48 protein-coding genes (2 of these 48 cut by a window edge) are annotated in these 57,129 nt (G+C 64.5%); 34 read left to right on the top strand and 14 right to left on the bottom strand.

Features of this window, described 5'->3' with window-relative positions:
* Positions 1-1,047, top strand: partial view of a CynX/NimT family MFS transporter gene (locus AA098_RS17280; protein ID WP_003256168.1) — the 3' portion only. The gene continues 150 nt to the left of window position 1, outside the view; 1,047 of the gene's 1,197 nt are visible here — the last part of the coding sequence; its start codon lies off the left edge, out of view; its stop codon occupies positions 1,045-1,047.
* On the opposite strand, the gene AA098_RS17275 is transcribed toward AA098_RS17280, so the two are convergent.
* From AA098_RS17275 to glcD, 6 genes are all read right to left on the bottom strand, one after another.
* Entirely contained in the window at positions 1,040-2,473 is a 1,434-nt protein-coding gene (locus AA098_RS17275) for a PLP-dependent aminotransferase family protein (protein ID WP_064614818.1), read from the bottom strand. The genes AA098_RS17280 and AA098_RS17275 overlap by 8 nt on opposite strands.
* Positions 2,474-2,564: 91 nt before the next feature.
* Complete coding sequence (locus AA098_RS17270) at positions 2,565-2,903, bottom strand: hypothetical protein (RefSeq protein ID WP_004576022.1); 339 nt, start codon at positions 2,901-2,903, stop codon at positions 2,565-2,567.
* A gap of 139 nt (positions 2,904-3,042) precedes the next feature.
* On the bottom strand, positions 3,043-3,441 hold the full coding sequence (locus AA098_RS17265) for a heme-binding protein (protein WP_012051956.1): 399 nt from the start codon (positions 3,439-3,441) through the stop codon (positions 3,043-3,045).
* The gene (gene glcF, locus AA098_RS17260) at positions 3,434-4,669 is read right to left on the bottom strand and encodes a glycolate oxidase subunit GlcF (protein WP_054888954.1); all 1,236 of its coding nucleotides are present in this window, start codon (positions 4,667-4,669) and stop codon (positions 3,434-3,436) included. The genes AA098_RS17265 and glcF overlap by 8 nt, the downstream gene beginning before the upstream one ends.
* A 9-nt stretch (positions 4,670-4,678) precedes the next feature.
* A complete protein-coding gene (gene glcE / locus AA098_RS17255; protein WP_064614817.1) occupies positions 4,679-5,731 on the bottom strand; it encodes a glycolate oxidase subunit GlcE in 1,053 nt (350 codons plus the stop codon).
* Positions 5,731-7,230 carry a glycolate oxidase subunit GlcD gene (gene glcD, locus AA098_RS17250; protein WP_003256158.1) on the bottom strand — a complete coding sequence of 500 codons (1,500 nt, stop codon included), beginning with the start codon at positions 7,228-7,230 and terminating at the stop codon, positions 5,731-5,733. Before glcD ends, glcE begins: the two co-directional genes overlap by 1 nt.
* Positions 7,231-7,424: 194 nt before the next feature.
* Here glcD and glcC point away from each other — a divergent pair, with 194 nt between their 5' ends.
* Positions 7,425-8,189 carry a transcriptional regulator GlcC gene (glcC, locus tag AA098_RS17245; protein ID WP_003256156.1) on the top strand — a complete coding sequence of 255 codons (765 nt, stop codon included), beginning with the start codon at positions 7,425-7,427 and terminating at the stop codon, positions 8,187-8,189.
* A 60-nt stretch (positions 8,190-8,249) separates the two neighbouring features.
* On the opposite strand, the gene AA098_RS17240 is transcribed toward glcC, so the two are convergent.
* Entirely contained in the window at positions 8,250-8,567 is a 318-nt protein-coding gene (locus tag AA098_RS17240) for a DUF2388 domain-containing protein (protein WP_003256154.1), read from the bottom strand.
* A gap of 281 nt (positions 8,568-8,848) precedes the next feature.
* Between AA098_RS17240 and AA098_RS17235 the strand changes: the two genes are divergently transcribed.
* Positions 8,849-9,475 carry a glutathione S-transferase family protein gene (locus AA098_RS17235; protein ID WP_060546021.1) on the top strand — a complete coding sequence of 209 codons (627 nt, stop codon included), beginning with the start codon at positions 8,849-8,851 and terminating at the stop codon, positions 9,473-9,475.
* 42 nt (positions 9,476-9,517) lie between these two features.
* Here the strand turns inward: AA098_RS17235 and mrdA are convergent, their stop codons facing one another.
* Positions 9,518-11,413 carry a penicillin-binding protein 2 gene (gene mrdA, locus AA098_RS17230; protein ID WP_003256152.1) on the bottom strand — a complete coding sequence of 632 codons (1,896 nt, stop codon included), beginning with the start codon at positions 11,411-11,413 and terminating at the stop codon, positions 9,518-9,520.
* Between the two features lie 561 nt (positions 11,414-11,974).
* Here mrdA and AA098_RS17225 point away from each other — a divergent pair.
* From AA098_RS17225 to AA098_RS17215, 3 genes are all read left to right on the top strand, one after another.
* Positions 11,975-13,315 (top strand): MFS transporter, encoded by a 1,341-nt coding sequence (locus AA098_RS17225; RefSeq protein ID WP_064614816.1) that lies wholly within the window; start codon positions 11,975-11,977, stop codon positions 13,313-13,315.
* A gap of 102 nt (positions 13,316-13,417) precedes the next feature.
* Positions 13,418-14,671 (top strand): OprD family porin, encoded by a 1,254-nt coding sequence (locus AA098_RS17220; RefSeq protein WP_060546023.1) that lies wholly within the window; start codon positions 13,418-13,420, stop codon positions 14,669-14,671.
* A gap of 145 nt (positions 14,672-14,816) precedes the next feature.
* A complete protein-coding gene (locus tag AA098_RS17215; protein ID WP_003256147.1) occupies positions 14,817-15,530 on the top strand; it encodes a GntR family transcriptional regulator in 714 nt (237 codons plus the stop codon).
* Between the two features lie 6 nt (positions 15,531-15,536).
* On the opposite strand, the gene AA098_RS17210 is transcribed toward AA098_RS17215, so the two are convergent.
* Positions 15,537-16,487 carry a PDR/VanB family oxidoreductase gene (locus AA098_RS17210; RefSeq protein ID WP_004576417.1) on the bottom strand — a complete coding sequence of 317 codons (951 nt, stop codon included), beginning with the start codon at positions 16,485-16,487 and terminating at the stop codon, positions 15,537-15,539.
* A 12-nt stretch (positions 16,488-16,499) separates the two neighbouring features.
* Positions 16,500-17,567: an aromatic ring-hydroxylating dioxygenase subunit alpha gene (locus AA098_RS17205; protein WP_003256145.1), complete on the bottom strand. Its 1,068-nt coding sequence runs from the start codon at positions 17,565-17,567 to the stop codon at positions 16,500-16,502.
* 281 nt (positions 17,568-17,848) lie between these two features.
* On the opposite strand from AA098_RS17205, the gene AA098_RS17200 reads away from it, so the two are divergent.
* The 3 genes from AA098_RS17200 to AA098_RS17190 are packed head-to-tail and all read left to right on the top strand — an operon-like array spanning position 17,849 to position 22,018.
* Positions 17,849-18,514: an ABC transporter ATP-binding protein gene (locus tag AA098_RS17200; RefSeq protein WP_003256144.1), complete on the top strand. Its 666-nt coding sequence runs from the start codon at positions 17,849-17,851 to the stop codon at positions 18,512-18,514.
* Positions 18,514-20,973, top strand: coding sequence for an ABC transporter permease (locus AA098_RS17195; RefSeq protein ID WP_064614815.1), 2,460 nt, complete (start codon positions 18,514-18,516; stop codon positions 20,971-20,973). The genes AA098_RS17200 and AA098_RS17195 overlap by 1 nt, the downstream gene beginning before the upstream one ends.
* Positions 20,963-22,018, top strand: a complete 1,056-nt coding sequence (locus AA098_RS17190; RefSeq protein WP_064614814.1) for a lipocalin-like domain-containing protein — start codon at positions 20,963-20,965, stop codon at positions 22,016-22,018. The genes AA098_RS17195 and AA098_RS17190 overlap by 11 nt, the downstream gene beginning before the upstream one ends.
* A 53-nt stretch (positions 22,019-22,071) precedes the next feature.
* Here the strand turns inward: AA098_RS17190 and AA098_RS17185 are convergent, their stop codons facing one another.
* On the bottom strand, positions 22,072-22,812 hold the full coding sequence (locus tag AA098_RS17185; RefSeq protein WP_064614813.1) for an enoyl-CoA hydratase-related protein: 741 nt from the start codon (positions 22,810-22,812) through the stop codon (positions 22,072-22,074).
* A 116-nt stretch (positions 22,813-22,928) separates the two neighbouring features.
* Here AA098_RS17185 and AA098_RS17180 point away from each other — a divergent pair, with 116 nt between their 5' ends.
* The 16 genes from AA098_RS17180 (at position 22,929) to AA098_RS17105 (ending at position 43,368) form a co-directional block, all read left to right on the top strand.
* Entirely contained in the window at positions 22,929-23,573 is a 645-nt protein-coding gene (locus AA098_RS17180; RefSeq protein ID WP_004576435.1) for a TetR family transcriptional regulator C-terminal domain-containing protein, read from the top strand.
* 73 nt (positions 23,574-23,646) lie between these two features.
* Complete coding sequence (locus AA098_RS17175) at positions 23,647-24,363, top strand: response regulator (RefSeq protein ID WP_003256139.1); 717 nt, start codon at positions 23,647-23,649, stop codon at positions 24,361-24,363.
* A complete protein-coding gene (locus AA098_RS17170; RefSeq protein WP_003256136.1) occupies positions 24,360-25,142 on the top strand; it encodes an ABC transporter substrate-binding protein in 783 nt (260 codons plus the stop codon). The genes AA098_RS17175 and AA098_RS17170 overlap by 4 nt, the downstream gene beginning before the upstream one ends.
* On the top strand, positions 25,139-27,391 hold the full coding sequence (locus AA098_RS17165) for a hybrid sensor histidine kinase/response regulator (protein WP_003256133.1): 2,253 nt from the start codon (positions 25,139-25,141) through the stop codon (positions 27,389-27,391). Before AA098_RS17170 ends, AA098_RS17165 begins: the two co-directional genes overlap by 4 nt.
* A 196-nt stretch (positions 27,392-27,587) precedes the next feature.
* Entirely contained in the window at positions 27,588-28,994 is a 1,407-nt protein-coding gene (locus tag AA098_RS17160) for an amino acid permease (RefSeq protein WP_003256132.1), read from the top strand.
* A gap of 238 nt (positions 28,995-29,232) precedes the next feature.
* The gene (locus tag AA098_RS17155) at positions 29,233-30,027 is read left to right on the top strand and encodes an enoyl-CoA hydratase/isomerase family protein (protein WP_004576437.1); all 795 of its coding nucleotides are present in this window, start codon (positions 29,233-29,235) and stop codon (positions 30,025-30,027) included.
* Positions 30,028-30,060: 33 nt separating this feature from the next.
* Positions 30,061-31,221, top strand: a complete 1,161-nt coding sequence (locus AA098_RS17150) for an acyl-CoA dehydrogenase family protein (protein ID WP_003256129.1) — start codon at positions 30,061-30,063, stop codon at positions 31,219-31,221.
* Positions 31,222-31,238: 17 nt separating this feature from the next.
* Positions 31,239-33,356 (top strand): acetate--CoA ligase family protein, encoded by a 2,118-nt coding sequence (locus AA098_RS17145; RefSeq protein WP_064614812.1) that lies wholly within the window; start codon positions 31,239-31,241, stop codon positions 33,354-33,356.
* Entirely contained in the window at positions 33,349-34,956 is a 1,608-nt protein-coding gene (locus AA098_RS17140) for a 5-guanidino-2-oxopentanoate decarboxylase (RefSeq protein ID WP_064614811.1), read from the top strand. The genes AA098_RS17145 and AA098_RS17140 overlap by 8 nt, the downstream gene beginning before the upstream one ends.
* Positions 34,957-34,990: 34 nt before the next feature.
* The gene (alr, locus tag AA098_RS17135; protein ID WP_064614810.1) at positions 34,991-36,220 is read left to right on the top strand and encodes an alanine racemase; all 1,230 of its coding nucleotides are present in this window, start codon (positions 34,991-34,993) and stop codon (positions 36,218-36,220) included.
* A gap of 24 nt (positions 36,221-36,244) precedes the next feature.
* On the top strand, positions 36,245-37,435 hold the full coding sequence (locus AA098_RS17130) for a pyridoxal phosphate-dependent aminotransferase (RefSeq protein ID WP_064614809.1): 1,191 nt from the start codon (positions 36,245-36,247) through the stop codon (positions 37,433-37,435).
* On the top strand, positions 37,428-38,840 hold the full coding sequence (locus tag AA098_RS17125; protein WP_060546034.1) for an aldehyde dehydrogenase family protein: 1,413 nt from the start codon (positions 37,428-37,430) through the stop codon (positions 38,838-38,840). The genes AA098_RS17130 and AA098_RS17125 overlap by 8 nt, the downstream gene beginning before the upstream one ends.
* A gap of 43 nt (positions 38,841-38,883) precedes the next feature.
* On the top strand, positions 38,884-39,585 hold the full coding sequence (locus AA098_RS17120) for an NAD(P)H-dependent oxidoreductase (RefSeq protein WP_017148265.1): 702 nt from the start codon (positions 38,884-38,886) through the stop codon (positions 39,583-39,585).
* Between the two features lie 336 nt (positions 39,586-39,921).
* On the top strand, positions 39,922-41,025 hold the full coding sequence (locus tag AA098_RS17115) for a polyamine ABC transporter substrate-binding protein (protein ID WP_060538045.1): 1,104 nt from the start codon (positions 39,922-39,924) through the stop codon (positions 41,023-41,025).
* A gap of 34 nt (positions 41,026-41,059) precedes the next feature.
* Positions 41,060-42,472, top strand: a complete 1,413-nt coding sequence (locus tag AA098_RS17110; protein WP_004577510.1) for an aminotransferase — start codon at positions 41,060-41,062, stop codon at positions 42,470-42,472.
* A gap of 53 nt (positions 42,473-42,525) precedes the next feature.
* Positions 42,526-43,368, top strand: coding sequence for a helix-turn-helix transcriptional regulator (locus AA098_RS17105; protein WP_064614808.1), 843 nt, complete (start codon positions 42,526-42,528; stop codon positions 43,366-43,368).
* A gap of 132 nt (positions 43,369-43,500) precedes the next feature.
* Here AA098_RS17105 and catR read toward each other — a convergent pair whose 3' ends face one another.
* Positions 43,501-44,373, bottom strand: coding sequence for an HTH-type transcriptional regulator CatR (catR, locus tag AA098_RS17100; RefSeq protein ID WP_003256113.1), 873 nt, complete (start codon positions 44,371-44,373; stop codon positions 43,501-43,503).
* Between the two features lie 135 nt (positions 44,374-44,508).
* On the opposite strand from catR, the gene AA098_RS17095 reads away from it, so the two are divergent.
* The 5 genes from AA098_RS17095 (at position 44,509) to AA098_RS17075 (ending at position 49,792) form a co-directional block, all read left to right on the top strand.
* Entirely contained in the window at positions 44,509-45,630 is a 1,122-nt protein-coding gene (locus AA098_RS17095) for a muconate cycloisomerase family protein (RefSeq protein WP_064614807.1), read from the top strand.
* A gap of 17 nt (positions 45,631-45,647) precedes the next feature.
* Positions 45,648-45,938 (top strand): muconolactone Delta-isomerase, encoded by a 291-nt coding sequence (gene catC / locus AA098_RS17090; protein ID WP_003256111.1) that lies wholly within the window; start codon positions 45,648-45,650, stop codon positions 45,936-45,938.
* A 43-nt stretch (positions 45,939-45,981) separates the two neighbouring features.
* A complete protein-coding gene (catA, locus tag AA098_RS17085; protein ID WP_060546039.1) occupies positions 45,982-46,917 on the top strand; it encodes a catechol 1,2-dioxygenase in 936 nt (311 codons plus the stop codon).
* Between the two features lie 117 nt (positions 46,918-47,034).
* The gene (locus AA098_RS17080; RefSeq protein WP_064614806.1) at positions 47,035-47,529 is read left to right on the top strand and encodes a GNAT family N-acetyltransferase; all 495 of its coding nucleotides are present in this window, start codon (positions 47,035-47,037) and stop codon (positions 47,527-47,529) included.
* Between the two features lie 163 nt (positions 47,530-47,692).
* On the top strand, positions 47,693-49,792 hold the full coding sequence (locus AA098_RS17075) for a bifunctional diguanylate cyclase/phosphodiesterase (protein WP_004577501.1): 2,100 nt from the start codon (positions 47,693-47,695) through the stop codon (positions 49,790-49,792).
* Positions 49,793-49,806: 14 nt separating this feature from the next.
* On the opposite strand, the gene AA098_RS17070 is transcribed toward AA098_RS17075, so the two are convergent.
* The gene (locus AA098_RS17070) at positions 49,807-50,631 is read right to left on the bottom strand and encodes an aldo/keto reductase (RefSeq protein ID WP_003256107.1); all 825 of its coding nucleotides are present in this window, start codon (positions 50,629-50,631) and stop codon (positions 49,807-49,809) included.
* Between the two features lie 244 nt (positions 50,632-50,875).
* On the opposite strand from AA098_RS17070, the gene AA098_RS17065 reads away from it, so the two are divergent.
* Positions 50,876-51,754, top strand: a complete 879-nt coding sequence (locus tag AA098_RS17065) for a DMT family transporter (protein ID WP_003256106.1) — start codon at positions 50,876-50,878, stop codon at positions 51,752-51,754.
* A gap of 59 nt (positions 51,755-51,813) precedes the next feature.
* Here AA098_RS17065 and AA098_RS17060 read toward each other — a convergent pair whose 3' ends face one another.
* The gene (locus AA098_RS17060; RefSeq protein ID WP_003256105.1) at positions 51,814-52,719 is read right to left on the bottom strand and encodes a LysR family transcriptional regulator; all 906 of its coding nucleotides are present in this window, start codon (positions 52,717-52,719) and stop codon (positions 51,814-51,816) included.
* A 388-nt stretch (positions 52,720-53,107) separates the two neighbouring features.
* Here AA098_RS17060 and katG point away from each other — a divergent pair, with 388 nt between their 5' ends.
* From katG to AA098_RS17045, 3 genes are all read left to right on the top strand, one after another.
* The gene (katG, locus tag AA098_RS17055) at positions 53,108-55,363 is read left to right on the top strand and encodes a catalase/peroxidase HPI (protein ID WP_064614805.1); all 2,256 of its coding nucleotides are present in this window, start codon (positions 53,108-53,110) and stop codon (positions 55,361-55,363) included.
* Between the two features lie 157 nt (positions 55,364-55,520).
* Complete coding sequence (locus AA098_RS17050) at positions 55,521-56,732, top strand: M24 family metallopeptidase (RefSeq protein ID WP_003256102.1); 1,212 nt, start codon at positions 55,521-55,523, stop codon at positions 56,730-56,732.
* A gap of 162 nt (positions 56,733-56,894) precedes the next feature.
* Positions 56,895-57,129 carry the start of an MFS transporter gene (locus AA098_RS17045; RefSeq protein WP_064614804.1) on the top strand. The gene runs 1,100 nt beyond the window's last position, so the window shows 235 of its 1,335 coding nt (coding positions 1-235); its start codon is at positions 56,895-56,897; the stop codon falls past the right edge of the window.

The raw sequence follows: 57,129 nt of genomic DNA, 5'->3' as shown, positions 1-57,129 counted from the left end.
CTGTGCATGGGCCTGGTGCCCCTGTTGCAACCGTGGCTGCGACGCTGGGTCAGCGAGCACGGCGGCATGCTTGGGGGCCTGACCGCCATTGCCTTGGCCTGCCTGTGGCGCCTGCAACTGGACAGTGCCTGGGCGCTGATCGCCAGTGCGCTGGTCGCCGGCCTGGGCGTGGCGGTGGTGCAGGGCATGATGCCGGGGCTGGTCAACCGCTGGTTCCCTGGCCGTCTGGCCGGGGCGATGGGGCTGTACTCGGCGGCGCTGATGAGCGGCGGCGGCTTGGCGGCAGTACTCGGTCCACACATCAGCGGCCATTTCGGTTACTGGCAGGCGGGCCTGGGCGTTTGGGCGATCCCGGCCGTGCTGGCGGTGCTGGCCTGGGCCGTGCTGCGGCCAAGGCAGGAGGCGCCAAAGCTGTCCGGGGCCGCAGGCGGGCACTGGTTCGGCACCCGCCGGGCGTGGTTGCTGGCCCTGTACTTCGGCCTGATCAACGGCGGCTACACCAGCATGGTGGCCTGGTTGCCGGCTTACCACATCGAGCACGGCGGCAGCGCTCAGGGCGGTGCCGACCTGGTGGGCCTGATGACCGTCTTTCAGGTGCTCGGTGCGCTTGGCCTGCCGCTGCTGCTGCGACGTTGGGCCGACAGGCGCCCGGGTTTGTGGCTGGCGCTGGCGATCCAGCTGGCGGGCTTCCTGGGGCTTTTGCTGGCACCTGCGGCGGCTTCCGGGCTTTGGGTCGCCATGATCGGCTTTGGCTTGGGTGCCTGCTTCAGCCAGTGCCTGACGTTGACCCTGGAACACCTGAAAACGCCTGCCGAGGCCGGCAGCCTGGCGGCGTTCGTACAGGGTATCGGCTTTATCATCACCGGCATCGTGCCGTATATCACGGGTTGGCTGCGGGATGTCAGTGGCGACTTCCAGGCTTCGTGGACGCTGTTGACCGTGACCGTGATGGCAATGCTGCTGGTGACCGCGTGCTTCAACCCGCGCGGCTATGCGGCGGCTATCGCCCGGCCGGCCGCAACCGGCAAGGCCGCACCGGTCAACTGAGGCGTTGCAGGGTATCGCGTACCCGGTCCAGCGCCGGGTCGATATCCAGCAGTTCGATGGCGCCGAAGCCCATCAATAACCCCGGGCGGACCGGCGCCTCGCTGAAGAAGGGTGCCAGTGAATACAGGCCGACCTCTACCTTGCGCGCGAGGTTGGCCAACAGTTCCACATCCACTGCGGGCGTAGCCAAGGCACTGAGGTGGAAGCCTGCGCTGGCGGGGATGGCGCTGAACCACGGTGCCAGATCGCCGCCAAGGCGCGCCAGGATGCGCTCGCGGCGTGCACTGTAGACATCGTGGCAGCGGCGGATGTGCTTGTTCAGGTGGCCTTCGCCAAGGAAGCGCGCCAGCGCCCACTGCAGCAGGGTCGGGCTGTGCCAATCGCTAAGGTGCTTGGCCACGCAAGCGGCCTGCAGTACGGCAGGTGGTAATACGGCATAGCCCAGGCGCAGCTCGGGCAGCAAAGTCTTGGAGAAGGTCCCGACATAGGCGACCAGCCCATGCCGGTCCAGACGCTGCAGCGCGTCCGAGGCTGGCCCGTGGTAGCGGAACTCACAGTCGTAGTCGTCTTCGATGATCAGTGCACCCAGCTCGGCGGCCCGCGCAAGCAGGGCATGCCGGCGTGGCTCGCTCATCGGCATGCCCAGCGGGAACTGGTGCGAGGGTGTGACGTAGATCAGCCGGGTGCCATCGGCGATCTGTTCCACGCACAGGCCCTCATCGTCTACCGGCACCGATTGCAGGCGTGCCCCCAGGGCCAGGAACAATTGCCGTGCCGGCGGGTAGCCAGGATCTTCCATGGCCACCTGGCAGCCCGGTTCGACCAGCACCCGGGCGATCAGGTCCAGCGCCTGCTGGGCGCCGTTGCACACCAGCAGGTCGGCTGCGCTGCAGTGCACCCCGCGCGAGTAGGCGATGTGGTGGGCAATGGCTTCGCGCAGTTCCGGCAAGCCCTGGGCCGGGAACTGGCGCTCGGGGTGGCGCTGGCTGCGGCGCAGTGCGTAGTTCAGGCAACTGCGCCACTGGTCGAAGGGGAACTGTGCCTTGCTCGAAGCACCACCGACGAAGTCATAGCGCGATGGCGCTTGCACCTGGCGTTGGCTGAGCACGGTGGCGCGCTGCTGCCAGCGCTCGAGGGAGGCGGCGCCGGCCAGGGGTATGGAGGCTGATTCGTTACTGCGCAGCGAATGGCGTGGGGTGACGAACGTGCCACGGCCGACCACGCCGCTGAGCAGGTTATCGTAGGTCAGCCGCGAATAGGCCTCGGCCACTGTCTTGCGCGATACGCCCAGTTGTTCAGCCAGCAGACGGGTGGGCGGCAGTTGGGTACCGGCGGCCAGGTGGCCGCTGTCGATACCGTCGCGCAGTTGCTGGTAAAGCTGGTCGGCCAGGCCTTTGCGGCCCTCCAGGCGAATGTGCAGTTCCATGGGCGGGTCCGGAGCGGAGGATTGCTCAGGATAGCGGATCGGCTGCGACTCAGGTGCTTGTCACAGGCGACGAAGAGGCCAAGCCAACCGCTCAGAGCCGAGCGGTGCTGACGGTGATATAGCCTTTTTCTGCCAGGGCAATGCGTATCACGGTTTCATCCTCCGGCGCGTTGCGGTTGCGCTTGATGCGCACGCCTTCAACCGCCGAAGCTTTCATATGCTCTGAAATGGCCCGCCCGTTCGCGTCGAAGAACACCTCGCTGGCCAGCAACTCGATGCGTTCGATCAATTGCCGGGAATGTTCATCGGTGGCGCAGAAGAACATGACCCCCGACAAGTGCGGGTCGTTGTCGGGGTTGGTCATGTCATGGGCCAGCATTTCGCGCAGGCTGCTGCGCAGTTCGGCGATGGGGCGGGCGTACGGGTGCATGCGGAGCCTCCTCTGGATCGCGACCTTGCGTCCTCCAGTGCCGATCATGTTTTCTGTGGGCAGAGGCAGCAAGTAGGGCGCTTCTGAGGGCGGCGTAGGAAACGTCTTAAGATGCTGGGCGGTGGTCGAACCCCAGGGTCTACAAGGCAGCAGCCCCCGCCTTGGCCACCTGGGCATCCTGTTCGGATTTGACGCCGGATACACCAATGGCGCCCACCACCTGGCCTTCCACCCGCAGCGGCACGCCACCTTCAAGGCTGGTCAGCAGGGGGGCGGTCACGAAGGCCGTGCGGCCGCCATTGACCATGTCTTCATAATCCCGCGTCTCTTTGCGCCCCAGTGCGGCGGTGCGGGCCTTTTCCATCGCGATGTAGGCACTGGCCGGTGCGCAGCCGTCCAGGCGTTCCAGGGCCAGCGGGTGGCCGCCGTCGTCGACCACGGCGATGGTCACGCTCCATTGGCGGGCCTGGGCTTCCTGGCGGGCGGCGGTCAGTACGCGGGCGATTTCGGTCTGGCCGATAACGAACTTGCTAAGCATGGGCGGGCTCCGGGTTCAAGGCGGCTTCGACGATTTCGATCCAGTGGCGCACGGGTGTGCGTCCAGCCCCATCGAGGTGGGCCTGGCAGCCTATGTTGGCCGTGGCAATGACGTGCGGTTTACCGCTTTCCAGCGCGTTCAGACGGTTGTCGCGAAGTTGCAGTGACAGTTCAGGTTGGGTCAGCGAATAGGTGCCTGCCGAGCCGCAGCACAGGTGGCCATCGGGCACCGAGGTCAGGGTAAAGCCAAGCCGTGTCAGCAGCGCCTCTACCGCGCCGCCCAGCTTCAGTGCGTGCTGCAGGGTGCATGGGCAGTGGAAGGCCAGGCGCTGTTCGGCGCACAGGGCCAATTGTTCGATCGGCTCATCGCGCAGGATTTCCACCAGATCGCGGGAAAGTGCACTGACCCGTGCCGCCTTGGCAGCGTAATGGGGGTCTTTCTCGAGCAGATGGCCATAGTCGCGGACAAACGCACCGCAGCCGCTGGCGGTCTGCACGATCGCCTCGGCACCCGCTTCGATGGCGGGCCACCAGGCGTCGATATTGCGCCGTGCCCGCTGCAGGCCTTGCTCCTGAGCATTCAGGTGATAGTCCACCGCGCCACAGCATCCGGCCTGCAGGATGGGTTGCACACTGATGCCCAGGCGGTCGAGCAGCCGCGCAGCCGCGGCATTGGTATTGGGTGACAGGGCTGGCTGCACGCAACCTTCCAGCATCAGTACCCGGCGCGCATGGCGCACTGCCGGACGCGGGCCGGGTGTGGTGACCTGCGCCGGCAACTTGCGTTTGAGTGAGGCCGGTAGCAGCGGGCGCAGCGCCTGGCCGCTGCGGGTCAGGGCCTTGAACAGTGCCGGGCGCGGCACCACCGCACGCAGGCCCAGGCGCAACAGGCGCTGGCCGAGTGGGCGTGGCACCTGCTGCTCGACCACTGCGCGGCCGATGTCCAGCAGGTCGTGGTACTTCACCCCCGATGGGCAGGTGGTTTCGCAGTTGCGGCAGGTCAGGCAGCGGTCCAGGTGCAATTGGGTGCTGGCGGTGACCGGCTCGCCTTCGAGCATCTGCTTGATCAGGTAGATGCGCCCGCGCGGGCCGTCCAGTTCGTCGCCCAGCAACTGGTAAGTGGGGCAGGTGGCGGTGCAGAAGCCGCAATGTACGCAGGTGCGCAGGATGCGCTCGGCTTCGTCGGCGCGGGCCAGGCGGCGCGAGGTTTCGCTAAGGTTGGTTTGCATGGGCTGGCCTCACAGGTCCGGGTACAGGCGACCAGGGTTGAACACCCCCTGGGGATCGAGCTGCTGCTTGAGGGCGCGGTGGTAGCGCATCAGTGCAGCCGACAGTGGCGGGCTGCTGGCTGCACCGGGGGCGTAGCAGGTGGCGTGGCCGCCCACCCTGGCGACCTGGTCGCGAATGGCCTGCGCCGGTGCGCAGGTCTTGAGCCAGCGCTGGGCACCCCCCCAGTCGATCAGTTGCTGGCCGGGCAGGTCCAGCTCGCCGGTGACGGTGGGTACGGACAGGCGCCACAGGGGGGCGGCGTCGGCAAAGAACGCCAGGCGCTGCTCGCGCAGGTCGCTCCAGAAGCGGTTATCGAGCGTTTCGCCCCCCAACCGCTGGCGTGCCGATTGCACCGACCCTTCGCCGCCTTCCAGGCGCAGGTACAGCGTTTCGCTGTCATGGCAGGCGGCGCTGATCGGGAGCGGTTGCTGGCCCCATTCGGCCAGCTCGGCCAGCGCTTCATTGCGGCCCATCGGCAGGCGCAGGCTCAGGCACAGGCGCGGCCGTGGCAGCACTTTCAAAGAAACCTCGGTCAGCAGCCCCAGGCATCCGAAGCTGCCCGCCATCAGGCGTGACACATCGTAGCCGGCGACGTTCTTCATCACCTCGCCACCAAAGCGCAGCAGCTTGCCGTGGCCGGTGATCACCCGTGTACCCAGTACAAAGTCGCGCACCGACCCGGCCCACGGCCGTCGCGGGCCAGACAACCCGGCCGCGACCATGCCGCCCAAGGTGGCCTCGGGGCCCAGGTGGGGTGGTTCGCAGGGCAGCATCTGGCCGGCCTCGTGCAGGGCGGCCTCGATCTCGCGCAGGGGGGTACCGGCGCGGGCCGTGAGTACCAGCTCGGTGGGGTCGTAGCTGACAATGCCGCGGTGGTTGCGGGTGTCGAGTACTTCGCCGGCCACCGGGTTGCCGAGCATCGCTTTGCTGTTGCTGCCCTGGATACGCAGCGGCGTACCTTCGTTCAGCGCCTGGTTGACCTGCTCCAACAGCGCCTGGCTCATGTCGCGGTCCATGCTCATCAGAAGCGCTCCAGCTCGGGGAAGGGCAGTTGCCCTTGGTGCACGTGCAGGGCGCCGAATTCGGCGCAGCGGTGCAGGGTGGGAATGTTCTTGCCGGGGTTGAGCAGGCCCTGGGGGTCGAAGGCGGCCTTCACCGCGTGGAACAGGGTAATTTCGTCACTGTTGAACTGCGCGCACATCTGGTTGATCTTCTCGCGCCCCACGCCGTGTTCACCGGTGATGCTGCCGCCCACCTTCACACACAGTTCCAGAATCTTGCCGCCGATCGCTTCGGCACGCGCCAGCTCGCCGGGCAGGTTGGCATCGAACAGGATCAAAGGGTGCATGTTGCCGTCGCCGGCATGGAACACATTGGCCACCCGCAGGCCGTACTCCGCGGACAGGTCGCTGATGCCCTTGAGCACCCGTGGTAACTCGCGGCGTGGGATGGTGCCGTCCATGCAGTAGTAGTCCGGGGAGATGCGCCCCACGGCCGGGAAGGCGTTCTTGCGCCCGGCCCAGAAGCGAACGCGCTCGGCTTCGTCGCAGGCCAGGCGCACCTCGCGGGCCCCGGCTTGGGTCAGCACGGCGGCGACGCGCGCGCAGTCGTCGTGAACATCGGCTTCCACGCCATCCAGTTCGCACAGCAGGATCGCCGCCGCGTCCACCGGGTAGCCGGCATGGATGAAGTCTTCAGCGGCGCGGATCGCCAGGTTGTCCATCATCTCCAGGCCGCCAGGAATGATGCCGGCAGCGATGATGTCGGCGACTGCCCGGCCGGCGTCCTCGACGCTGTCGAAACTGGCCAGTATCACCCGCGCCACCTGGGGCTTGGGCAGCAGCTTGACGGTGACTTCGGTGACGATACCGAGCATGCCTTCGGAGCCGGTGAACAATGCCAGCAGGTCGAAGCCGGGGCTGTCCAAGGCATCGCTGCCGAGGCTCAGGCGTTCGCCCTCGACCGTAAGGATGTCCACCTTGAGCACATTGTGTACGGTCAGGCCGTACTTGAGGCAGTGCACGCCACCGGCGTTTTCGGCGACGTTGCCACCGATCGAGCAGGCAATTTGCGAGGAAGGGTCGGGTGCGTAGTACATACCATGGGGTGCGGCGGCCTGGGAGATGGCCAGGTTGCGTACGCCCGGTTGCACGCGGGCGTAACGCCCCTGCGGGTTGACCTCGAGGATACGGTTGAAGCGCGCCATCACCAGCAGGATGCCCTTGGCCAGCGGCAGGGCACCACCAGACAGGCCGGTACCGGCGCCACGCGCAACCACCGGTACGCCGCGCTGGTGGCAAAGCTTCAACAGCGTCTGCACCTGCTCCAGGCGCTCGGGCAGCGCCACCAGCAGTGGCACGGTGCGGTAGGCCGACAGGCCGTCGCATTCGTACGGTTTGAGGTCTTCATCGCGGTGCAGGATTTCAAGGTCCGGCAGGGCATCGCGCAGCGCCTGCAACAGGGCGGCCAGGTCCACGTTGGGCAGCGCGCCATCGACGCGTTCGTCGTACAGGATATTCATTGGCTCACTCGCAACGGTTTTTGTTGTTGTTGGCGAAGCGGTCACCGATGCAGCGTGCGCGTGCTAGCGTTTGGGGTCGAGTGAGATGTTGACTGGTCCTACCAGTTTCTTCGGGCAGTACTGTTTATTCACGGTTCTGTCTGGCTAGATTGGCGCTATAAGTCAAAGTGGTCCTACCAGCAGGGGTGTGCGCAGTGGGTACTGAAGGCAAGGCCAAGGTCGCCGACCAGGTGGCCGAACGGGTCGAGCGGCTTATCGTCGAAGGCGTGCTCAAGGTGGGCCAGGCGCTGCCATCGGAGCGGCGGCTGGTGGAAAAGCTTGGCTGTTCACGTTCGGCCTTGCGCGAGGGCCTGCGCATTCTGCGTGGGCGCGGCATCATCGACACCGAACAGGGGCGGGGTTCGTTCGTCGCCGATCTCACCGGGCAGGCGGGTGCTACGCCTTTGATGCACCTGTTCAGTTCGCAACCGCGCACGCTGTTCGACCTGCTGGAGGTCAGGGCGTTGCTGGAGGCTGAGTCGGCGCGGCTGGCGGCGTTGCGGGCTACCGACGTCGACCGCCTGCTGATCCGCCGGCGTTACGAAGAAATGCTGGCTGCGCACGAGGCTGCGCAGGCGCTCGATGCCCGTGAGCATGCCCGCCGTGACCATGCCTTTCACCGGGCGATCAGTGAGGCGTCGCATAACCCGGTGCTGGTGCATACCCTGCAATCGCTCAGTGACCTGACGTTGAGCACGGTGTTTGCGTCGGTCAACAACTTGTACTGCCGGCCAGCGCAGAAACGCCAGATTGATCGGCAGCATGCGCGGTTGTATCGCGCAGTCATGGAGCAACTGCCCGAGCAGGCGCAGCGGGCGGCGCGTGAGCATATCAACGGCATACGCGACAGTTTGCGGGAGATCGAGCAGGAAGAGCAGCGCCTGGTCAGGGCGACCATGCGTATGGATGGCTGGGGGTGAAGCGGCCCTGTACCGGCCCTCTCGCGTCGAACCGCCGCGAAAGGGCCGGTACAGGTTTACTCAATGGTCAGCCACGGGGTCATCTTGCGACAAGATGGCCCGGGCCAGTTCTTCATCGTTGGCCTGCAGCCCAGGATGGTCCTTGCGGGCCTGTTCAAGCGCCGACTCCACATAGGCGCCGCGGATGGCACCGCCGCTGGCGACGAACGCTGAAAGTTCGTCACGGGCCGGGATGATCCGTTTGTCATCCTTGAAGGTCGAATACAGCGAAGCGGAAATACCGGCCGAGGTGGCGACGTCGCCCGCATCGACGCGGGCCAGGGCAGCACCGGCAGGCATCAGGAGCAGCAGCGCAGGGGCGAGCAGTAGGTGGCGCATGTCGTGTTCTCCAGTAACGTGAAGCACAGGGAAATAAACCACTCAGTGTCTAAGACGGTTGAGGCGTTCGGGTAGTTCCCTTCTGCTGGCAGGAGCGTGGCGGGGATGAAGGTGAACCTGCCGCTGACGATATGGCTGAACGCACGGTTCTCAAGGTGTCGACGGAGCGCGTCATGGATTGACCGCGTCGGGACGCGCGTGATTTGCTTGGGTGGAGGGGCTTCGCGGGCAAACCCGCAGAGCGCCCTGCCGATCATTCAAAGGAAACTGAAGGTTCGCCCATGTCCGACTACAGGCTGCATTGCTTCGCCGAATCCGGCAACGCCTACAAGGCTGCGCTCATGCTTGAACTCACCGGCCAGGACTGGCAGCCGGTGTTCGTCGACTTCTTCCATGGCCAGACGCGTGAGCAAGCCTGGCGCGATGAGGTGAACGAGCAGGGCGAGGTGCCGGTGATGGAGCATGCTGGCAAGCGCTTCACCCAGTCTGCGCTGATTCTGGAATACCTTGCCGAACAGACCGGCCAGTTCGGGCCCCGTGATGAAGATGAAAAGCGTGAGATCTGGCGCTGGATGCTGTTCGACAACCATAAGTTCACCAGCTATTACGCTGCGCTGCGCTTTCTGTTCTGCCTGAAGAACACCGGCGAAACCGATGTCACGCGGTTCCTGCGCGAGCGTGCCACGGCGGCTTACCGTATTGTCGACGCGCACCTGGCGAAGACGCCATTCATGGTCGGTGGCCGGTTGACCATTGCCGACCTGTCGTTGGCGGGGTATGTGTTCATGCCAGAAGACACCGGTATCCCGTTGGCAGCGTTCACGCACATCGAGGCCTGGAAAGCCCGTATCCAGGCGCTGCCGGGGTGGAAACACCCGTATGAGCTGATGCCGCGCACGGCATCCTGACTCATTCGCGACTAAAGCCGCCTGCACAGCGGCTACGCCAAATCATGTGTGTGGCACACCCCGAGTGGGTGCGCCGCCCGCATACTCCGGCTTCAGGTGCCCTTGCTCATCCAGCAGATAAGCATCCATCACTTCCCGCACCACCGGCCCTGCGACCCGGCCTCCAGCCTCACCGTTCTCGATCATGACCGCCACCACCACACTGGGGTGCTCAGCCGGAGCAAAGCCGACAAACAGGGCGTTGTCGCGGTGGCGCTCCAGGGTCTTGTTGCGGTTGTAACGCTCACCCTGTTTGATCGCCACCACCTGCGCGGTACCACTCTTGCCGGCGATCCGATACTGCGCGCCTGCTGCTGCTGCGCGGGCAATGCCGCGCGGGTCGTGCATGACCATCTGCATGCCCTGGCTGACCTGGTCCCAGGCATGCTTGTCGTGCAGCACGATGTCGGGCATGGGGTTTGGGTCGATCGGCGTATCGCCACCCACGGTCATGGCCAGGTGCGGGCGGTGCCACACGCCCTTGCTTGCCAGCAGGCTGGTGGCCTGGGCCAGCTGCAGGGGGGTGACCTGCATGTAACCCTGGCCAATGCCAAGGATCAGCGTCTCGCCCGGGAACCAGGCCTGGCGTCGTGTGGCGCGCTTCCACTCGGCCGAGGGCATCAGCCCGGAGGCTTCCTCGAACATGTCCAGCGACACCTTCTGGCCCAGGCCGAACTCGGCCATGTAGTCGTGCAGGCGGTCGATGCCCAGCTTGTGCGCCAGGTCGTAGAAGTAGGTGTCGTTGGAGCGCATGATGGCGGTGTACATGTCCACCCAGCCGTCGCCGCTGCGGTTCCAGTTGCGGTACTTGTGGTCATAGTTGGGCAGTTCGTAGTAGCCCGGGTCGAACACCCGGCTGCCAGGGGTGATCACCCCGCTGTCGAGGCCAGCGATGGCCACTTCAGGCTTCACGGTCGAGCCAGGCGCATACAGGCCGCGCAGGACGCGGTTGAACAGTGGGCGGTCGATGGAGTCGCGCAGCGCGGCATACTGCTTGAAGCTGATGCCCTTGACGAACAGGTTGGGGTCGAAGCTGGGGTTGCTGACCATCGCCAGTACGTCACCATTGGCCGGGTCCAATACCACCACCGAGCCACGGCGGTCACCCAGCGCTTTTTCTGCGGCTATCTGCAAATGGGCGTCCAGGGTGAGGACTATATCCTGCCCTGGGGTCGGGTCCTTGTGGTTGAGCACGCGCATCACCCGCCCCTGAGCGTTGGTCTCGACCTCTTCGTAGCCCACGTGGCCATGCAGCTGGCTTTCGTAAAAGCGCTCGATGCCGGTTTTGCCAATCGATTGGGTGCCGCGGTACTCCGTGCTGTCGAGCGTCTTGGCTTCTTTCTCGTTGATGCGTCCCACATAGCCCACTGAATGCGCGAAATGCCCGGCCAGTGGGTACTCGCGGATGAACTGCGGCTCCACCTCCAGGCCCGGCAGGCGGAACTGGTTCACCGCTACCAGGGCGATCTGCTCCTCGCTCAAGCCCACCATTAGGGTCACGGGCTCGAACGGTTTGCGGCCACGGCGCAGGTCCTTGTCGAACTGCTTACGGTCGTCTTCGGTCAGGCCCAGCACCTGCGTCAGGGTGTCGAGCACCTTGGCCGAGTCGCCGCCTGATCGCTCGCGGGTCATGGTCAGGTCGAAGCTGGGCTTGTTGTCGGCCAGTACCACGCCGTTGCGGTCATAGATCAGCCCGCGTTCGGGGGCGATGGGCAGCACGTGCACGCGGTTGTTTTCCGACACGGCCGTTTGTTGGTCATGCTGCAGCACTTGCAGCACATAGAGCCGGCCCACCAGGACAGCACACAGGCTGAACACCATGGCAGCGCAGGCCAGAAGCCGACGGTTGACCAGGTGTTTTTCCTTTTCGTGGTCCTTTAACGGGATGGGTTGCGGCATCTGTGAATCGATCCTGAGGGGTGGCAATACGCGCGCGATCGGGCCGCGGATGCTACGCAACCCGCACCGCACCCTCAAGGCGAGTCCCGGCTGCCGGCTGGCTGGCATCGGCTGTGCGCCCCATGATCAGGGCGCTGAGGGGGAACATGAAGATTTGTTCATTGCGTAGTCATGGTGGTGAGTCAAGGGGTGGTTTTTGAAGGTTTGTGGATCCATAATTCGATTGTGTTCGTTAATCGAACATCAAGTTTCTTTGGTTGTAAATTTATAATCTACTGAATTTAATTATAAAAAATATGATTTTTCCTAACGATGAGCTGAATTTGGTCGAGCCTGATTGATAGGCAGTGCTTTCGTAACGTTGTTTGTGGATCCATTATCTGGTTGATTAGCGCCTGACAACGGCCGGAGCCCTCCTGCCGTATGCGATAACAATTACAAAAAGGGTCCAGTCATGAATGGCTATCCAGCGGCACTGAACCGTCAGGGTTCCTCCCGTTGCGCCTGCGCGTGCGCATCGTTCCTCTCGCCTGTGGCCAAGCCTGGCCGGCAGGTGACCCCATGAATACCGATCTCAAGCAACGTCTGGACAACGACCCGATGGGGCGCTTTCAGTGCCTGGCCATTGGTATTTGCATCATCCTCAACATGATCGATGGCTTCGACGTGCTGGTCATGGCCTTCACCGCCGCCTCGGTGTCTGCCGAGTGGGGCCTGAATGGGGCGCAGGTCGGGCTTCTGCTCAGTGCCGGCTTGTTCGGTATGGCGGCCGGGTCATTGTTCATCGCGCCGTGGGCTGACCGCTTTGGCCGACGCCCGCTGATCCTGCTGTGCCTGGCGCTGTCCGGTATCGGCATGCTGCTCTCGGCACTGAGCCAGAGCCCGCTGCAACTGGCGCTGCTGCGTGGCCTGACCGGGCTGGGCATCGGTGGCATCCTGGCCAGCAGCAATGTGATTGCCAGTGAATATGCCAGCAAACGCTGGCGCGGCTTGGCGGTGAGCCTGCAGTCCACTGGCTATGCGCTGGGTGCGACCCTGGGCGGTTTGCTGGCGGTATGGCTGCTGGGGCATTGGGGCTGGCGCTCGGTATTTCTGTTTGGCGGCATCGTCACCGTACTGGTGATCCCGCTGGTACTGCTGTGGTTGCCAGAGTCGCTGGACTTTCTGCTGGCACGCCGGCCGGCCAATGCGCTGGCCCGGGTCAACCGCCTGGCCGTGCGCCTCGGCCAGCCGGCATTGGCACAACTGCCGGCTGTTGCCGCACGGGCAGAAGGTGCCAGTAGCGGTTTCAAGCAGCTGCTGGCGCCGGCCATGCGCCGCACCACGCTGGTGATCTGGTTGCTGTTCTTCCTGGTCATGTTCGGCTTCTACTTCGTCATGAGCTGGACGCCGAAACTGTTGGTGGCCGCCGGCTTGTCGGCCCAGCAAGGCATCACCGGCGGGGTGCTGTTGAGCGTGGGCGGCATCCTTGGCGCGGCGCTGATCGGCGGCCTGGCTTCGCGCTGGCCACTGACGCGCGTGCTGGCGTTGTTCATGCTCATTACCGCCGCGCTGCTGGTGCTGTTCGTGGCCAATGGCGCCTCGGTCACTGCGGCGCTGGCGTTGGGCCTGCTGATCGGGCTGTTTTCCAACGGCTGCGTGGCTGGGCTGTATGCCTTGTCGCCGGTGGTCTATGACGCATCGGTACGCGCCACCGGCGTGGGTTGGGGGATCGGCATCGGCCGCATGGGCGCAATCCTGTCGCCGACCGTGGCTGGCGTGCTGCTCGATGGTGGCTGGCAACCCCTGCATCTGTACGGCGTGTTTGCCAGCGTGTTCGTGCTTGCCGCGGGTTGCCTGCTGCTGTTGCGCCCAACGACAAAGCCTGCGTCCGCCTTGCCTGCTGATGCACTGAGTCACTGAGTGCAACCCGGCCTTGCCGGGTATCTGAATGCAACTTACTGATCCGGGTCATGCTGGCCTGGGGCGGTCTGCTGCGCCTATTGAACGCGGAGAACAATAATAATGATGGACACAACTTGCACGCTGGCCCGTTCGGCCCTGGCAGTTTCGCTGGCGTTTGGCCTTGGTTTGCCGGCCTGGGCGCAAGAGGGGGGCTTCTTTGAAGATGCCAAGGGTGGGCTGACACTGCGCAACTACTACTTCAACCGCGATTTCCGCGACCCGGGGGCCGCCAAGGGCAAGGTTGAAGAATGGGCCCAGGGTTTCATCTTCAAGTTCAGCTCGGGCTACACCCCGGGGCTGATCGGTTTTGGCCTGGACGGTATCGCCCTGTTCGGCGTGAAGCTGGACAGCGGCGGCGGTACCAGCGGCTCAGAACTGTTGCCGGTGCACGATGACGGGCGAGCGGCCGACGACTACGGTCGGGCCGGGCTGGCGGCGAAGCTGCGTATGTCTGCGACCGAGCTGAAGGTGGGGGAATTGTTGCCGGATATTCCGCTGTTGCGTTACGACGATGGCCGCCTGCTACCGCAGACTTTCCGTGGTGCCATGCTCGACTCGCGGGAAATCGAAGGCCTGAGCCTGCAGGCCGGCCAGTACCGCGAGGTGAGCCTGCGCCACTCTTCGGACATGCAGGACCTGTCTGCCTGGGCCGCGCCCGGGGTCACCTCGGACGGCTTCAACTACGCCGGCGCCGAGTACCGCTTCAACCAGCAGCGAACACTGATCGGCGCCTGGCACTCGCAGTTGGAGGACATCTACCAGCAAAGCTACTTCAACCTGCTGCACAGTCAGCGGGTAGGGGAGTGGACGTTGGGGGCCAACCTTGGCTACTTCATCGACCGGGATGACGGACAGGCGCGCATCGGCGACATCCAGAGCCGCACCGGCTACGCCTTGCTGTCAGCTTCGTACAGTGGCCACACGCTGTACCTGGGGTTGCAGAAGGTCAGTGGTGACAGCCAGTGGATGTCGGTGTATGGCAGCAGTGGGCGAACCTTGGGCAACGACATGTTCAACGGCAACTTCAGCAATGCTGACGAGCGTTCGTGGCAAGTGCGTTACGACTACAACTTTGCCGCGCTCGGTGTGCCAGGGCTGCTGGCCATGGTGCGGTACGGGCATGGCGAGAACGCCACCACGGCGGCGGGCAGCAATGGCAAGGAGTGGGAGCGCGATACCGAGGTGAACTACACCTTCCAGAGTGGGTTATTGAAGAACCTCAACATCCGGCTGAACAACGCGACCAACCGGCGCAGCTTCAACAGCGATTTCGACCAGACGCGACTGATCGTCAGCTACCCGCTGACCTTGTAGGAACGGGTTCAGCCGCGAACACCGGCGCAGCCGGTGCCATGTTCCGTGTTGCCTGCTTCGCGGGTAAACCCGCTCCTACAACAGGTCAGCAGCAACCCCACGGCTTGCGCTAAGATGCCCGCTCATGTCTTTGGAAGTCGCCTGGATGAGCAAACCCGGTCAAATGGTGCTGGTTGCGTTGCGCAAGATGATCGCTTCGGGCGAGCTGGCGGCCGGCGAGCGCTTGATGGAAGTCCCAACCGCCGAACTGTTCGGCGTTTCACGCATGCCGGTGCGCATGGCATTTCGCACCCTCGAACAGGAAGGCCTGCTGGTGCGCTTTGGTGGCCGGGGGTTCCAGGTGCGTTCGGTCAGCGCCGATGACATCGCGGGTGCGGTCGAGGTGCGCGGTGTGCTGGAGGGGTTGGCGGCGCGTCAGGCTGCAGAACGTGGCTTGTCGGTGCAAGCACGCGCTGCGTTGCAACAATGCCTGGTCGACGGCGATCAGCTGTTCGACAAGGGCTTTGTGAGCGAAGACGACTTGCAGGTCTATCACGACCTGAACATGCGCTTTCATCAGGTGATCATCGACGCCAGCCACAACCCGGCCATTGCCGTTGCCCTGGCGCGCAACGACCACCTGCCATTCGCCTCGGTCACCGCACTTGCGGTGGACCGCCATGATCTGGCTCGCGAGTACCGGCGCTTCAACTTCGCCCATATGCAGCACCACGCCGTGTTCGACGCCCTGGTCAACCGCCAGGGTGCCCGCGCCGAAGCGATCATGCGCGAGCACGCCAATGCCACCTTGCGCTATGCCGAAACCTTTGGCGGGGCAGCGGCGGATGCGGGCATGAAAGTCATCCTGCCCTCGTCGTAAGCCGGTTCAGATGTCCAGCACCAGCAGCGGCGTCTTCGAGCGCGAGCAGCAGGGCGTGAACTGATCGTTCAGGGCCTGTTCCTCTTCAGTGAGAAACAGATCGCGATGGTCCGGTGTGCCCTGCAGCACGCGTGTCAGGCAGGTGCCGCAAATACCCTGCTCGCACGACATGGCGATCTCGATACCGTTCTCTTCCAGCACCTGCACCACGGTCCGGTCGGCTGGCACCTCGAACACCTGGCCCGTGCTGCCCACCTGCACCGAGAAACTGCCGTCGTTGCTGGCATCCACCGGTGCTGCGGCGAAGTACTCGCGGTGCAGGTTGGCCTCCTGCCAGCCCAAGCCCTTCGCGCTGTCCAGCACATGCTGCATGAACCCGCCTGGCCCGCATACATACAGGTGCACATCAGCTTGCGGGTTGCCCAGCACCTGGGCGATGTCCAGCGCCGTTTCCGGCTGCTCGTCAAAATGCACGAACAGCCGATCAGCGAACGGCGCGCTGCGAATCCGCTCGACAAACGCCGCCCGCTCGCTGGAGCGGGCACAGTAGTGCAGCTCGAAGGCCTGGCCGCAGTGGGACAGCTGCTCGGCCATGCACAGGATTGGGGTAATGCCGATGCCGCCGGCAAACAGCACACTGCGCTGCGCCCCCTCGGCCAGCGGGAACAGGTTGCGCGGCGCACTGATACGCAGCCGGGCACCGGCCTGCACCTGCTCGTGCAGGCTACGTGAGCCGCCCCGCGAAGCAGGGTCGTTGAGCACGCCTATCAGATAGCGATGGCGTTCTTCGGGGTGGTTGCACAGCGAATACTGGCGCACCAGCCCGTCGGGCAGGTGCACGTCGATATGGGCGCCGGCGCTGAACGCCGGCAGCAGGCTGCCATCTGCCGCGGCCAGCTCGAAGCTGCAGATACCCTGCGCTTCATCGTTACGGGATACCACTACGGCATCGATCATGTCGGCTGTTCCTCAGGCAGGGGTGGCGCTGGTGGCGATCAGTTGCGGCTGCGGCGCCCGCTCTTTGGCGATGATCCGCTCCAGCACTTTGCGTGACTGCACGCCGCCGGCATCGATGTTCAGCTTCAGCAAGTTGCGCTCGGGGTAGGCCAGCAGGTTTTGCTGCTGACGTTCGAGCATTTCCAGGTCTTCGCTGAAAATCTTGCCCTGGCCCTCACGAATGTTGTCGGTCAGGGTCTGGTCGTGCGCAGCGAAATTGCGTGCCATGCCCCAGAAGTACCAGATCGAGGTATCGCTTTCCGGGGTGATGAAGTCGACGACGATGCTCGATGCCTTGTGCTGTGCCTCGGCGTGGTAGCCGCCCTTGCCGGCATGCGCTACACCCACTTCGATCAGCACATGACTAGGTGGGGTGAAGCGGCAGATCTGCCAGCGGTCCACCGGTACATCGTCGGCCAGGCCGTTGCCACGCAAGGCCATGCGCCAGAACGGCGGCGCCATGAGGTTTTCCATGTGCCGGGCGGTGACCACTTCGTCGCCGGTGACGGTGGTGACCGGCGGTGCCTCGTCGATCTCCTTCTGGCCGATGCTGGAGGCGTGCACATAGGTTTCATGGGTGAGGTCCATGAGGTTGTCGATCATCAGGCGGTAGTCGCAACCGATGTGGAATAGCCCGCCGCCGTAGGCCCACTCATCATTCACCGCCCATTCCAGATGCGGAATCAGCGCCGGGTCGGCCTGCGCCTGGTCACCGGGCCAGACCCAGATGAAGCCATAGCGCTCGACGGCCGCAAAGGTCTTGTTGCAGGGGAAGCCACGCACCCGTTGGCCCGGCATCGACACGGTCTTGCCGTCGCAACCCATCACCAGGCCGTGGTAGCCGCACACCAGGTTGCCGTCCTCGACATAGCCCAACGACAACGGTGCGCCGCGGTGCGGGCAGAAGTCCTCGACGGCGGCGACTTGGTTCTCTCGGGCGCGGTAGAACACGATTTTTTCCCCGCAGATCTGCCGGCCCAGGGGTTTGGTGGCGATTTCGTCGGGGGTGCAGGCGACGTACCAGGTGTTTTTAGGGTACATGGGAGGCTCTCCGGGGTTTTGTTTTTATTTAATGGATCCATTAAGGCTGCGACTGGCGGGCATGGTCAATGCATTTTGCTTTGTTAATGCGGATTCTGTGCGATTATCGGTTTTTAGTGGATCCATTGAAGGGGCGCCCCTGCGATTCGAGGGGGCGGCCGCAGCAGCACGTCGTCTGAACAGGAAGGCACCGGCGAGATCGATCAAAGCGGCCGGTGCAGGAGCAGGCTTGGCCGAACCTGCTATGCCTAAAGGGACACCCCACCCATCAAGGCCACTCGATGCTAGCCATCGAACAACTCTACAAATCATTCCCCACCCCCCAAGGCCCGCTCCCCATATTGCAGGGGGTCGACGTGCGCCTGGCGCGGGGCAGCAGCCTGGCGCTGATGGGCGAGTCGGGCAGCGGCAAGAGCACTTTGCTGCACCTGGTGGCTGGCCTGGACCGAGCGGACAGCGGCCGTATTCTGATCGACGATGTTCCGCTCGATGGCCGTTCGGAAGCGTCGCTGGCGCAGTGGCGGCGGGAGGGGATCGGCCTGGTGTTTCAGCAGTACAACCTGATCAGCAGCCTGGACGTGGGCCTGAACCTTACCTTCCAGGCCCGCCTCGCCGGGCGGCATGACCCGCATTGGGCGGCTTACCTGGCGCAGCGCCTGGGCCTGGCGGACCTGCTTGAGCGTTACCCGGAACAACTGTCTGGCGGCCAGCAGCAGCGGGTCGCCATCGGCCGTGCGCTTGCCGGGCGCCCGGCCTGGCTGTTGGCTGACGAACCGACCGGCAGCCTTGACGAGGCCAGCAGTGACGAGGTGCTGAGTTTGTTGTTGCAGTTGGTCGCCGAAGCCGGCAGCGGGGTACTGATGGTGACCCACAGCCCGCGGCTGGCGGCGCGTTTGCAGCGCCGTTGCTACCTGCAGGCCGGCCGTGTGCGGCCCGAGCAGGGCTGATGAAGCTTTTGTCGCTGGCCCTGTTGGCGCTGCTCAGCCACTGGCGGCGCCATCGTGTGCAGTGCTTCAGCATCTTCACTGGCCTGTGGCTGGCCACGGCGCTGTGGACCGGTGTGCAGGCATTGAACAGCCAGGCACGCAGCGACTATGCCCGGGCCAGCGCGGTACTGACCGGGCCGTTGCAGGCGCAACTGATCGCGCGCAATGGCGAGCGCTTCGATCAGGCGTTGTACGTGCAACTGCGCAGGCAGGGCTGGGCTGTTTCGCCGGTGCTGGAAGGGCGCTTGCGCTTGCCGGGCGAGCCCGCACGCAGTGTGCGACTGATCGGCATCGAGCCGTTGAGCCTGCCGCCTGCCAGCAGCATTGCCGGGGTGCAGGTGCAGGCATTCGACCTGCAAGCGTTCATCGGCACGCCCGGGCAAGCCTGGGTTGGGCCAGACACCTTGCGTCAACTGAACACAAGCCCCGGGCAGCCGACCCGCGACAGTGAAGGGCAGTTGCTGCCGCCTATGGTTTTGCAGCCTGCGTTGGCACCTGGGGTCATCGTGGTGGACATCGGCCACGCGCAGGCGTTGCTGAACGCACCGGGGCAGTTGTCTCGTCTGCTGCTGGCTGATACGCCCGGGCCGTTGCCTACGGATATTGCCCGCCACCTTGAACTGCAGCCGCGGCAGGACGATGGCGGCTTGCAGCGCCTCACCGACAGTTTCCACCTCAACCTGACCGCCCTCGGCCTGCTGGCGTTCGTTGTCGGCTTGTTCATCGCCCACGCCGCGATCGGTCTGGCGCTGGAGCAGCGCCGTGGGCTGATCCGCAACCTGCGCGCGTGCGGCATCAGCCTGAAGACCCTGCTGGGTGCCCTGGTGCTGGAGCTGGGCCTGTTCGCGGCAGTGGGTGGGCTGGCCGGGGTGGTCAGTGGTTACGCATTGGCCGCGTGGCTGTTGCCCGACGTGGCCGCCAGCCTGCGTGGTCTGTATGGCGCCCAGGTCGCCGGTACGTTGAGCCTGCCGGCGGGGTGGTGGCTGCTGGGTGTGCTGGTAAGTGTACTCGGGGCATTGCTGGCAGGGCTGGAGAGTGTAATGCGTGCTGCCCGGTTGCCTTTGCTGGCGCTGGCGCAACCCCAGGCCTGGCGACTGGCGCAGGGGCCATGGTTGCAACGGCAGGCTTTGCTAGCGGGCCTGCTGCTGTTGCTGGCCTTGGGCTGTGGTGTCTTCGGGGCTGGCCTGCTTAGCGCGTTCGGCATGCTGGCAGGGTTGCTGCTGGCGGCGGCGCTGCTGTTGCCGGCCTTGCTCGATCGGGTACTGGCCTGGCTGGCGCGTCGTTGCCACCGGCCCTTGGCGCAATGGTTCGTGGCTGACAGCCGCCAGCAACTGCCAGCCTTGAGCCTGGCGTTGGTCGCTCTTTTGCTGGCGCTGGCTGCCAGTGTTGGCGTGGGCAGCATGACCGAGGGTTTTCGCAAGACGTTTGTCGGTTGGCTTGACCTGCGCCTCTCCGCCGACCTGTATGTCACCCCACGTGATACGGCCCAAGGCTTGCAGATAGTCGAGTGGCTCAAGCAGCAACCTGTGGCCAGCGTGGTCCTGCCTGGCTGGCGCGCAGACATGCAGCTGCAAGGTTGGCCGGTGCAAGTGCAGGGCATTGTCGATCACCCCGCCTATGGAACGCGCTGGCCATTGCTGGAACAGCATTCGCGCGCCTGGCAGCGACTGGCCAGTGGACAAGCCGTGATGCTCAGTGAGCAGTTGGCCAGGCGACTGAACCTGCAACTGGGCGACAGCCTGCAGCTGCCCGCAGACACGCCAGCCTTGCCCGTGGTCGGGATCTACGCCGATTACGGCAACCCCAAGGGGCATGTACTGGTCAATGCCGGCTGGTTGCGCGCCCACTGGCCACAGGCAACCCTGGCCGGCTTGAGTGTCGACCTGAGCGCTGAACGGGTGCCGGTGCTCAAGGCCGCGCTGCAACAGCACTTTGCCCTGGATGACAGCCGGGTGGTCGAGCAGGCGCGCCTGAAACGCTGGTCAACCGACGTCTTCAACCGCACCTTTGCCGCCACCGCAGCCCTCAACAGCCTTACCCTTGGCGTGGCTGGTGTGGCGTTGTTCATCAACCTGCTGACCCTGGGCCAGGCCCGGCTGGGCCAGTTGGCACCGCTGTGGGCGCTGGGGGTGCGGCGCATGCAACTGGTCTGGCTGAGCCTGGGGCAGACACTCATGCTAAGCAGCTTCACCGTGCTGCTGGCAATCCCGCTTGGGTTGCTGCTGGCCTGGTGCCTGGTCGCGGTGGTGAACGTGCAGGCATTCGGCTGGCGTTTACCGCTGTATGTGTTCCCCATGCAACTGCTGCAGTTGACCGTGCTGGGCATGTTCACCAGCCTGCTGGCCTGCGCCTGGCCGCTGTGGCAACTGGCGCGCCGCCAGCCGCGCGAACTGTTGAGGCCGTTGGCCGATGAAGCTTAATGCGTTGCTGTTGCTGAGCGGGTTGTTGTGCGGCTGTGATCAGCCAGCACCGCAAAGCTATGCCGGGCTCGGGCAGCAGGCTGGCGAATTCAGCCAGGTGACCCGCGATCATCGTCTGGTCTTCCCGCATGACCACGGTCCCCACGACGGCTTTCGTATCGAGTGGTGGTATGTCACCGCCAACCTCAAGGACGCCCAGGGCCGAGATTGGGGCGCCCAGTGGACACTGTTCCGCTCGGCCCTGCGCCCCGGCCCGGAGACCACCGGCTGGAACAGCCCGAACCTGTGGATGGGGCATGCAGCACTGACCGGGCCGGGTGGCCATCAGGCTGCTGAAACCCTGGCGCGGGGGGGTATCGGCCAGGCCGGCGTGCAGGCCCAGCCGTTTCGTGCATGGATCAATGACTGGGTGTTACAGGGCCAGGGCGGTATTGAACAGCTACAGATGGTCGCAAGTGGCGACGGTTTTCGCTATGACTTGCAGTTGCACAGCGATCTTCCCTTGGTGCTGCATGGGGAGCAGGGCTACAGCGAAAAATCAGGCAAGGGCCAGGCTTCGTACTATTACAGCCAGCCGTTCTACCAGGTCCAGGGGCACGTCCAGCATGGCAGCCTGTGCATCGCGGTTACCGGGCAGGCCTGGCTGGACCGGGAATGGAGCAGTCAGCCGCTGGCGCCCGGGCAGACCGGCTGGGACTGGTTTTCCCTGCACCTGGACAGTGGCGCCAAGCTGATGCTGTTCCAGGTACGGGAGGCCCACGGTGAACCGTATCGCGCCGGGACCTGGGTAGGGCCACAGGGGGAGGTGGTGGCGCTGGACGCCGCACAGATCCGCCTGCAGGCGCTGGCCTGGTCTGCGCAGAAAAACGGCAAGCAGGTACCGACGCGCTGGCGGGTGCAAGTGCCGGAGCATGGGGTGGATGTGCAGGTCGATGCCGTTGAGCCGCAGGCGTGGATGCAGACACGGTTCCCGTATTGGGAAGGGCCGGTACGCTTGAACGGGAGTGCGGGCGGGCGCGGGTATCTGGAGATGACCGGGTACTAGTGCAACAACGTTTGCGCAGGACAGTTGCGCCCATGAAGATCGCGCCAGCCCCTTCAACCCTTGATCAGCCCTCGCAGCACGGCCCGCGCTTCTTCAGTACGCAAGCACTCGATGAACAGTCGGCTTTCCCGCGCCACCGTGGCTTCAAGCTCCGCCCGCTGGCTGTCCTTGAGCAGCCGCTTGCTGATACGCAGTGCCGCCTGCGGGTAGCCTTGCAGCTGCCGCGCCAGTGTGCGGGCAGCGTCCAGGCACTGTTCGCCGTTTTCATGCAGCTCATTGGCCAGCCCCCAGGCCAGCATCTGTTCGCCATCCAGCAATGCATTGGTCAGCAGCAAGCGTGCCGCCCTGGCCTGGCCAAGCACACGCGGTAGCAGCAGGCTGGAACCAAACTCCGGGCACACACCCAGCGGCGCGAAAGGCATGCGCAGCTTGGTCGAGCGGCTGACCAGCACCTGGTCGCCCAACAGGGTGGCCCCGATGCCGATCGCCGCACCACTGACCGCTGCGATCAGCGGCTTGTCCAGGCCCATGACCACCCGCATCAGGCGGAACACCGGGCTGTCCAGGTCGCTGGGCGGGTTGTCGAGGAAGTCGCGAAGGTCGTTGCCAGCGCTGAAGCAGTGCGGCCCACCGGTGATGATGATGGCATCGACAGCGGGGTCTTCACTTGCCGCCAGCAACAGGTCGCCCAGCAGCTGGTACATGGCAGTGTTCAGGGCATTGAGCTTGTCGGGGCGGTTGAAGGCCAGGGTCAGCAGGCCTTGGTCCAGCTCGCGTGTGATCAGGTCGTTCATGGCAGCCGCTTTTGTTGTTGTGAGGGGGCCCTGCCGGGCAGTGGCGCTTAGGGTTTATCACGCAGTCCGGCTTGTTGTACAGTCGTTCAGTCCAGCCCCTAACCAGAGACCCACCGATGACTCAGGAAGCCCGCTACCACCGCATGCTGCCGGAACTGCGCAAAGCCAACCTGGTCGAGGCGACCCTGGTGTGCCTCAAACGCCATGGTTTCCAGGGGGCTTCGATCCGCAAGATCTCGGCCGAGGCCGGGGTCTCGGTCGGGCTGATCAGCCACCATTACGCGGGCAAGGACGAACTGGTGGCAGAGGCTTACATGGCCGTCACCGGTCGGGTGATGGGCCTGTTGCGTGAGGCCATGGCCCAGGCCGCGCCCAATGCCCGCGAGCGGCTGTCCGCGTTCTTCCGTGCCTCGTTCTGCGCCGAGCTGCTCGACCCGCAATTGCTCGATGCCTGGCTGGCCTTCTGGGGCGCGGTGAAGACCGCCGACGCGATCAACCAGGTGCACGACCACTCCTATGGCGAGTACCGCAACGAACTTGGCCGGCTACTGGCCAGACTGGCCGAGGAGGAGGGCTGGCAGGGCTTCGATGCCGACCTGGCGGCCATCAGCCTGAGCGCCTTGCTCGACGGCCTGTGGCTGGAGTCGGGCCTGAACCCCGGCACCTTCACCCCCGAGCAGGGCGTGATCATCTGCGAGGCCTGGGTCGACGGCCTGCAGGCCGGTGGCCGGAGGCGCTTCAGCCTGTCCGAGGGCTGTTGATCACCTGTTCAGTAACGAGTACGCTGCTGTCGCGAGTGTGTAGAACAACACCAATAAAAAGAGACAACACGCAATGACGCCTCGGGTATTGATCGTCGATGACGATCCGCTTATTCGTGACTTGCTGCAGGCCTACCTGTCCCAGGAGGGCTACGACGTACACTGCGCCGACACTGCGGAAAGGGCCGAAGCCCTGCTTGCCAGCCAGGATGTCGACCTGGTGCTGCTGGACATCCGCCTGCCCGGCAAGGACGGCCTCACCCTGACCCGCGAACTGCGGGTGCGCTCGGAGGTTGGCATCATCCTCGTCACCGGGCGCAATGACGACATAGACCGCATCGTTGGCCTGGAATGCGGTGCAGATGACTACGTGATCAAACCACTCAACCCCCGCGAGCTGGTGTCCCGGGCGAAAAACCTGATCCGCCGCGTGCGCCATGCCCGCGAGGCGCACCCCGCCCCGGCCTGCGCGCAATCGCTGAAGCAGTTCGCCGACTGGGCGCTGGATACCGACCGCCGGCGCCTGATCGACGCCCGTGGCGGGCAAACCCTGCTGACCCACGGCGAGTTCCAGTTGCTCAGCGTGTTCCTGCGCAACAGCGGCCACACCCTCAGCCGCGACCAGTTGATGGACCAGATTCGCAACCGCGAGTGGGTGCCCAACGACCGCTCCATCGACGTGCTGGTCGGCCGCCTGCGGCGCAAGCTGCATGACGACCCGGCCGAACCGCAGTTGATCATCACCATTCACGGCACCGGCTACCTGTTCACCGCCAGCGTGGCAGCATGATTCCTCGCGCCTGGCAGTTGGCGCTGGCCTTGACGTTGCCCACCCTGCACGCCAGTGCCAGTGAGCCCGTGCGTTACTGTGACTACCCGGTGTACCCGCCCATTTCCTGGAGCGACGGCCACCAGGTGCGCGGCCTGGCCCCAACCGTGGTGCGTGAACTGTTCGCGCGCATGGGCTACGAGGTGCAAACCGTGGTGCTGGGCAACTGGAAGCGCTGCCTGATGGACGCCGCCGCCGGGCGGGTGGACGTGGTCCTGGCCTACAACAGCGACCAGCGTGACCAGCGCATGCGTTTTTCCACGGAGCCGGTGGTGCGCGAGGAGGTGGCCGTGTTCTACAACCGCAAACGACCGGTGCAGTTCCAGCAGCTGGAGGACCTGGCCGGTTACCGCGGCGGCCTGTTGTACGGCGAAAGCTACGGCGCCGAATTCGACCGCTTCGTCGCCCGCCACCAGAACATCGAGCGGGTATCGTCCAGCCAGCAGAACTTCGGCAAGCTGATCCGCGGGCGCATCGACTACGTGATCCAGGAGCGGCGTACCGGCCAACTGTTCATCGAGCACCTGCCCGGCGCGCAGGACATCCGCGTATTGCCCAGCGCGCTGAGCGTGGACTACCTGCGGGTAGCCGTATCGCGGCAATCACCCCTGAGCCAGCACATGGACGAAATCGACGCGCAGTTGCGGCGCATGAACCAGGCTGGCGAGATCGCGCGCTGGCTGGAGCAGAGCGAGGTCACCTACCGCGACATGATCAACCTGCCGGCAGATGCCCGATGATTCGCCTGCACACCGATGGCCTGCTGCGCCGCCTGCTGCGGTTCATCCTGTTGTTCAGCCTGTGCTTTACCGTACTGGCCAGTAGCGTGCAGCTGTATTTTGAATACCGCCGCGAGATGCGCGACATCGAGGCGCGCATGGCGTTGATCCGCGCAGGCTACCTCGCCAGCCTGGAGCGCAGCCTGTGGGACTTGGACGAGGCGCAGCTGGATACGCAATTGCGCGGCCTGGTGGATTTTTCCGACGTGGCCCGGGTGCGCTTGGTTAGCGACGATTTTCAACTGCTGCGAGGGGAGGCCGAACCCAAGGGGCCGCTGCGCATCGAGCGCTTCCCCCTGGATTATCAGCCCCCCTCGGGCCCCGCCAGGCACCTGGGTGAGCTTGAAGTGAGTATCGACTTGGGTGCGGTGCACCATCGGTTGTATGCCACCGGCCTTGCCAGCCTGCTGTGGATGGGCGTGTTCCTGTGTGGCCTGGCAGTGGCGCTGTCGGGGCTGTTCTATCGCCTGGTCACCCGCCATCTGCAAGTGATGGCCGAGTTCGCCCGGCGTATTGGCGCCGGCCAATGGCAGGAACCGTTGCGCCTGGGGCGCCGCCGTTCATCGCGCCCTGACGAGATCGACACGGTGGCCAATGCCCTGGACGATATGCGCCGCGCCATCCTCAGCGACATTGAACGCCGCGAGCGCGACCGCCTGGCGTTGCAAGACAAGCGCGACGAACTGCAGGCCATGGTCGAACGACGTACCGCCAGCCTGGCCCGGGCCAAGGATGACGCCGAGGCCGCCAACCTGGCCAAGTCACGCTTCCTGGCGACCATGAGCCACGAACTGCGCACCCCGCTCAACGGTATCCTGGGCATGGCCGAGCTGCTACGCGGTGGCCGGCTGGAAGCGGCCGACCGTCAGCGCCTGGAAGCCTTGTACAAGGCCGGCGAGGGGCTGTTGGCGATTCTCAACGAAGTGCTGTATTTCGCCCGGCTCGAAGAAGGTGAGAGCCGCGCCGAGCTGGTCGGCTTTTCGCTGCGCCAGTTGTGCCAGGAAGTGCTGGCGCTGCTCGAACCCATGGCCGCGGACAACGGAGACACACTGCATCTGGAGATTGATGAGCAATTAGCCGGTTACCAGCACGGCGCCGAGCAGTACCTGCGTCAGGTGCTCAGCAACCTGCTGGCCAATGCCATCAAATTCACCGAGCACGGCCAGGTGCGGCTCAAGGTGCAGGTGCTGGTCAGCGAGGCGACCACGCAGCGCCTGCGGGTGTCGGTCAGTGACAATGGCATCGGCATCGAGCCGGCCGTACAGGCAAAAATCTTCGACCGCTTCGTCCAGGCCAGCGAGGCCGTGGCACGCCGCTACGGCGGCACCGGTCTGGGACTGGCGATCTGCAAGCACCTGGTGGAAAAGCTGGGGGGCTGCATTGGCCTGGACAGTGTACAAGGGCAGGGCAGCTGCTTCTGGTTCGAACTCGACATCGCCCTTGGGCAGCCGGTTGCGGCCAATACCCCGGCCCAGTCGGTCAGCGCCAGCCTGGATATCCTGGTGGTCGAGGACGTCGCGCTGAACCGTGAGGTGGCGAGCGGCCTGCTGGTGCGCGATGGCCACCGGGTGAGCTTTGCCGAGGATGCCGGGCAGGCCCTGCAGTTGTGCGCACAGCGGCGCTTCGACCTGATCCTGCTGGACGTTCACCTGCCCGGCATGAGCGGGGTGGAACTGTGCCGGCAGCTTCGCGCCACCCCCGGGCCTAACCACCACAGCCGGATAGTGGCGCTGACCGCTGGCGTGCAACCGGGGCAACTGTCGGATTACCTGGAAGCCGGCATGCAAGGTGTGCTGGCCAAGCCCCTGCGGCTGGCCAACCTGCGCCAGGCGCTGGCCGACGCAACGCCGACTGAAGAGGCCGGTATTGACGCAAACATGGACTGGTCGCTGCTGGCCACCCACCGCTCGCTGCTGGGCGAGCAGAAGCTGCAGGGCCTGCTGAATGTGTTGCGCCAGTCACTGGAGCAGCACGCCACGGCGTTGGCCGAGGCGCTGCCAGCCCAGGACTTTACCGAGGTGCTGCACCTGGCCCATCGCCTGGCCGGCAGTTGCGACTCCCTGGGTTTTTCTGGCCTGGCTGCGCTGTTGCGACGCCTGGAAGACGCAGCCCGCCAGCATGATGGGCAGGCGCTGAACGCACTGGCCGAGCCACTGGCAAGCCAGCTCGGCCAGGCCCGTGCGACCCTGGAACAGCTGATTCAGAGCTGACGTACAAAAAACTTACGACTTTTTACATCTTCGATCCGTTCGTACAACGGCACCTTACATCCGTTTCCAATAATCCATGGCAACCGTGTTGCACGCGGTCCATGAGGCTTATTGGAGACAAGAATAATGACATGCCGTAGCGCTCAGCCCCTCGTTCGCATCGCCACACGTACCTGCCGCAATGGTGAGGTGCGCCATGACTGACAACGTTGAAAAGATCCAGCTCACCCGCGCCCTGAAAAGCCGACACATCTTCATGCTGTCGCTGGGTGGGGTTATTGGAACCGGCCTGTTCATGGGCTCGGGCGTAACCATCAATCAGGGTGGGCCGGTGGGCGCGATCCTGGCTTACCTGGTCGCGGGCTTGCTGATGTACCTGGTGATGGTCTGCCTGGGTGAGCTGTCGGTGCAGATGCCGGTGTCCGGTTCGTTCCAGGCCCACGCCACTAAGTACATTGGCCCGGCCACCGGCTTCATGATCGGCTGGGTGTACTGGATGAGCTGGGCCACCACCGTAGGCCTGGAGTTCACCGCTGCCGGCATGCTGATGACCCGCTGGTTCCCGGAGGTGCCGATCTGGTACTGGTCGGCGCTGTTCGTGGTGGTGCTGTTCGGCCTCAACGCCCTGGCCACGCGTGCCTTTGGCGAGGCCGAGTACTGGTTCTCGGGCATCAAGGTGGCAACCATCCTCGGCTTCATCGTCATTGGCCTGCTGGTGATCTTCGGTGCCATCCCCCTGAGCAGCGGGGCACCCGCACCGATGCTGAACAACCTGGTGGGCGAGTCGCTGTTCCCCCACGGCCTGTCGGCAGTGTTCGCGGTGATGATGACCGTGGTCTATGCCTTCCAGGGTTGCGAAATCATGGGGGTGGCGGCTGGTGAGACCGAGCACCCGGAAAAAAGCATCCCGCGGGCGGTGCGCAATGTGGTGTTCCGCGTGCTGATCTTCTATGTGCTGGCGATTGCCGTGCTGTCGGCCATTGTGCCGCACGAGCAGGCCGGGCTGATGGAAAGCCCGTTCGTGCAGGTGTTCGACATGGTCGGCATCCCTTACGCCGCCGACTTGATGAACTTCGTCATCCTCACGGCCATCCTCTCGGTGGGTAACTCTGGGTTGTATGCCTCCACGCGCATCCTCTGGGCCATGTCCAAGACTGGCATGGCACCGAAAAGCCTGTCGCCGCTGAGCAAGCGTGGCGTGCCGCTGCGGGCGCTGAGCATCACCCTGTGCTTTGCGCTGATTTCGCTGATGACCAGCTTCGTTGCGGCTGACACGCTGTTCATGGTGCTGATGGCGGTAAGCGGTATGTCCGGCACCGTGACCTGGATCGTCATCGCCCTGGCGCAGTACCGCTTCCGCAAGGCCTGGCTGCGCGACGGCGGGCAACTGCAGGACCTGAAGTACAAGGCGCCGCTGTACCCGCTGGTGCCGCTGCTGTGCATCACCCTGTGCAGCTCGCTGTTCGTGTTCCTGGCGCTGGATGAAACCCAACGACCGTCGCTGTACTGGGGCTTTGGCTTCATTGCCCTATGCTACGCGGCGTACTTCTTCGTCAACCGCCGCCGGCAGGGGGCCTTCGCACCCAGCGCACCAGGGGTTTGACACCGCAGCTCGTCGCCGGCGGGTGTCAATCGCTGCATGTTCAGCACCTGTGAGATCGAGCACCGCCCGCGCGGCGCGCGATCTCACAGGCCATAAAGCCGTCACGACGAACGCCCTTGTGTAACGCCAAACACCGAGTTGTGCGAAGTTGTAACAGCCCATCCCGTCTTGTTGAACACTCGTTTAGTATCTTCCTCGTCAAGCCCTCCAAAACCATCACAACAACACCGAGGCCCCCATGACTACCCCGTCGTCGCCACTGTTGAGCAAGGTCGAAGCTGGCGTTGCCTGGATCACCCTCAACCGCCCCGAGCAGCGCAACGCGCTGGACATTCCCACCCTCAAGCAACTGCACGCCTTGCTCGACAGCCATGCCGACGACCCCGCCGTACGCGTGGTGGTGCTGACCGGCAGCGGCCGCAGCTTCTGCGCTGGCGCCGACCTGGCCGAATGGGCTGCCGCCGAAGCTGCCGGCACCCTGGAAAGCTATGGCTGGACCGAAACTGCCCATGCCCTGATGTTGCGCCTGCACAGCCTCGACAAACCCACCATCGCCGCCATCAACGGCACCGCCGTGGGCGGTGGCATGGACCTTAGCCTGTGCTGCGACCTGCGCATCGCCGCCGCCTCGGCGCGCTTCAAGGCCGGCTACACCAGCATGGGCTACAGCCCCGATGCCGGCGCCAGCTGGCACCTGCCACGGCTGATCGGCAGCGAGCAGGCCAAGCGCTTGTTGTTCCTCGATGAACTGTGGGGCGCCGAGCGTGCCCTGGCGGCTGGGCTGGTCAGCGAAGTCTGCGCCGACGAGCAACTGCCCGCCGTGGCGGCCGAGTTGGCCGGGCGCCTGGCCAATGGCCCGACGTTCGCCTATGCGCAGACCAAGCAGCTGATCCGCGACGGCGCCCGGCGCACCCTCGCCGAGCAGCTGGAGGCCGAGCGCCACGCCGGCCTGCTGTGCGGCCGCAGCCAGGATGGCGCCGAGGCCCTGCAAGCCTCGGTTGAACGCCGCGCCCCCCGTTTTACCGGCCAGTAATCCGATACCCGACCCTCATCAGGACCTTCGCAGATGAATTTCCAACTGACCCAAGAACAAGAAATGTTGGTGGAAGCGGTACGCAGCTTTGTTGCCAAGGAGCTGCTGCCCCATGAGGAAGCGGTGGACCGCGCCGACGCCGTGTCACCCGAACTGGCCGCACAGATCCGTGGCAAGGCCATCGCAGCCGGTTTTTATGCCTTCAACATGCCCGAGGAAGTGGGAGGGGGCGGTCTGGACTACCTGTCCCAGGCGCTGATCGAACGTGAGCTGTCCAAGGTGTCCTGGGCGCTGCATGTCTTCGTTGCACGGCCGTCGAAAATCCTCATGGCCTGCAAGGACGAGCAGATCAACGACTACTTGCTGCCTTGTGTGCAGGGCGAGAAAACCGACTGCTTTGCCCTCACCGAACCGGGTGCCGGTTCCGATGCCAACGCCATCAAGACCCGCGCCGTGCGCCAAGGCGATGACTTTGTCATCAACGGTAGCAAGCACTTCATCAGCCACGCCGGCCACGCCGATTTCGCCATTGTCTTCGCTGTCACCGACACCTATGAGCACAACGGGCGCAAGCGCAATGCGGTCACCGCCTTGCTGGTCGACCGGGGTACGCCGGGCATGACCATCCGCCGTGGTCCCAAGTGCGTGAGCAACCGTGGTTATCACACCTACGAGCTGTTCTTCGACGACTGCCGGGTGCCGGCCAGCAAGGTGCTGGGCGAAGTCGGCAAGGGCTGGGAAGTGGCCAACGCCTGGCTTACCGCCGGCCGGGTGATGGTCGCCGCCAACTGCGTGGGCCAGGCCCAGCGCGCCCTCGACCTGTCACTGCAATGGGCCGCCGACCGCAAGCAGTTCGGCCAGGCCATCGGCAGCTACCAGGGGGTGTCGTTCAAGCTGGCCGACATGGCCACGCAGATCCGCGCGGCCGAGATGCTCACCCTGCACACCGCCTGGAAGATGGACCAGGGCAACATGACCGACGGTGAAGCCGGCATGGCCAAGCTGTTTGCCAGCGAAGTGCTGGGCAAGGTCGCCGACGAAGCCGTGCAGATCTTCGGCGGCATGGGCCTGATGGACGAAGGGCCGGTTGAGCGCATTTGGCGCAACGCGCGTATCGAGCGCATCTGGGAGGGTACTTCGGAAATCCAGCGGCACATCATCGCCCGCGAACTGCTGCGCCCGCTGCTGCGCTGAGCGCCAGGAGAACACCCATGTCGCAATCGATTCGTGACAACCTCAAGCGCCTGCTGGCGCCCCGGCACCTGGCCTTCGTTGGCGGGCGCAGCATGGCGCGGGCGCTCAAGCGCTGCGCCGAAGGCGGCTTTGGCGGTGAGCTGTGGCTGGTCAACCCGCAGCATGAAAGCCTGGAAGGCATCCCTTGCGTGGCCCGCGTGGCCGACTTGCCTTACGCCCCGGACGCGGTGTTCATCGCCACCAACCGTGAGCTGACGTTGCAGTGCGTTGCCGAGCTGGCCGCGCGTGGCGCCGGGGGTGCCATCTGCTATGCCTCCGGCTTTGCCGAAAGCGGCGAAGAGGGCTGCCAGTTGCAGCAGCGCCTGCTCGCTGCGGCCGGCAACATGGCCCTGCTCGGCCCCAACTGCTATGGCCTGCTCGACTACCTGCACGGTGCAGCCCTTTGGCCGGTGGCCCATGGCGGCCAGCAGGTGGAGAAGGGCGTGGCGATCCTCACCCAGAGCGGCAACTTTGCCTACAACCTGTCCATGAGCGACCGCTCGCTGCCGGTGGCCTACATGGCCTCGGTCGGCAACCAGGCGCAACTGGGTGTGGCCGAGCTGATGGATGTGCTGCTCGACGACCCACGGGTAACGGCCATCGGGCTGCACCTGGAAGGCTTGAAGAACGTGCCGGGCTTTGCACGCGCCGCCTACAAGGCATTGCAGCAGGGTACGCCGATCATTGCCCTGAAGACGGGCGTTTCGCAGATCGGCGCTGAACTGGCGCTCAGCCACACCAGCTCGTTGTCCGGCTCCGATGCGTTGTACGACAGCTTGTTCCAGCGCCTGGGGGTGATCCGCGTCAGCGGCCCGGTGAGCTTTGTCGAAACGCTCAAGGCCGCAGCCTGCGGACGCTTGCCGGCAGATGGCGAGCTGATTGCGCTGGCCTGCTCAGGCGGCGATGCCGGCCTGATTGCCGACTATGCCGAACGCCACGATCTGCAACTGCCGAAGCTCGAGCAAGGGCAGGTGGCGGCACTGGCCGAGGTGTTGCCGGGCTATGCCAACCTGGTCAACCCACTGGACTTCACCACAGCCATCTGGGGCGATGAGGCCGCCCTGCAACGCATGCTCGACAGTACCCTGAGCGGCGCCGCGGGCGCGGCGATGCTGGTGCTGGACTACCCGGCGGCGTTCACCGGCGAGCGCAAGGAATGTGACCTGCTGCTGGGGCTGTACTGCGATGCCGTTGAACGCCACGGCAAGATCGGCTTCGTCACCTCGGCTTTCCCGGAACTGTTGCCTGCCAGTGCGCGTGAGCGCCTGCATGCGCGGGGCATCGCTGCCCTGCAGGGCGTGGAAGACGGCCTGGCGGCCTGGGGGCGCATCGTCGCTTACCAAAGGAACCGCCAGCGGTTACTGGACCAGGGCGAGGCTGCGCGGGTACCGCTGTGCCCGCAGGCCCTCACGGGCGAAAGCCGACTGTTGGACGAATGGCAATCCAAGCAGGCCCTGCGCGCCTTCGGTCTGCCGGTACCGGCAGGTGTGCTGAGTACGCCCGAGCGCGCTGTGGCAGACGCCGCCCGCGTGGGATACCCGCTGGTACTGAAGGCGGTCAGCGCACAGCTGCCGCACAAGACCGAAGCCGGTGCGGTGGCGCTGAACCTGCGTGATGCCGCCGCCCTGGAAGCTGCACTGTTGCAGATGCGCCAGCGCATCGCTGCCTACGCCCCGCACGTCGCGTTCGACCAGGTACTGCTCGAGCCCATGGCCGAGCCGCCGCTGGCCGAGCTGATAGTGGGCATCAAACGTGAACACGACTTTGCCCTGGCCTTGGTGATCGGTGCCGGCGGCGTGCTGGTCGAACTGCTCAAGGACAGTGTCAGCCTGTTGTTGCCCACCACCGACAGCGCCATCCGCGCCGCACTGCTGAACCTGCGCAGTGCCAGCCTGCTGCAAGGCTTCCGTGGCCGCCCGGCTGCCGATCTCGACGCCTTGGTCGCAGCTATCCGTGCGGTGGCCGACTACGCCTGCGAAAACGCCGGGCAGCTGTTGGAGCTGGATGTGAACCCATTGATGGTCGGTGCCCATGGCACCACCGCGGTCGACGCGCTGATCCGCCTCGGCCAGGCGCAAGGAGAACGACATGAATGACCTTACCCTGACAGCCGGCCAGGCGCTGGTGCGGTTGTTGGCCAACTACGGTGTGGAGACCGTGTTCGGCATCCCTGGGGTGCACACCCTGGAGCTGTACCGTGGCCTGCCGGGCAGTGGCATTCGCCATGTACTGACCCGCCACGAGCAGGGCGCCGGCTTCATGGCCGACGGCTATGCGCGGGTCAGTGGCAAGCCTGGGGTGTGTTTCGTCATTACCGGCCCAGGCGTGACCAACGTCGCCACCCCCATCGGCCAAGCCTATGCCGACTCGGTGCCGATGCTGGTGATTTCCAGCGTCAACCACACCGCCAGCCTGGGCAAGGGCTGGGGCTGCCTGCATGAAACCCAGGACCAGCGCGCCATGACTGCGCCCATCACGGCGTTTTCTGCGGTGGCCCTGCAGGGCGACGACTTGCCCGAGCTGATCGCTCGCGCCTGGGCAGTGTTCGACAGCGAACGGCCGCGCCCGGTGCACATTTCGGTGCCGCTGGACGTGCTGGCGGCATCGGTCAGCCGGGACTGGAGCGACGAGGTGGTACGCCGTCCTGGGCGTGGCCAGCCGTGCCGCGAAACCCTCGAGCAGGCTGCCCTGAAGCTTGCCGCCGCCCAGCGGCCGATGATCATTGCCGGGGGTGGCGCGTTGCACGCGGCTGAGCAGTTGCAGCAACTCAGTACACGGCTGGCAGCGCCTCTGTTCACCAGCGTGGCCGGCAAGGGCCTGCTGCCGCCGCAGGCGCCCCTGAATGCCGGTTCCAGCCTGTGCGTGGAACCCGGCTGGCAGCTGATCAGCCAGGCTGATGTGGTGCTTGCCGTGGGCACCGAAATGGCCGACACCGACTTCTGGCGCGAGCGCCTGCCGATCACTGGCGAGCTGCTGCGCGTGGACATCGACCCGCGCAAGTTCAACGACTTCTACCCCTGTGCCATTGCCTTGCAAGGTGATGCCCGGCAAACCCTGGCCGGCTTGCTCGCACACCTGCCTGCACTCGACCGAGACCCTGCTCAGGCGAGCGAAGCGGTGAGCAACCTGCGCCAGGCCATTCGTCATGGGCATGCACCGTTGCAGGCCACCCATCAGGCGATTCTTGACCGCATTGCCGCCGTGCTGCCCGACGATGCGTTCATCAGCAGCGACATGACCCAACTGGCCTACACCGGCAACTACGCCTTCGCCAGCCGGGCACCACGTAGCTGGCTGCATCCGACCGGCTACGGCACACTCGGCTACGGCCTGCCGGCCGGTATTGGCGGCATGCTTGCCACCGACCATCGCCCAGGCCTGGTGCTGGTGGGCGACGGCGGTTTCCTTTATACCGCCCAGGAGCTGGCCACGGCTGTAGAGGAACTGGACCGGCCGTTGGTGGTGCTGCTGTGGAACAACGACGCCCTCGGGCAGATCCGCGATGACATGCTCGGCCTGAACATCGAGCCGGTCGGCGTGCTGCCGCGTAATCCGGACTTCATCGGCCTGGCCCGTGCCTTTGGTTGCGCGGTGCGCCAGCCGCGTGATCTGGACGCGCTGCAGGCCGACCTGGCCAGCGGTTTCGCCACACCCGGCGTGACCTTCATCGAACTCAAACACACCTGCGTCTGTTAAGCCGCGAACAACCAAAAGAACAAGAGAAACCCACATGCCATTTCGCCGTACACTTCTGGCCGCATCCCTGGCCCTGCTGATCACCGGCCAAGCCCCACTGTATGCCGCCCCCCCGCTGTCGATGGACAACGGTACCAACGCCCTGACCGCGCAAAACAGCAATGCCTGGGTCGAAGTCAGCGCCAGCGCCCTGCAGCACAACATCCGCACGCTGCAGGCCGAGCTGGCCGGCAAGTCCAAGCTGTGCGCCGTGCTCAAGGCCGATGCCTATGGCCACGGTATCGGCCTGGTAATGCCATCGATCATCGCCCAGGGCGTGCCCTGCGTGGCGGTGGCCAGCAACGAGGAGGCCCGCGTGGTCCGCGCCAGTGGCTTCACCGGGCAACTGGTGCGGGTACGCCTGGCCAGCCTCAACGAGCTGGAAGATGGCTTGCAGTACGACATGGAAGAGCTGGTGGGCAGCGCGGAATTTGCCCGCCAGGCCGATGCCATCGCCGCGCGCCATGGCAAGACCTTGCGCATTCACATGGCGCTCAACTCCAGCGGCATGAGCCGCAACGGGGTGGAGATGGCCACCTGGTCCGGCCGTGGCGAAGCGCTGCAGATCACCGACCAGAAGCACCTCAAGCTGGTCGCGCTGATGACCCACTTCGCCGTGGAAGACAAGGACGATGTCCGCAAGGGCCTGGCGGCCTTCAACGAGCAGACTGACTGGTTGATCAAGCACGCGAAGCTCGACCGCAGCAAGCTCACCCTGCACGCCGCCAACTCGTTCGCTACGCTGGAGGTGCCGGAAGCGCGCCTGGACATGGTACGAACAGGGGGCGCGCTGTTCGGTGACACCGTGCCGGCGCGCACCGAGTACAAGCGTGCGATGCAGTTCAAATCGCACGTGGCTGCGGTGCACAGCTATCCGGCTGGCAACACCGTGGGCTATGACCGCACCTTCACCCTGGCCCGTGATTCGCGCCTGGCCAACATTACGGTCGGGTACTCCGATGGCTACCGCCGGGTATTCACCAACAAGGGCCATGTGCTGATCAACGGCCACCGTGTGCCGGTGGTGGGCAAGGTGTCGATGAACACGCTGATGGTCGATGTCACCGACTTCCCTGATGTGAAGGGGGGCAACGAAGTGGTGCTGTTCGGCAAGCAGGCCGGGGGCGAAATCACCCAGGCCGAGATGGAAGAAATCAACGGCGCGTTGCTGGCCGACCTGTACACCGTGTGGGGCAGTTCCAACCCGAAGATCCTCGTCGACTGAAACCGCCAAAGAAGGGAGATTGCCATGCGCTACGCCAAGCTTACCCAACGCATCGCCGGCGACGGGGCTGCGGCCTGGGACATTCACTACCGCGCCCTTGCGCTGCAGGCCGAGGGTAAGGACATCCTGCTGCTGTCGGTGGGTGACCCGGACTTCGACACCCCCGCGCCTATCGTCGAGGCGGCCATCGACAGCCTGCGCGCTGGCCATACCCATTACGCCGATGTACGCGGCAAGCTGGCGCTGCGCCAGGCCATCGCCAACCGTCACCGGCAGCGCAGTGGCCAGGCGGTGAGCGTCGACCAGGTGACCGTGCTGGCGGGTGCCCAGTGCGCGCTGTTCTGCGTGGCCCAGTGCATACTCGACCCAGGCGATGAGGTGATCGTTGCCGAACCGATGTATGTCACTTACGAGGCCGTGTTCGGCGCCTGTGGCGCCAAGGTGGTACCGGTACCGGTCAAGCCCGAGAATGGCTTTCGCGTGTGCCCGCGTGACGTCGCCGAGCGCATTACCCCGCGCACCCGCGCCTTGGCGCTGAACAGCCCGCACAACCCTTCGGGGGCGAGCCTGCCGCGCGCCACCTGGGAGGCGCTGGCCGAACTGTGCATTGCCCATGATCTGTGGCTGATCTCTGACGAGGTCTACAGCGAGCTGCTGTATGAAGGCGAGCATGTCAGCCCCGGCAGCCTGCCGGGCATGGCCGAGCGCACTGCAACGTTGAACAGCCTGTCCAAGTCGCATGCCATGACCGGCTGGCGCATGGGGTGGGTGGTCAGCTCGACAGCACTGGCCACGCATCTGGAAAACCTCGCCCTGTGCATGCTCTACGGCTTGCCGGACTTCGTCCAGGATGCCGCCGTGGTGGCGCTGGAGCAGCCGTTGCCCGAGCTGGACGCCATGCGCGAAGCCTACCGCGAGCGGCGAGATCTGGTGTGCGAGCAGCTGGCCGGCTGCCCGGGCCTCAAGGCATTGAAGCCCGATGGTGGCATGTTCGTGATGGTCGATATTCGTGAGACCGGCGTAGGTGCCCAGGCCTTTGCCGACTACCTGCTGGACAGCCAGGGCGTGTCGGTGCTTGCCGGCGAAGCGTTCGGCCCCAGTGCTGCCGGGCATATCCGCCTGGGCCTGGTGCTGGGCAATGCGGCGCTGGTCGATGCCTGCCAGCGCATCGCCCGCTGTGCCGACGAACTGAAACGGGAGTACGGCCATGCGTGAGTATGCGCGGCTGTACATTGATGGCGCCTGGCAGGTGCCGAGCGGGCAGGGCATGGCTGAGGTGATCGACCCGGCCACCGAGCAGGCCATTGGCCGGGTACCCTTGGGCGCCGAGGCCGATGTCGAGCGGGCGGTGATGGCGGCGCGGCGGGCCTTCGATGGCTGGTCGCGCACACCGTCCAGCGTGCGCGCCGGGTACATCCGGGCATTGGTCGCACAGCTGAAAAACCGCGCGGCGCAAATGGCCGAGGTCATCACCGACGAGTTGGGCATGCCGGTGCAGTGGTGCCAGGCGGTGCAGGTCGAAGGCCCGATTGCCGGGTTGGAGCAATACGCCGAACTGGCCGGGCTGATGGACGAGGTGCGCGAAGTCGGCAACTCGTTGGTGTACCGTGAGGCGGTTGGCGTGTGCGCATTCATCAACCCGTGGAACTACCCGCTGCACCAGATGATCGGCAAGCTGGCGCCGGCCCTGGCTGCCGGGTGCACGGTGGTGGTCAAACCCAGCCAGGAAACGCCGCTACACGCATTTGTGCTGGCCGAAATGATCGACGCCATCGGCCTGCCGGCAGGGGTGTTCAACCTGGTCAGCGGCCCAGGTGCCAAGGTCGGTGAAGCCCTGGCCCGGCACCCGCAGGTGGACATGGTGTCGTTCACCGGCTCAACCGGTGCCGGGGTGCGGGTGGCACAAGCGGCTGCGCCGACGGTGAAGCGGGTATGCCTGGAACTGGGGGGCAAGTCACCGTTGCTGATTACCGCCGATGCCGACCTGCACGCTGCGGTGCGTTATGGCGTGCAGGACGTGATGATCAACTCGGGGCAGACCTGCACGGCACTGACCCGCATGCTGCTGCCGGCCAGCCGCTATGCCGAGGCGCTGGAAATCGCCGAGGCCGAAACCCGCGCACTGGTCATGGGCGACCCGCGTGACCCCGCCAGTTTCCTAGGGCCGATGTGTTCGGCAGGACAGCGGCGCACGGTGCTCGACTACATTCGCCAGGGACAGGAGGAGGGCGCGCGCTTGTTGTGCGGTGGTGATCACGGCGGCTTCGAGCGCGGGTTCTACGTGGCGCCCACGTTGTTCGCCGACGTCGACAACCGCATGCGCATTGCCCAGGAAGAAATCTTCGGTCCGGTGCTGTGCCTGATCCCCTACGCCGACGAGGCCCAGGCGCTGGCGCTGGCCAATGACTCGCCGTTCGGCCTGTCCAGCGCGGTGTGGGCGGGCAGCCGCGAGCACGGCCTGGCGCTGGCGCGGCAGATACGGGCCGGGCAGTGCTTCATCAACGGGGGCGGGTTCAACTACCGGGCGCCGTTCGGTGGCTACAAGCAGTCGGGCAACGGTCGCGAGTGGGGCGAAGAGGGCCTGGCCGAGTTCGTCGAGGTGAAAGCCGTACAGTGCTGAGCCACCGCTGGAAGACAACCTGTTTTGTGTAAGGAGAATGCTTGTGAATGTACTGATCGTCCACGCTCACCCCGAACCGCAATCGTTCACGGCAGCCCTGCGTGACCAGGCTGTGGAAACCTTCCGCGCCCAAGGCCATCAGGTGCAGGTCAGTGACTTGTACGCCATGGGCTGGAACCCGGTGGCCAGTGCCGATGACTTTACCCAGCGCGAGAACCCCGAGTACCTCGTGTATGCGCTGGAGCAGCGTCAGGGCGTCAAGCGCGGTGCCATTGCCGCAGATATCCAGCAGGAGCTGGACAAGCTGTTGTGGGCCGATCTGCTGGTGTTGAACTTCCCGATCTTCTGGTTCTCGGCCCCGGCCATGCTCAAGGGCTGGATCGACCGTGTGCTGGTGTCGGGGGTGTGCTATGGCGGCAAGCGCTTCTACGACCAGGGCGGCTTGGCCGGCAAGAGGGCGCTGGTGACCGTGACCCTGGGCGGGCGCGAGCACATGTTTGGCGATGGCGCGATTCACGGGCCGCTGGAAGACATGCTGCGGCCGATCCTGCGGGGCACGCTGGCCTATGTCGGGTTCGAGGTGCTGCCGCCGTTCGTGGCTTGGCATGTGCCTTACATCAGTGCTGCTGCGCGGCAGGACTTTCTGCAGCAATACCGGCAGCGTCTGGAGCAGCTCTCGGACGACCAGCCACTGGTGTTCCCGCGCCTGGCGCAGTTCGATGAAGCGTTGTACCCGCTGACGTGACCTTTCTCCTGTACTGAACACTGGGGCCGCGTTGCGGCCCTTTCGCGACACAAGGCCGCTCCCACAGGATTACCGCCAGCTTCGAAGGCTGCGCCGTCCTCCCACAGGATTACCACCAGCTTCGAAGGCTGCGCCGTCCTTGTGGGAGCGGCCTTGTGTCGCGAAAGGGCTGCAAAGCAGCCCCAACATTTTGTCGGCATACGATGTTCTGCAAACCTTCCAGCGCCACCTGCCAAAAAACGACCACCCACACATTCGGGGTATGTCACCCCTGGGCAAATCCACCGATAGTGAACCCATCGGCTCGATCCGGAGCACTCACACGATGGAGTTGCCATGCGCAAGGTACTGAAGGTGATTGGCGGTCTGCTGCTGGCGTCTGGCGCCAGCCTGGCCCAGGCGGCAGAGGTGGACAGTGGTAACACGTTACGGTTGTACAACTGGACCGACTACATCGGTGAAACCACCCTGGCCGACTTCGAGAAGGCCACCGGCATCAAGGTCATCTACGACACCTTTGATGGCTACGAAACCGTGCAGACCAAACTGCTCACCGGCCGTTCCGGCTACGATCTGGTCATGCTCAACGCCTCGCTGGTCCCCCCGCTGATCAGCGCCGGCGTGTTCCAGGCACTGGACAAGCAGCAACTGCCTAGCTGGCAAAACCTCGATCAGCAGGTGGTCAACAACCTGCAGGGCTACGACCCTGGCCTGAAGTACTCGGCGCCCTATACCTGGGGCAGCTCGGGGGTCACCTACAACGTCGACAAGATCACCGCGCGCATGCCCGACGCGCCGATCGGTTCGCTGGCCATGCTGTTCGACCCCAAGATCGTCTCGCGCTTCGCCGACTGCGGCGTCACCCTGATGGACGCGCCCACCGAGGTCATTCCGCTGGCCCTGCAGTACCTGGGCAAGGACCCACGCAGCGCGTCGCCTGCCGACCTCAAGGCGGCCGAGCAACTGCTGCTGGGCATCCGCCCCTACATTCGCAAGTTCGACTCGGTCAACTACCTCACCAGCCTGCCCAACGGCGATGTCTGCATGGCGCTGACCTGGTCCGGTGACTACGCCACCGCCCAGGCCCGCGCGGTGGAAGCGAAGAAGGACATCAAACTGTCGTTCTTCATCCCCCAGGAAGGTTCGCTGATCTGGTTCGACAACCTGTACATCCCCAAGGATGCGCCGCACGCGGCCAACGCCCACCGCTTCATCGAGTTTCTGCTGCAGCCGCAGACCATGGCCAAGGTCACTGACTACATCCACTACGCCAACAGCAACGCCGCCGCCACCGCGCTGGTGCGTGACGACATCCGCCAGGACCCGGCCATCTACCCCGACGCACAAACCCGTGAGCGCCTGTTCGCGCAGAAAACCCAGAGCCCCAAGGACATGCGCGCCATCACCCGGGTCTGGAGCACGGTCAAGACCGGTTTCTGAACACTGCCCAAACATTCTCGCCAAGGAGCTGCCCATGGCCACCCCAAGCAAAGCATTCGCTATCGCCCACGACCCGCTGGTGGAGGCCGACAAGGCCCACTACATGCACGGCTACCATGTGTTCGACGAGCACCGCGAGCAAGGTGCGTTGAACATCGTCGCCGGTGAGGGCGCCTACATTCGTGACACCCACGGCAACCGCTTCCTTGATGCCGTCGGCGGCATGTGGTGCACCAACATCGGCCTGGGCCGCGAGGAAATGGCCCTGGCCATCGCAGACCAGGTGCGCCAGCTGGCGTATTCCAACCCGTTCTCCGACATGGCCAACGACGTGGCCATCGAACTGTGCCAGAAGCTTGCGCAGCTGGCGCCGGGCGACTTGAACCATGTGTTCCTCACCACCGGCGGCTCGACCGCTGTCGACACCGCCTACCGGCTGATCCAGTACTACCAGAACTGCCGCGGCAAGCCACACAAGAAGCACATCATCGCCCGCTACAACGCCTACCACGGCTCCACCACCCTGACCATGTCGATCGGCAACAAGGCCGCCGACCGGGTGCCGGAGTTCGACTATCACCACGACCTGATCCACCACGTCTCCAACCCCAACCCGTACCGTGCCCCGCACGACATGGACGAGGCCGAATTCCTCGACTACCTGGTGGCCGAGTTCGAGGACAAGATCCTGTCGCTGGGTGCCGACAACGTGGCGGCGTTCTTCGCCGAGCCGATCATGGGCTCGGGCGGGGTGATCATTCCGCCCGAGGGCTACTTCCAGCGCATGTGGCAGCTGTGCCAGACCTACGACATCCTGTTCGTCGCCGACGAAGTGGTGACCTCGTTCGGGCGTCTGGGCACCTTCTTCGCCAGCGAGGAACTGTTTGGCGTCATCCCAGACATCATCACCACCGCCAAAGGCCTGACCTCGGCGTACCTGCCGCTGGGCGCGTGTATTTTTTCCGAGCGCATCTGGCAAGTGATTGCCGAGCCAGGCAAGGGCCGTTGCTTCACCCACGGGTTTACCTACAGCGGCCACCCGGTGTGCTGCACGGCGGCGCTGAAGAACATCGAGATCATCGAGCGCGAGCAACTGCTCGATCATGTCAAGGATGTGGGTGGTTACCTTGAGCAACGCTTGCAGAGCCTGCGCGATCTGCCGCTGGTGGGGGATGTGCGCTGCATGAAGCTGATGGCCTGTGTCGAATTCGTCGCCAACAAGGCCAGCAAGGCACTGTTCGCCGATGAGGTGAACATCGGCGAGCGCATCCACAGCAAGGCGCAGGAAAAAGGGTTGCTGGTGCGCCCGATCATGCACCTGAACGTGATGTCGCCACCGTTGATCATCACCCATGCGCAGGTGGACGAGATCGTCGAGACCCTGCGCCAGTGCATCCTCGAAACCGCGCGTGAACTCACAGCGCTTGGCCTGTACCAAGGCCGATAAACCTGGCGCAAAGGGCTGTGCGCGGGCGTGCCTGGCAGGCTAGACTGCCGGGCATGACCCAGGCCTCCCCCGATACCCCGCTTACCCTCACAATGGGCGCGCTGCAGCAGTGGCACGTGGCGTTGCAGCGCGCCCTGGCCCATGGCGAAACCCCCGAGGCGCTGGAGTATGTGGCCGCTGCCATCGGCCAGTTGGTGCAGGTGGAGTCGATGATGATCAGCCTCGAGTGCCAGGGGCGGGCACCGCAGTTGCTGTACCAGCAAGGCATTCCTGAACTGCACCGGGCTGCCGTGCTGGAGCGCTATTTCAGCGCCGGCTACCTGCTGGACCCTTTCTGCCTTGCCGTGCAAAGCGGCCTGGCCGAAGGCTTCTACCACCTGCAGGAAATCGCCCCCGACAACTTCTTCGACAGCGACTACTACAAGGCTTATTACCTGGGTACAGGTTGCAGTGAAGACAGCTACTACATTGTCGACCTCAGCGCAGGCCGCAAGCTGTCGCTGAGCCTGTTCCAGGGCTGCAGCGGCACGCGCCTGAATGCCGGGCAGGTCGACCTGTTGCGTGCGCTGGAGCCGATGGTGCGCGAACTGCTGGGGCGCTATGCCCGGCACAACCTGGAACCAGGCGCTGCATCAACCGAGCGCAGCAGCCTGCAGGCAGCGTTCGACAGCTTTGGCTGCCAGGTGCTGACCGACCGCGAGCGCGAAGTGGCCCACATGATCTTGCGCGGGCACTCGGTGAAATCTACTGCGCAGGAGCTGGGTATCTCGCCGGAGACCGTGCGCATGCACCGCAAGAACCTGTACATGAAGCTCGGGATCAACTCGCAATCGGAGTTGTTTGCACGGTTTATCGACTGGTTACGCGGTGATCATTTGCCGATGATTTCTGATTGACTGTCTTGAGCCCTGGCGATTCACGTGTCGCAGCATGAAACAGCTCAATGGGAACATCCCTATACCGATGGGTATACGGGGCAGGTATAGGCAATAGGGCAGGGCTATACAGCCCCTGTGGGCATGGTGTGTTCAGATTGCCTGTTGCTCGATCAACGCCAGGCACCGCTTCACGATCGGGCTTACATCACCCTTGCGCCGGCTGAGGATGATGGGGCTGACGGCGCCGCTATCAAGCAGGCCGACATACTCGATATCGGGACGGTGCTGCTGCTGTACCGATGCTGGCACCAGGGTCACACCGACGCCAACCGCTACCAGGCCGATGGCGGTCTGTAGTTCGTTGGCCCACTGGCTGACACGAATGCTCATGCCGTGGTGGGCGAACAGCGCCAGCACGTGGTCGGCATAGCTGGGCCGGGGATTGGCCGGGTAGAGGATGAACGCTTCGCCAGCCAGCTGGGCCAGACTGAGCGGGCTGCCCGCCAGGGGGTGGCCCTTGGGCAGCACGGCCACCAGTGGGTCCTCGCACAGCACCTGCTGGTGAATCACCGGGTCGTCGATGCGAATGCGGCCGAAGCCAATGTCGATACGCCCGCTTTTCAGCGCCTCCACCTGTTGCAGTGTGGTCATCTCGTTCAGGCCCAGTTCCAGCTCGCTGTCCTGGCGAAGTTCGCGGATCAGCTCCGGCAGCACGGTGTACAGGGTAGAGGGCGCAAAACCGATGCCCAGCCACTGGCGCTGGCCCTGGCCGATGCGGCGGGTGTTGTCGCTGATGTTCTGCAACTGCTGCAGCACGGTGCAGGTCTGTTCGTAGAAGAAACGGCCGGCCTCGGTCAGCCGCAGCGGACGTTCGCGCACCACCAGCAGGGTGCCGAGCTGGTCCTCCAGCTGGCTGATCTGCCGGCTCAGGGGTGGCTGGGCGATGTGCAGCAGCTCGGCGGCGCGGGTGAAGTTCAGGGTCTCGGCCAAGACTTTGAAGTAACGCAGGTGGCGCAGCTCCATCAGACCTCCAGGGTATGGTGGGAGATTCATTTGATATTGGACGGTCGTCAGGGTCTCGCGCAATCCTTCAACAATCAAGTAAACGCATCACTCGGGCCTACGACTGTAAGCCCGACCTGACGGGACCTGGCAACAATGACAAGCGCGCTGATTGAACACATAGATGCAATTATCGTCGATCTCCCGACCATTCGCCCGCACAAGCTGGCGATGCACACCATGCAGCAGCAGACCCTGGTGGTATTGCGACTGCGCTGCAGTGATGGCGTGGAAGGCATCGGTGAAGCCACCACCATCGGTGGCCTGGCGTATGGCTACGAAAGCCCCGAAGGCATCAAGGCCAACATCGACGCGTACCTCGCCCCGGCGCTGATCGGCCTGCCGGCAGATAACATCAATGCCGCCATGCTCAAGCTGGAAAAGCTGGCCAAGGGCAACACCTTCGCCAAGTCCGGCATCGAAAGCGCCTTGCTCGACGCCCAGGGCAAACGCCTGGGCCTGCCGGTCAGCGAACTGCTGGGGGGCCGCGTGCGTGACAGCCTGGAGGTGGCCTGGACCCTGGCCAGCGGCGACACCGCCCGCGACATCGCCGAAGCTCAGCACATGCTGGACATTCGCCGGCATCGGGTGTTCAAACTGAAAATCGGCGCCAACCCGGTGGCGCAGGACCTCAAGCACGTGGTCGCGATCAAGCGCGAGCTGGGTGACAGCGCCAGCGTGCGGGTCGACGTCAACCAGTACTGGGACGAGTCCCAGGCCCTCCGCGCCTGCCAGGTATTGGGCGACAACGGCATCGACCTGATCGAGCAGCCCATCTCGCGCATCAACCGCGGTGGCCAGGTGCGCCTGAACCAGCGCAGCCCGGCACCGATCATGGCCGATGAGTCGATCGAAAGCGTCGAGGACGCCTTCAGCCTGGCCGCCGACGGCGCCGCCAGCATCTTCGCCCTGAAAATCGCCAAGAATGGTGGCCCGCGCGCGGTGCTGCGCACTGCACAGATCGCCGAGGCCGCTGGCATTGCCTTGTACGGCGGCACCATGCTCGAAGGTTCGATCGGCACCCTGGCTTCGGCCCACGCATTCCTCACCCTGCGCCAGCTCACCTGGGGTACAGAGCTGTTCGGGCCGCTGCTGCTGACCGAGGAGATCGTCAACGAGCCGCCGCAATACCGCGACTTCCAGCTGCACATCCCCCATACCCCAGGCCTGGGCCTGACGTTGGACGAACAGCGCCTGGCGCGCTTCGCTCGTCGCTGACAAGCAAGGAGATAACCATGTTGTTCCACGTGAAGATGACCGTGAAGCTGCCGGTCGACATGGACCCGGCCAAGGCCGCCCAGCTCAAGGCCGATGAAAAGGAACTGGCCCAGCGCCTGCAGCGCGAAGGCACCTGGCGCCACCTGTGGCGCATTGCCGGGCATTACGCCAACTACAGCGTGTTCGATGTGCCCAGCGTCGAAGCGTTGCATGACACGCTGATGCAGCTGCCGCTGTTCCCGTACATGGACATCGAGGTCGACGGCCTGTGTCGGCATCCCTCGTCTATTCACAGCGACGATCGCTGATTCGCACCTGTATGCCTGACAAGAACAATACGAGGTAAGCACGATGACCGTGAAAATTTCCCACACTGCCGACATTCAAGCCTTCTTCAACCGGGTGGCTGGCCTGGACCATGCCGAAGGAAACCCGCGCTTCAAGCAGATCATTCTGCGCGTGCTGCAAGACACCGCTCGCCTGGTCGAAGACCTGGACATCACCGAGGACGAGTTCTGGCACGCCGTGGACTACCTCAACCGCCTGGGCGGCCGTAACGAGGCAGGCCTGCTGGCTGCTGGCCTGGGCATCGAGCACTTCCTCGACCTGCTGCAGGACGCCAAGGATGCCGAAGCCGGCCTTGGCGGCGGCACCCCGCGCACCATCGAAGGCCCGTTGTACGTTGCCGGGGCGCCGCTGGCAGAGGGCGAAGTGCGCATGGACGACGGCACTGACCCAGGCGTGGTGATGTTCCTTCAGGGCCAGGTGTTCGATGCCGACGGCAAACCGTTGGCCGGTGCCACCGTCGACCTGTGGCACGCCAACACCCAGGGCACCTATTCGTACTTCGATTCGACACAGTCCGAGTTCAACCTGCGTCGGCGTATCATTACCGATGCCGAGGGCCGTTATCGCGCGCGCTCGATCGTACCGTCGGGGTATGGCTGCGACCCGCAGGGGCCAACCCAGGAATGCCTGGACCTGCTCGGCCGCCATGGCCAGCGCCCGGCGCACGTGCACTTCTTCATCTCGGCACCGGGGCACCGCCACCTGACCACGCAGATCAACTTTGCGGGCGACAAGTACCTGTGGGACGACTTTGCCTATGCCACCCGTGACGGGCTGATCGGCGAACTGCGTTTTGTCGAGGATGCGGCGGCGGCGCGCGACCGCGGCGTGCAAGGCGAGCGCTTTGCCGAGTTGTCATTCGACTTCCGCTTGCAGGGTGCCAAGTCGCCTGACGCCGAAGAGCGAAGCCATCGGCCGCGGGCGTTGCAGGAAGGCTGAGTTCGAGGTTATGTCACTGTGATTTTGCCTGGGGCTTTCCGTGCGGGGAGGTCCCGGGCTTTTTGTCGCCAGGGGCGGGTGATCTAGAATCGTCTTTTTGTTCAGGCCTCCCACACCATGCTCCCCATCGCGCTGCTGCCAACCACCCTCGACCAGGCGTCGCTGATCCGCAATCTCTACCAGTTCTATTGCTACGAGTCCTCCGACTGGGAGCAGGAAGACGTCGAGGCGGATGGCCGTTTCTACATCCACGAGGAGCACCTGCAACGTTACTGGCAGGACGACGGCTGGGGCGCGTATCTGGTGCTGGTGGACGGATTCATCGCCGGCTTCGTCCTGGTCGAGCGCAGCGAACTGCCTGGCATCGATGCGCAGGAACTTGCCGACCTGTTTATTTTGAAGAAGTACCGTCGCCAGGGCATCGGCCAAGCGGTGGCGTTGCAGTTGCTGAGTGGCGAGGGTGACTGGCTGCTGCGTTGCTACGCACAGGATCTGCCCGCCGTGGCTTTCTGTAATGCCGTGCTGGCGAGCCTGCCGCGGCTGGCGCAGGCTATCGCCTTGGGGGATGAGCCGGACTTGCTCAATTTCCTGGTGACCGGCACCCGCCATTGAGGGGGGGGCGCCTGTTCGTTGGTGTGGATAAGGGATAGCGCCATTTTTGTGATGTGCTTCACAAAATGCTCGCGAGCGGCATAATGCCATCATCGCTTTCCAAGACCCGGCCGCCGCTTGCCGGGGTCCCTTTTCATGCGCTTCGAAGGTTCAGGTAAAGTTCATGTCGCTCGCAGCAAACCCCGACATCATGTACCGGCTGTTGATCCAGAGCGTGGTGGATTATGCCATCTACCTGCTCACCCCTGAAGGTATCGTCGCCAACTGGAACCCCGGCGCCCAGCGCGCCAAGGGGTACCGTGCCGAGGAAATCGTCGGCCAGCATTACTCGTTGTTCTACACCGATGCCGAGCGCGTAGCCGGGTTGCCGGCGTTAAACCTGGAGCAGGCGCGCAGCACCGGACGCTTTGAAGAAACGGGCGCACGCCTGCGCAAGGATGGGACGGTCTTCCACGCCCATGTGGTCATCGAAGCGGTGTACGACGATGCCGGGCAACTGGTGGGTTACGCCAAGGTCACCCGCGACATTTCCGAACGCCACCGCCAGGAGCTCGAACTGCTGCAGGCCAAAGAGCTGGCCGAGCAGTACAGCCAGGAGATGGCCAAGCTTTCGCAGTTTCTCGATTCGGTGATTGCCAACATTCCCGCGAGCGTCATCGTCCAGGACCTGGAAAGCCAGCGCATCCTGTTGGCCAACCAGCAGGCCGAACGCCTGTTCGGCGGGCCGCAGCGCAGCATGATCGGCCAGTTGCCCAAGGAATGCCTGGCGCCGGCTGCCGGTGACTACCTGGAGCAGCAATTCGTGCGGGGTGCCCGCAGCACCAAGGGACACGCCGCCGAAACGCGCGTCGAGACCGCCCGTGGCCCTCGCACCCTGCGCAGCCGTACCCTGCTCAGCCAGAGCCGCGAGGGGCAGGCCGATTACGTGTTGTTCGTGGCTGAAGACGCCACCGAAGAGCTGGCCGCCCATGCGCAGATCCATCACATGGCGCACCATGACGCGCTCACCGGGCTGCCCAACCGTACGCTGTTCCACGAACGGCTACGCCAGGCCCTGTTGCGCGGCAGCGAAAACGCCAAGCTGACGGCTGCCCTGTGCCTGGACCTGGACAACTTCAAGAACATCAACGACTCCCTTGGCCATGCGTTTGGTGACAAGTTGCTACGCGAGTTGGGCAAGCGTCTGCGCCGCGAACTGCGTGAGCACGACACCTTGGCCCGCCTGGGTGGCGACGAGTTTGCCGTGGTGCTGACGGGCCTGGAGGGGCGGGATGCCGCGTGTAATACCGCGCAGCGCCTGATCAAGGCCATCAGCCCGCCATTCCAGATCGAAGGGCATCAGTTCGTGGTGGGGGTGAGCATCGGCATCGCCATCGCGCCTGATGACAATGACCAGGCAGAGCAACTGTTGGGTTACGCCGACATGGCCCTGTACCAAGCCAAGCGTAACGGCCGTAATCGTTATGAATGCTTTGATGTCGAACTGGACGTTGCCGCCCGTCAGCGCCGCCTGGTGGAAACCGACCTGCGCACAGCGCTGCACCTGGGGCAGTTGCAGTTGCACTACCAGCCGGTAGTCGATCATCAGACCAGCAGCGTTACCGGTTATGAGGCGCTGCTGCGCTGGGAACACCCGACCCGTGGCATGGTCATGCCGATGGACTTCATCCCCATTGCCGAAGAAACCGGGTTGATCCACGAATTGGGCAACCGTGCGCTGAATCTGGCCTGCCAGGAGGCGGCCAGTTGGGAGAGTGAGCAGACGGTGTCGGTCAACCTGTCGGCGGTGCAGTTCAAGAACGGCGATCTGGTGCATACCGTCGCCCTCGCGCTGGCCGACTCGGGCCTGCCGCCGCAGCGGCTGGAGCTGGAAATTACCGAGTCGGTACTGCTGGGCAACAGCGAGGAAAACGTACGCACCTTGCGCGCGCTGAAAGACCTGGGCGTGTCCATTTCACTGGATGACTTTGGTACCGGCTACTCATCGTTGGGCTACCTGCGTTCGTTCCCGTTCGACCGGATCAAGATCGACAAGTCGTTCGTGCATGACATGTGCGACAGCCGCGAGGCCATGTCGATCATTCGCGCCATTACCGAGCTGTCCAACAGCCTGATGATCAAGACCACGGCCGAAGGCGTGGAGTCGGAGGAGCAGATGCGCCGGCTCGCGGCGGAAGGCTGTTCGCACTTCCAGGGCTACTTTTATGGGCGGCCGGCACCGGCGAGCGAGCGGTTGAAGCAGGTCATCACGCAAGAACAATGACTTGCGCGGCGGCCTCAGCTGTTCCAGTCCGGCGCAAACGGCGGGCTAACCACGCGCTGGTCTTTCGGCAGCCCGGCAATGGCTGCGCGGTCTTCGTCATCCAGCTGCACGGTCAACGCGGCCAGGTTGGCCAGCTGGTTTTCGCGGCTGCTGGCTTTGGGGATCGCCGCCACGCCGTCCTGGTCCAGCAGCCATTTCAGCGCGACCTGGCTGGGCAGTACGCCATGCTTGCGGGCAATCGCCTGGATCACTGGCTGCGCCGCTGCCTGGCCGCGTGCCAGCGGGGTGTAGGCGGTGAGCAACAGGTCATGGCTGCGAGCGAAGTCGAGTAGCGGTTGCTGGCTGAGCAGAACATGGTATTCCACCTGGATCGCCGACAACGGCGCGCCCAGGGTTTCCACCACCTGGCGCAGTAACCCCAACGGGAAGTTGGCCACCCCAATATGGCGCGCCTTGCCTTCGTCACGCAGGGCTACCAGGGTGTCGATGCTGCGGGCCAGGTCCCAGTCTTTGCCTGGCCAGTGGATGTGGAACAGGTCGACCTGTTCGGTACCCAGCGCGCGCAGGCTGTCTTCCAGCGACTGACGCATGGCGTTGGGCTCCAGGCGGTCCCACCAGACCTTGGTGGTCAGGTGGATCTGCTCGCGTGGCACGTCGCTGTCGCGCAGCGCCTGGCCAACGGCTGCTTCGTTTTCGTAGGCGGTGGCAGTGTCGATGTGCCGGTAACCCACGTCCAGTGCCTGGCGCACGGCCTGGGTGCATTCACTGCCGGTCATTGGCCAGGTGCCCAGGCCGATGGCGGGCAGGTCCAGGCCGGTGCGGGTGCTGAGCCTTTGCATGTAAATTCCTTGTAGGGTGTGCAGGGTCGGTCGATGGTCGGCGATCAACCGTGCACGGGCCATGCAGACAAGGTGGAAAGTGGTCGATCAGCGAACACAAATTGCACTTGACCGGGTCAAGCGGCAAATGAACTTCCTTATGCTGCGGCATCTCTTCTAGAATCCCAGCTGTCACATCCGCCAGGCAATGCCTGCGCGGCCTTCCTTGGGCGGGGCATGTTGCCGCGCCGTCATCGAGAGAGCCATGAGTTCCAGCACACCGCTGTCCGGCGTCAACCAACCCCTGCGCGGCATCGCTTTGGTGGTGGTGGCGACGTTCCTGTTTGCCAGCCACGATGCCTTGTCCAAATTCCTGGGTGGCCTGTACCCGATAGTCATGGTGGTGTGGGCGCGTTATGTGGTGCACACGTTGCTGATGGCCGGTATCTTCCTGCCCAAGTCTGGGCTCAATGTATTGCGCACACGCCGGCCGGTACTGCAGACCTTGCGGGCCCTGAGCCTGCTGAGCACCAGCCTGCTGTTCACGACCGGTTTGCAATACCTGCCACTGGCCGAGGCCACGGCCGTCAACTTTCTTGCCCCGGTGCTGGTCACCGCGCTGTCGGCGCCGCTGCTCAAAGAGCGAGTGACAGTGGGGCAGTGGGTGGCGGTGGTCATGGGCTTTATCGGCGTGCTGGTGGTGGTGCACCCGGGTGGGGCGATGTTTACCCCGGCCATTCTGTATCCGTTCGGTTCGGCGTTGGGCTTCTGCTTCTATCAGTTGCTGACGCGGATTCTGGCGGCGCATGACAGCCCGACCACCAGCAACTTCTACGCGGGGCTGTGCAACACCTTGGCAATGAGTGCGCTGGTGCCGTTCTTCTGGGAAGTGCCGCGCTGGGACCATGCCCTGTTGATGCTGGCACTGGGCGGCTTTGGCATGACTGCGCACCTGCTGCTGACCCAGGCCTTCCGCCATGCGGCGCCGGCGTTGCTGGCGCCGTTCAGCTATTGCCAGATCGTGTTTGCCGGGTTGCTTGGCTTCGTGGTGTACAGCCAGGTGCCGGATACCCTGAGCCTGGTGGGGATTTTGGTGATCTGCCTCAGTGGGCTTGGCGCAGCGTGGATGCAGCGCAGCAAATAGCAGCTGCGTACTTCAGGCTTTACGGCCGGTAGCAACAGCGTTGTGCTGCGAAGCGGGCATCACGGCGTGGCCATGAACTGCAGGATGCGGTCGCGCAGCCAGCGCTCGGCGGGGTCGTTGTCCTGGGCGCCGCTCCAGACCATCGACAGCTCGGCCTCGGTGATGTCGAACGGCGCCGGGTCGGCGCGCAGGCTGCCGTCGTCGGCGAGGGCACAAGCGGCATAGTCCGGCACCGTGGCGATCAGCTCGGTGTTGCGCAGCAGGGCGCGCAGGCTACCGAACTGCGGCACCGCCAGCACCACCTTGCGGCAACGACCGATGCGTGCCAGGTCGAGGTCGATGTTGCCGCTCATGTCACCGGAAAACGACACCATCACATGCGGGCGGGCGCAGTATTCGTCGAGGGTCAGCGGCCCCGGGCGGTCGTCGGCGCGCAGCACCCGTACACCGATGTCGCGCAGCTTGCGGCGTTTGGCGGTGGCCGGCAGGTCGGTGGTATAGCTCACACCTACCGAGATCTCGCCGCTGGCCAGCAGGCCAGGCATCAGCAGGAAATTGGCCCGCCGCACTACCACGCTAATGGCGGGGGCTTCTTCACGCAGGGCCTGCAGCAGGGCCGGAAACAGGCCGAACTCGGCATCGTCAGAAAGGCCCAGGCGGAACACGTTGCAGCTGTTGGCCGGGTCGAACTGGCGGGCGCGGCTGATGGCGGCGGAAATCACGTCCATGGCCGGGCCCAGTTCGGCAAAGATCTGCATGGCCCGTGGGGTGGGTTCCATGGCCCGGCCGCTGCGGATCAGCAGCGGGTCGTCGAACAGCTCGCGCAGGCGGGCGAGGGCGGCGCTGACGGTGGATTGGGTGATAAACAGCTTTTCACCCACGCGGGTCAGGTTGCGTTCGATCATCAGGGCTTCGAACAGCACCAGCAGGTTCATGTCGACGTGGCGCAGGTCGTTGCGGTTCATGAGGGCTCGGCGTCCTGGGCAAAGGGTATGGCTGTGTATTGAAGCATGGTGCAGGGCCCTGTGCCTTGTATGGATGTGCCGGCCTCATCGCGGGCTTGACCGCGATGAGGCCGATACAGGCCTGCGCCTGACAGAGCCAGCCTATCAGGCTCCAACAGCCACTCTATTAGAACTCTGCCCAAGCTCGGCTAGTCTTTCTCGTGGCCCCGCGAATTCCGCGACAGGGCAGCGCGTCAGCACCTGCGTGCAAGACCGTGCCCCCCCCCGCCGTGACAGCTTCGCAAGCCCCGTGTACACCTGATGAGGGGTAGTACGAGCCCACCCGCTCGGCTGAAAGAACACTGGCATAGACCGGAAATCTGGATAACCGACCCAAAGGTACCCGCAGATGTCGAACGAATCGAAATGCCCGTTCCATCAAACCGCAGGTGGCGGCACCACCAACCGTGACTGGTGGCCTGACCAGCTCAACCTGAGAATTCTTCACCAGCATTCCTCCAAGTCCAGCCCCGACCCGGACTTCGACTATGCCAAGGCGTTCAAGAGCCTCGACTTCCAGGCCCTGAAGAAAGACCTGACTGCCCTGATGACCGACTCGCAGGATTGGTGGCCGGCCGACTTTGGCCACTACGGCCCGCTGTTCATCCGCATGGCCTGGCACAGCGCGGGCACCTACCGCATTGGTGATGGCCGCGGTGGTGCGGGCTCTGGCCAGCAACGCTTCGCCCCGCTCAACAGCTGGCCGGACAACGTCAGCCTGGACAAGGCTCGGCGCCTGCTGTGGCCGATCAAGCAGAAGTACGGCAACAAGATTTCCTGGGCCGACCTGATCGTACTCACCGGTAATGTTGCCCTCGAGTCCATGGGCTTCAAGACCTTCGGCTTCTCCGGCGGGCGTGCCGATGTGTGGGAGCCGGACGAAGACGTGTACTGGGGGTCGGAAAAGGTCTGGTTGGGCGGCGATACCCGTTACGGCAAGGAACAGGTCAAGGCGCAGCCGCCGGGGCAGGGTGACCTGGTGGCCGAGCCGGCCAAGCATGGTGAAGAGCAGAATCGCGACCTGTCGGCCGAGCGTAACCTGGAAAACCCGCTGGCCGCCGTGCAGATGGGCCTGATCTACGTGAACCCGGAAGGCCCGGAAGGTAACCCCGACCCCGTGGCCTCGGGCAAGGACATCCGTGAAACCTTTGGCCGCATGGCCATGAACGATGAAGAAACCGTGGCCTTGATCGCCGGTGGCCACGCGTTCGGCAAGACCCATGGTGCCGGCCCCGCCGACAACATCGGCCCCGAGCCGGAAGCGGCAGGCCTGGAAATGCAGGGCCTGGGCTGGCACAACACGTTTGGCTCCGGCAAAGGCGGGGATACCATCACCAGTGGCCTGGAAGTGACCTGGACCTCCACCCCGACCCGATGGAGCAACGAATACCTGAATAACCTGTTCGACTTTGAGTGGGAGCTGACCAAAAGCCCGGCCGGCGCGCACCAGTGGCGGCCAAAAGAGGGCAAAGGCGCCGGAACGGTGCCCGATGCACACGATCCCGGTAAAAAGCACGCACCGTCGATGTTGACCTCCGACCTGGCATTGCGCTTCGATCCGATCTACGCGCCGATCGCCCGCCGTTTCAAAGACAACCCTGAGCAACTGGCGGATGCTTTTGCCCGTGCATGGTACAAGCTGATTCACCGCGACATGGGCCCGCTGGCGCGCTACCTGGGCCCGGAAATGCCCAATGAAGAGTTGCTGTGGCAAGACCCGTTGCCCAAAGCTGACCCATCCACGATCAGCGAGCAAGACATCGCGGCCCTCAAGGCCAGGATCCTGGCCTCGGGTTTGAGCGTGGGCGAACTGGTCTCCACCGCCTGGGCATCCGCATCGACCTTCCGCGGCTCCGACAAGCGCGGTGGTGCCAACGGCGCACGTTTGCGCTTGGCGCCACAGAAGGACTGGGCTGCAAACCAGGGCGTGGACAAGGTGTTGGCGGCATTGGAGAAGATCCGGGGCGAGTTCAACAACGGCGGCAAAAAGGTTTCCCTGGCCGACCTGATCGTGCTGGCCGGTACCGCGGCAGTCGAAAAAGCTGCCAAGGATGCGGGTTACAGCGGCAGCGTAGGGTTCCGCCCGGGCCGAGTCGATGCGTCCCAGGAGCAGACCGACGTCGAGTCGTTCGCCGTGCTGGAACCGCTGGCCGACGGCTTCCGCAACTTCACCAAGGCACGCTACAGCGTCAAGGCCGAGAAACTGTTGCTGGACAAGGCGCAGTTGCTGACCTTGACCGCGCCGGAACTGACCGTGCTGATCGGTGGCCTGCGGGTGCTCGGCGCCAACCATGGTGGCAGCAACCTCGGCGTGTTCACCGACAAGCCGGGGACGCTGAGCAACGACTTCTTCCGCAACTTGCTGGATATGAGCGTGGAATGGAAACCGACCTCGGCGGACAACGAAACCTTCGAAGGCCGCGACCGCAAGACCGGGCAGGTGAAGTGGAGCGGTAGCCGGGTCGATCTGGTGTTCGGTTCGCATGCCCAGTTGCGGGCGTTGAGCGAGGTGTATGGCAGCAGTGATGGGGGTGACAAGTTTGTCCGCGACTTTGTGGCCGCCTGGCAGAAGGTCATGGAGCTGGACCGCTTTGATTTGAAATAGCGTTGCCTGGCGGGGGGCGCTCAGCGCCCCCTTGGCCAGTGGTTATCCCGCCAATTCCAGGTCGGATAGATACAAAAGTGTCCTCGTCGGTTCTGTTGCAATGCTTCTCAGGCGGCCGGCCTGAACAGCGTGCTCACAACGACAAGGAACCCCGACCATGCAAATGCCCAAGACCCTGAAAATCCGCAATGGCGACAAGGTGCAGCCAACCTTCTCCGCTCAGGAATACGCTGCTCGCCACGCCCGGCTGCGGGCCTATATGGCCGAGCAGGACATCGAGGCGGCAATCTTCACCTCGTACCATAACGTCAACTACTACAGCGATTTCCTCTACTGCTCGTTCGGCCGCCCCTATGCGCTGGTGATCACCCAGGACAAGGTGGTCTCGATCAGTGCCAACATCGACGGCGGGCAACCTTGGCGGCGCACGGTCGGTACTGACAACATCGTCTACACCGACTGGCAGCGCGACAACTATTTCGTCGCCATCCAGCAGGCGTTGCCGCTGGCCTCGCGCATCGGCGTGGAGTACGACCACCTGAACCTGCAGAACCACGGCAAACTCGCCGCCTGCTACCCCAAGGCCGAGCTGGTGGACATCGCTGCGCCGTGCATGCGTATGCGCATGATCAAGTCGGCCGAGGAGCAGGCACTTATCCGTCACGGTGCACAGGTGGCCGACATCGGCGGGGCGGCAGTGGTCGAGGCCCTGCGTGAGCAGGTGCCCGAGTACGAGGTGGCACTGCATGCCACCCAGGCGATGGTGCGCGAAATTGCCAAACGCTTCCCCGACGCCGAGCTGATGGACACCTGGACCTGGTTCCAGTCCGGGCTCAACACCGATGGCGCACACAATCCGGTCACCAGCCGCCGTGTGGGCAAGGGCGAGATCCTCAGCCTCAACTGTTTCCCCATGATCGCCGGCTACTACACCGCGCTGGAGCGCACCCTGTTCCTTGACCACTGCCCGGACGAGTACCTGCGCCTGTGGCAGGCCAACGTCGAAGTGCACGAAGCCGGGCTGAAACTGGTGCGCCCGGGCATGCGCTGCAGCGATATCGCCCGCGAACTGAACGAGATCTTCCTGCGCCACGACCTGCTGCAGTACCGCACCTTCGGCTATGGCCATTCGTTCGGCACGCTCAGCCATTACTACGGCCGCGAGGCGGGGCTGGAGCTGCGCGAGGACATCGATACCGTGCTGGAACCGGGCATGGTGGTGTCGATCGAGCCGATGATCATGCTGCCTGAAGGGCGGCCGGGGGCGGGCGGTTATCGCGAGCATGACATCCTGATCGTCAACGACAGCGGCGCCGAGAACATCACCAGGTTCCCGTATGGGCCGGAGCACAACATCATTCGCAAATAAGCATCGGCGTCGGCTGCTTCGCGGGCAAGCCCGCTCCTACGGGGATTTCACCGTTGTCGTAGGCGCGGGTTTTCCCGCGAAAAGGCTGGCCCAGACAACAACAAGATCCCCGTATGACCACCAGACCCTGCCTCCAATTAAAAGAACCAGAGGGTACCCGTCATGTCCAGCACCACCCTAGACCCATCCGTCATCGCCGGCCCCGCGCACAACGCCGAACGCCAGGCGCTGCGCAAGGCCGCCCGGGCCAGCTTCATGGGCAACTTCGTCGAGTGGTTCGACTACGCCGCCTACGGCTATCTGGCCACCATCATCGCCGCCACCTTCTTCCCGCAAACTGACAAGACCACCGGCCTGCTGGCTACCTTCGCGGTATTCGCGTTGTCTTTCCTGGTAC

Origin of the sequence: Pseudomonas sp. JY-Q, assembly GCF_001655295.1 — a bacterium.
GTDB classification, from domain to species: domain Bacteria; phylum Pseudomonadota; class Gammaproteobacteria; order Pseudomonadales; family Pseudomonadaceae; genus Aquipseudomonas; species Aquipseudomonas alloputida.
Note: the sequence above shows the minus strand (reverse complement) of the source record. Positions and strands in the feature narration are given on the sequence as shown.

Bases quoted from the DNA above. Each gene is read 5' to 3' on its own strand.
- AA098_RS17275 (WP_064614818.1), bottom strand. From the start codon at position 2,473: ATGGAACTGCACATTCGCCTGGAGGGCCGCAAAGGCCTGGCCGACCAG.
- AA098_RS17270 (WP_004576022.1), bottom strand. From the start codon at position 2,903: ATGCACCCGTACGCCCGCCCCATCGCCGAACTGCGCAGCAGCCTGCGC.
- AA098_RS17265 (WP_012051956.1), bottom strand. From the start codon at position 3,441: ATGCTTAGCAAGTTCGTTATCGGCCAGACCGAAATCGCCCGCGTACTG.
- glcF (WP_054888954.1), bottom strand. From the start codon at position 4,669: ATGCAAACCAACCTTAGCGAAACCTCGCGCCGCCTGGCCCGCGCCGAC.
- glcE (WP_064614817.1), bottom strand. From the start codon at position 5,731: ATGAGCATGGACCGCGACATGAGCCAGGCGCTGTTGGAGCAGGTCAAC.
- glcD (WP_003256158.1), bottom strand. From the start codon at position 7,230: ATGAATATCCTGTACGACGAACGCGTCGATGGCGCGCTGCCCAACGTG.
- AA098_RS17240 (WP_003256154.1), bottom strand. From the start codon at position 8,567: ATGCGCCACCTACTGCTCGCCCCTGCGCTGCTGCTCCTGATGCCTGCC.
- AA098_RS17235 (WP_060546021.1), top strand. From the start codon at position 8,849: ATGTCCGACTACAGGCTGCATTGCTTCGCCGAATCCGGCAACGCCTAC.
- mrdA (WP_003256152.1), bottom strand. From the start codon at position 11,413: ATGCCGCAACCCATCCCGTTAAAGGACCACGAAAAGGAAAAACACCTG.
- AA098_RS17225 (WP_064614816.1), top strand. From the start codon at position 11,975: ATGAATACCGATCTCAAGCAACGTCTGGACAACGACCCGATGGGGCGC.
- AA098_RS17220 (WP_060546023.1), top strand. From the start codon at position 13,418: ATGATGGACACAACTTGCACGCTGGCCCGTTCGGCCCTGGCAGTTTCG.
- AA098_RS17215 (WP_003256147.1), top strand. From the start codon at position 14,817: ATGAGCAAACCCGGTCAAATGGTGCTGGTTGCGTTGCGCAAGATGATC.
- AA098_RS17210 (WP_004576417.1), bottom strand. From the start codon at position 16,487: ATGATCGATGCCGTAGTGGTATCCCGTAACGATGAAGCGCAGGGTATC.
- AA098_RS17205 (WP_003256145.1), bottom strand. From the start codon at position 17,567: ATGTACCCTAAAAACACCTGGTACGTCGCCTGCACCCCCGACGAAATC.
- AA098_RS17200 (WP_003256144.1), top strand. From the start codon at position 17,849: ATGCTAGCCATCGAACAACTCTACAAATCATTCCCCACCCCCCAAGGC.
- AA098_RS17195 (WP_064614815.1), top strand. From the start codon at position 18,514: ATGAAGCTTTTGTCGCTGGCCCTGTTGGCGCTGCTCAGCCACTGGCGG.
- AA098_RS17190 (WP_064614814.1), top strand. From the start codon at position 20,963: ATGAAGCTTAATGCGTTGCTGTTGCTGAGCGGGTTGTTGTGCGGCTGT.
- AA098_RS17185 (WP_064614813.1), bottom strand. From the start codon at position 22,812: ATGAACGACCTGATCACACGCGAGCTGGACCAAGGCCTGCTGACCCTG.
- AA098_RS17180 (WP_004576435.1), top strand. From the start codon at position 22,929: ATGACTCAGGAAGCCCGCTACCACCGCATGCTGCCGGAACTGCGCAAA.
- AA098_RS17175 (WP_003256139.1), top strand. From the start codon at position 23,647: ATGACGCCTCGGGTATTGATCGTCGATGACGATCCGCTTATTCGTGAC.
- AA098_RS17170 (WP_003256136.1), top strand. From the start codon at position 24,360: ATGATTCCTCGCGCCTGGCAGTTGGCGCTGGCCTTGACGTTGCCCACC.
- AA098_RS17165 (WP_003256133.1), top strand. From the start codon at position 25,139: ATGATTCGCCTGCACACCGATGGCCTGCTGCGCCGCCTGCTGCGGTTC.
- AA098_RS17160 (WP_003256132.1), top strand. From the start codon at position 27,588: ATGACTGACAACGTTGAAAAGATCCAGCTCACCCGCGCCCTGAAAAGC.
- AA098_RS17155 (WP_004576437.1), top strand. From the start codon at position 29,233: ATGACTACCCCGTCGTCGCCACTGTTGAGCAAGGTCGAAGCTGGCGTT.
- AA098_RS17150 (WP_003256129.1), top strand. From the start codon at position 30,061: ATGAATTTCCAACTGACCCAAGAACAAGAAATGTTGGTGGAAGCGGTA.
- AA098_RS17145 (WP_064614812.1), top strand. From the start codon at position 31,239: ATGTCGCAATCGATTCGTGACAACCTCAAGCGCCTGCTGGCGCCCCGG.
- AA098_RS17140 (WP_064614811.1), top strand. From the start codon at position 33,349: ATGAATGACCTTACCCTGACAGCCGGCCAGGCGCTGGTGCGGTTGTTG.
- alr (WP_064614810.1), top strand. From the start codon at position 34,991: ATGCCATTTCGCCGTACACTTCTGGCCGCATCCCTGGCCCTGCTGATC.
- AA098_RS17130 (WP_064614809.1), top strand. From the start codon at position 36,245: ATGCGCTACGCCAAGCTTACCCAACGCATCGCCGGCGACGGGGCTGCG.
- AA098_RS17125 (WP_060546034.1), top strand. From the start codon at position 37,428: ATGCGTGAGTATGCGCGGCTGTACATTGATGGCGCCTGGCAGGTGCCG.
- AA098_RS17115 (WP_060538045.1), top strand. From the start codon at position 39,922: ATGCGCAAGGTACTGAAGGTGATTGGCGGTCTGCTGCTGGCGTCTGGC.
- AA098_RS17110 (WP_004577510.1), top strand. From the start codon at position 41,060: ATGGCCACCCCAAGCAAAGCATTCGCTATCGCCCACGACCCGCTGGTG.
- AA098_RS17105 (WP_064614808.1), top strand. From the start codon at position 42,526: ATGACCCAGGCCTCCCCCGATACCCCGCTTACCCTCACAATGGGCGCG.
- catR (WP_003256113.1), bottom strand. From the start codon at position 44,373: ATGGAGCTGCGCCACCTGCGTTACTTCAAAGTCTTGGCCGAGACCCTG.
- AA098_RS17095 (WP_064614807.1), top strand. From the start codon at position 44,509: ATGACAAGCGCGCTGATTGAACACATAGATGCAATTATCGTCGATCTC.
- catC (WP_003256111.1), top strand. From the start codon at position 45,648: ATGTTGTTCCACGTGAAGATGACCGTGAAGCTGCCGGTCGACATGGAC.
- catA (WP_060546039.1), top strand. From the start codon at position 45,982: ATGACCGTGAAAATTTCCCACACTGCCGACATTCAAGCCTTCTTCAAC.
- AA098_RS17080 (WP_064614806.1), top strand. From the start codon at position 47,035: ATGCTCCCCATCGCGCTGCTGCCAACCACCCTCGACCAGGCGTCGCTG.
- AA098_RS17075 (WP_004577501.1), top strand. From the start codon at position 47,693: ATGTCGCTCGCAGCAAACCCCGACATCATGTACCGGCTGTTGATCCAG.
- AA098_RS17070 (WP_003256107.1), bottom strand. From the start codon at position 50,631: ATGCAAAGGCTCAGCACCCGCACCGGCCTGGACCTGCCCGCCATCGGC.
- AA098_RS17065 (WP_003256106.1), top strand. From the start codon at position 50,876: ATGAGTTCCAGCACACCGCTGTCCGGCGTCAACCAACCCCTGCGCGGC.
- AA098_RS17060 (WP_003256105.1), bottom strand. From the start codon at position 52,719: ATGAACCGCAACGACCTGCGCCACGTCGACATGAACCTGCTGGTGCTG.
- katG (WP_064614805.1), top strand. From the start codon at position 53,108: ATGTCGAACGAATCGAAATGCCCGTTCCATCAAACCGCAGGTGGCGGC.
- AA098_RS17050 (WP_003256102.1), top strand. From the start codon at position 55,521: ATGCAAATGCCCAAGACCCTGAAAATCCGCAATGGCGACAAGGTGCAG.